The sequence below is a fragment of the Kineosporia mesophila genome (assembly GCF_021129235.1).
GTDB classification, from domain to species: Bacteria; Actinomycetota; Actinomycetes; order Actinomycetales; family Kineosporiaceae; genus Kineosporia; species Kineosporia mesophila.
The window spans coordinates 170,888-227,167 of record NZ_JAJOMA010000011.1 but is presented as its reverse complement, the minus strand read 5'-3'; the positions used below and the strand labels follow the sequence as shown (position 1 = coordinate 227,167).

Genomic DNA, 56,280 nt, shown 5'->3' with positions numbered 1-56,280 from the left:
GCGAGAAGGCGGCGCTCGGCCTCAATTACACGTTGCGCAGCGCCCAGCTGGCGAGCGGGAGTACGACGACCGCGCGCTGGAACCCGTGCCAGCAGGCCATCGTCTGGCGGGTCAACCTGTCGGGCTGGCCGGCGGGTCAGCGTCCCGCGATGCTCAAGCAGATCCAGACCGCCGTGGCCCGCGTGACGAAGGTGACCGGGATGAAGTACCGCTACGCCGGAACCACCACGTTCATCCCGCGTCAGGAGAACCTGGCCTCGGCGCCGGCCGACATCGTCGTGGCCGTCATCAACCCGAAGACCACCAACTTCTCCTTCAGCGAGAACTCCCTGGGGTACGGCGGCGTGCTGTGGGCGACCTGGTACGGCGGCGACGGTGAAGGGGCGGCCGTGGTCCGCGGTTACGCCGTTCTCATCCCCAGCGGGATGAACAAGCTGAAGCCGGGTTTCGGGCCGGGCAACCGGCAGGGCAACGTGATCCTGCACGAGATGGGCCACGCCACCGGGCTGGACCATGTGCGCAGCAAGGCCCAGCAGATGTTCCCCGACCTGACCGCCAAGTCGCCCAACGGTTTTGCGACGGGCGATGTGCAGGGTCTGACCAAGCTCGGGACGAAGGCCGGCTGCATCAGCGTGCCGTCCCGCGTCAACATCACCGACTACAACTGAGGCTTCGTCCGACGGAATCGGGCGACAGGGATCAGTCAATGGGCTTCAGTCGATTGGCTCAGTGCCGATGAGCTTTTCCATGGGGGCAATGTCGCAGCGGGTCCGGCAGTGGTGGAGTCTGCACGCGGGGGCGCGATTCTTCGTGACCCTGGCCGTGATCAGCCTCGTTCCGGTGCTGGCACTGGGGACGGTGATGGCCACGCAGTACCGGACGGAGCTGCGGGACCGCGGGGTGGCCCAGGGCCGCCTGCAGGCGGCACTCATCTCCCGTCTGATCACCGACACGCAGCTCGACTCGGTCACGCTGAAGAACGGCGTCACCGTGATCGAGCGCAGCCGGCTGGACCGGCTGGCCGACACCCAGGTGGACAGCGGTGTCATCACCCGCTTCCGGCTGCGGGGCCCCGACCTGCGCATCGTCTACAGCTCGGACGGTTCCGGGCTGCGGTACGGCCCGGCGGTCGGTGACAGCACCGATCTGGACGGCCAGTCGGCCGCCGACGTGCTGACAGCGCTGAAGGGCGATCCGACGGCCTCGATCGTCACGAGCACCCAGGCCGGCCAGAAGCTCGAGGTGATCGAGGCGTTCGCGCCTCTGTACAACGTCCGTACGCATGTCCTGATCGGTGTTCTCCAGGTCGAGTTGCCGTACGCGCCGATCGCCGCGCAGATGAACTCCGGCCTGCACCGGCTGTATCTGGCCCTGGGCACCGGGCTGCTCACCCTCTACCTGGTGCTGGCCTCGCTGGTCTGGTGGTTCACCCGTGAACTGGCCCGCACCGCGGCGAAATTCGAGCACCAGGCGCTGCACGACGCCCTCACCGACCTGCCCAACAAGGCCCTGTTCGCCGACCGGATCTCGCAGACCGCGACCCTGGTGGAACGCGGTGGCGGCATCCACCTCGGCCCCGGGCGACGGGGTGGTGGCGCGGCTGTGGTGCTGTTCAACCTCGACGGTTTCCGCGACATCAACGAGGCCATCGGCCCGGTCAACGGCGACACCGTGCTGACGACCGTGGCCCAGCGCCTGCGCGACACCGTGCGCGCGGTGGACACCGTGGCCGGTCTCGGCGGTGACCTGTACGGCCTGATCCTGGCCGGGGTCGAGAAGCAGGACCAGATCGAGGCCGCCGCCGGACGGATCAACCGGGCCGTCGAGCAGGACATCCTCCTCGACGATGTCGACGTACCGGTGCGGGTGACCGGCAGCATGGGCGTCGTCTTCATGCCCAAGAACGGTACCAACGCCGACGTACTGCTCGACCGCGCCGACGTGGCGCTGCACGTGGCCAAGACCTCGCACAGCAAGCTGGTCTGTTACGACGACGAGCAGAACAACTACAGTCCGGACCGCCTCGCGATGATCGGGCAACTGCGCGCCGCCATCGACAACGACGAGCTGCGCCTGCACTACCAGCCCAAGATCGACCAGCCGGACGGTCACGTCACCTGCGTCGAGGCGCTGGTGCGCTGGCAGCACCCGGACCGAGGGCTGCTCTCCCCCGACCAGTTCGTGCCGCTGGCCGAGCAGACCGGGCTGATCGACGACCTGACCCGCTGGGTACTCACGACCGCCCTGCACCAGCTCACGGTATGGCAGCAGGTGCGCGACGACCTGTCCGTCGCCGTCAATATCTCTGAGCGCAGCCTGAACCACCTGGACCTGCCGCAGATGGTCTTCGACGCACTGGCCGAGACCGGCGCCAGGCCGGGCTCGCTCATGCTGGAGATCACCGAGGCTGCCCTGACCGCCGACCCGGAACGGGCCGGCGTGGTCATGCAGCATCTGTCGGGGGCCGGGGTGCGGTTGAGCCTGGACGACTTCGGTGAGGGCTTCACCAATCTGGGTACCCTGGCCGAGCTGCCGCTGAACGAGCTGAAGATCGACAGGATCTTCGTGCAGGACATGCTCAACGGGCCGAACGACGCCGCGATCGTGCGGTCGGTGGTCGAGCTCGGGCACAACCTCAACCTCCAGGTCGTGGCCGAGGGGGTGGAGACCGCGGAGATCCTGGCGGCGCTGAACGAGCTGGGTGTCAACGCGGCCCAGGGATATTTCTTCACACCGCCCCTGCCGTCCAGCGAGATCATGGACTGGATCAGCACCAACTCACCGGACAACGATCCCCAGGACAGCCGGGACAGCCGGGACGGTCAGGGCAGCCAGGACGGACGGGACAGCCAGAACGGTCAGGACCAACCACCGCAGCAGTAGCGGACCGGGGGTGCCAGGATGGGCCTCATGAGTGACACCGTGCCTGCCGACTCCTCCGAGCCCAGCCCGGAACCGGGCATCCGGATCGGTCATGTCGAGCGGTTGTCCGCGATGGAAGCGCTGAAGCAGCATTACGGGGCCGGGCGGATCAACTCCCAGGAATACGAGAAGCGGTCGGTCCAGGCCGAGAAGGCGCAGTACGAATCAGAGCTGGATGAGCTCTTCACCGACTTGCCGGCTGTTGCGTCGCCGGTTGCGCCACCGGTCGTCGAGTCGCTCACCCCGGGTGCCCCGCCCGTCGAGCCGGACCCCGGGCCCGCCCGGGTGCCGAGCCGAGGGGTACTCAACATCGCGGAGCCGTACGCGACCACGATCGTGTCGATCACGCCGATCCTGGCGGTGATCCTGTTCTTCGTGACGCGGACGTGGTTGTGGTTCCTCGTCATCCCGATCGTGGCGTTGCTCGTCTACGGTCCGGACGGACGCGAGGGCACGGGTCCCGAGGCTGCCCGCCGGCGGGAGCGGGAGAAGTAACGGGGTTCTTCAGCTACTACGTTCGCGGTGGATCGTGAGGCGGTTGCGCAGCGTTCCGGCGAACGACTCGGCGATGCGTAGCTGACCCCGCAGAGCATCGCAGCGGGCATCGGCGGCGACGCGGTACATGGCCAGGCGCTCGACGGTCTGGTCGTGACCCTCGTCCGCCGTGTCCGTGGCGTCGAGCTTGTCGAGTACGCCGAGCAGATCACGCATCTCGTCGAGGCTGAACCCGAGCGGCTTCATGTCCTTGACCAGCTGGAGCCGGGTGACGTCGGCTTCCAGGTAGAGCCGGAAACCGCCCTGGCTCCGCGCCGAGGGAGCGATCAGGCCGACCTCTTCGTAGTAGCGGATCGTGCGCAGGGAGAGTCCGACACGCTCAGCCACCTCGCCGATATGCATCGTGGGCTCCGCCATCTCTCCCCTTCACGCCGTCCTGCCGGTCCTGTCGACCAGCCGCGACGCGTCAGTTTACGCAAGCTCTTCGGAGCCGCGCTGGCCGTATGCCAGATCTGCGCTGAGAGCACGCTGAGAGACACTCACGTGGCGCAACACCTGGTGGGGGTCCCACACGAACAGAACGGTCGGCCGCCGCATCCCTACAGCGGGGAACCGAAGGTCTGGGTCCAGTAGGGCGAGCCGTTGCCGACTGCGTAACCCAGGCCCATCTCGGTGTACGTGCAGTTGAGGATGTTCGCCTTGTGCCCGGCGGAGTTCATCCAGGAATCCATCACGGCGGCGGGAGTCTGCTGGCCCATCGCGATGTTCTCGGCCGCGGCGCCGAACTTGTAGCCCGCGTCGGACATGCGGTCGAACGGGCTGCGGCCGTCCTGGCTGTTGTGGTCGAAGTAGTTTTTCTTCGCCATGTCTTCGCTGTGGCCCTGCGCGGCCGCGGTCAGCTTGGAGTTCAGTTTGAGAGCCTTGCAGCCGGCGGCGGCCCGCTTGGTGTTGACGATCGAGAGAACCTTCTGGGCCCGGGTGCCACCCGTACCACCACCACTTGAGGACGTCGTGGTCGTCGTGGTGGTCGGCTTACCGGCCGGGGTGCTCGGCTTCGACGTCGGTGTCTTGCCCGGCGTCGCGGTCGGCTTGGTGGTCGGCGTCTTCTTCTTGTTGTTGATCGTCAGCGAGTACGTGGCCACCTTGGCGCTCTTGCCCGACTGCGAGGTGAGCACGCTGACCGTGTACTTGCCGTTGGGCAGCGACGTCGTCTTGAGACGCAGCGCGTAAGGAGCCTTCTCGTCCTTCACGACCACACGCTTCTTACCGTCGACCACGAAAACAACCAGGCTGCCTGCCTTTACCCGCTTCGGGCCCTTGAACGTGTAGACACCACTGACCGTGCCCAGGTTCTTCGGCGCGGCCGAGACCGCCGCGGCGGACTGCGTCGACTCCGGCGTGGGCGCGGTGGTCGACGAGGAAGACGGTGTGGCGCCGGCGTCGAAGTTGGCGGACGCGAGCTTGGTTTTCGACTCGTCCTTCGACCCGAACAGCGACGGCCCGACGAACACTGCCAGGAGCGCGATCAGGGTCAGCGGAGCCAGGACGAAGATGGCGTTCCTCGTCCAGTTCGACGACTGACTGTGCATGAGGACAAGACTCCCAAACGTGCTCGCGGCGGTTGTTCCATTTTCGAAGCTAGCACCGGCACAGTGCCGGGAAAACGCAGCAAAGTGCCCCTGACCTCGTCACCTGCACTGTTCCGGCGAGGCTTAACACAGGCTTGGTGATGGCTTGTGGCCTTGCCCGGAGCCGCTCTGGGCGCCGGTGTGATCACACCCAGCCTGATCACACCAGCCTGATCACACCGACCTGATCACACCGACCTGATCACCAGGTCGTCCGACTCGGTGTCGCGCAGCCGGGCCAGGGTCGGCGCGTACATGGTGCTCTTGATCCGTCCCAGCGCCTCACCCGCCTTGGGTGCGAGGCCGGCCGCATACTTCACCGCGGTGGACAGCACCTCGCTCTCCTCGACAATCTGGTCGACGATGTCCCGGGCGCGCGCCTCCGGGGCGGCGTAGCGTCTCCCCGAGGTCATGGCCTCATGCGCGGCCTGAGGGGTGAGGCGCGCCTGGATGAGCGAGGACATGGCCCGGGTGAACGGGATGCCCAGGTCTACTTCCGGCAGGCAGAACCAGCCGCGGTCGGCCCGCATGACCCGGAAGTCGTGAGCGAGCGTGAGCATGGCCCCGGCCGCGAAAGCATGCCCCTGTACCGCCGCGACGGTCGGTATCGGGAGTTCGAGCAACTTCGCGAACAGTTCGTGGACCGCGACCACGTAGTCGATGAACCGCTGGTCGTCCTGATCCCGCAGCCAGTCGAGATCGAGCCCGTTCGAGTAGATCTTGCCCGTGCCCGTGGTCACCAGCGCGCGGGGACCGTCAGCCACGGCGACATCGTCGAGTGCACCACTCACCGCGGCCATCCAGTCGGGACGGAACCGGTTCTCGTCGTCCCCGAGGTCGAGTACGAAGACTTCGCCGGTTCGGGTCAGGCTGGGCATCGTCGGGTCTTCTCCTCAACGGCCGGTGAAATCGGGGCTGCGACGTTCGGAGAACGCGGTGACCGCCTCGACCAGGTCTTCAGAGGACATGAACGCCGCATTCCAGGCCGCCACTTGCTTGAGTCCGCTTTGCACCCTACTCGCCCGCTCCGCGTCGAGGACCTGTTTCACCCCCTGAACCGTCAGCGGCGGATTCTTGGCCACCTCATCGGCGAACTCGCGAGCGGTGGCGAGCACCTCGTCCGGACCTGGAAGTACCCGGTTCACCAGACCGATCCGCTCAGCCCAGGCAGCGTCGATGTTTTTTCCGGTCAGAGCCAGTTCCCGGAAATGACCGTCGCCGATGATGGCCGGAAGACGTTGCAGACTGCCGAGGTCCGCAACCATTGCCATCCGCACCTCACGCACGCTGAATCGGGCCTCCGAACTGGCATAACGCACGTCACAGGCCGCAATCACGTCCACCCCGCCACCGATGCACCAACCACTTACCGCTGCCACCAGCGGTTTACGGCACTCGGCGATCGCAGTCACGGCGTCCTGCATCACGCGGATCTCGTCGTGCAACCTGGTGCGGGGTCCGGCCAGTCCGGGGTCACCTTTGAACAGGCCCTGCCAGCGCCGGCCGAAGGCCATGAGGTCCAGGCCGTACGAGAACGTCCCGCCGCTCCCGGCAAGCACCACCGCCCGGATCGTCTCGTCCCTGTCCAAGGCGGTGAACACCCGCGGCAGCTCGGCCCAGAAGTCCGGCCCCAGCAGATTCCCCTTGCCCGGGCCGATCAGAGTCACCTCCGCCACGTGTCCCACCGGTCCTACTTGCTCCGGTGACTCGGCCGATTCCGACGAATCCCCTCGCACCGCTGAGTCCGTTCGCCCCGCTACCGCGGCTTCCTCACCGTCGCCCGACCACGTGAGGGCGCCCTTTGCCGCGTCCTCGGTTCCAGCCCGCTCCGGACCGGCCCCGGACACCCCCAGCCGACGGACGTCCAACGACACCAACGGCGTGCCCGGAATTTCGTACTGAACAGCCGGTCGAGCGTGCTTCACCTGGTCGGTCATCTGCTCCTGCTCCCGCCATCGGAATCTGGAACTATCGGTTGATTCGGCACGGACCACTGTAAGTCCCCCTTCGAGTGGACGCCTCAGAACGGCGGCTCTCCATGCCTATCCGTCTCCTCCTCTGACTTCTCCCCCGCCTTCTCCGCACCTCTCAGCTTCCCCGTCAGCTTCCCTGTCAGCTTGCCGGCGCGACGGTTGCGCCGCTCCGTCTGGTCGTTCACCCGCCGGATGTCACGCCCCCATCGGGTAAGCCGCACCGCGACGCGCTGGACTGAACTCGTCGTATCGGGCCGGCTTGCCTGAGGACGTTCCTCACCCTCAGGCGGTTCAGACCCGCCGGATCGTTCAGCCCACTCACCCGCCGACCGGGCGGGCATCGGCCATCCTGCGCTTCCCGGCAAAGGGTCCGGCGAGGAGGGATACTCCATACCTGCCGGGCTGGTCCAGATGACCGTGCCCACTGGATATCTTTCAGCAGTGGAACAGCGCCGAACCTTCCATCCACCAAATGTTTTCAGCCGATGATGCCGCCGGCAGGCCGGATGCAAGTTGCACTCGCACGACAGGCCACCCTTCCCGAAGGGAACAATATGGTCGATGTCGCACCTGCTCGCGGGCACGGTGCACCCCGGGTGTGTGCAGCTCTGATAGCGCGCCATCACCAGATCAGTCAGACGCCGACTTGGCTTGTACCGCCTCGCCGCCGCCGACTGATGCATGCCCTCAGTACATTTGGCCCGCTCGGACCGACCCGCAGGACCAGACGACCGAGAGACAGGACCTTGAGGCCGCGATGTCGATCCATCGGAACGAGACGAGGACCACGCAGACTGCACTTGACCACCCTGTTTCTCAGCCCACCGGTCGGCTCTACCCGATCGCCCCTCCTGCTTTCCCCTCGTTTCCGTCGGATTCAGAAGTGTGACGCGCTCTGCCGCGAATGCGATCTTCCGTGCAAGATCGGCCGGGACCGCTCCGGAACCCATCAACAGGCCAGGTTCTTCACTGAGTCCGAGCAGAGCCGCATCCGTCATGGTGATGACAAGGATTGGCCCGCGAGCACTCCCAGGACGAGGAGTACGCCTCCACCAACCAACAACCTGCCCTTTGCCCACCCTGCTCAGGCCGAACTCGGCCCACTGCCGATCCTGCTCGGCCTCTTGCGCCTCGATCATCTCTTTCAGGGCTGCGGTAGGGACCCCACCGCTCGTCCCTTGCCCATCGATCGACCGATCCGCGGTGGACGCATCATCAAGTAATTCGCCCTGAGGATTGTCGCCGGTCTGTTCGGCATCGGGGCAGCCCGTCCGAGACTTGGTATCCCGCGAACCGTCTTCTGGTGGAACGCGATTTCGCGAACTGTTATCGGACGGACCGTGATTCCGCGAGCCTTCCCCCGACGAACCTTCCCCCGACGAACCATCTCCCGGCGAACCATCTCCCGACGAACCGCCCCTTGGCGAACCCTGCGCCGGAAAACCCTGCGCCGGGGAATCGCAAGCCTGCGCGTCATTGTTCCCCTCATTGTCGGCGGCAGCACCGGAAGAATCAGTCGCATCAGGGATCCCAGAAGTCTTTCTTGTAGAGGAATTCTCCGGATCGCTGTCTTCTTCGGACCGCCGAGGATCCCGAACCAGAGGAATCTCGACTCCGGCAGCAGCGGCCTCGAACAGCGCGGCCATGGCATCGGCTCGACGCTGCTCATGGGTCCGCGGATCAGGAGCACCGTTGTCCAATGCCTCGTCCCGACATGAGTCAGCCATGACGTCCAGAAATCCGTCGATCACCTGGGCCACGTCGGCAGAGAAAATGCCGTGGAGGGCAGCCATGCCGTCAGGCAGTGCATCAAATCTCACCTCACGACCCTGCTTCGCCCGTCGATGGCGAGCATTGGCGCCATCCGGATCCAAGGACATCAGCAGATCCTCGATGAATCGCTTCAGCTGGGGCGCCGTCTTGCGAGGGGCCTCACTCCGCAGAACCGCCTGAACCACATGCCACTCCGGGCATCCGGGCACGAACCAAGTAGGACCAGAAAGAGGGTGGTGCAAACGGTCACTGATCACCTTGGCCCGGTACCAATCAAGTTCGCCCATGCGTACCAGATCGAGGATGTCCGGCAGATTTCGCTGGAGCCTCACTGCCGAGTTCACCGTACTGCTCGCCCATGGTCGCGAAATACGAAGCAGCGGAGCGATCTCGGCTGACACCTGACTGCAGGCGCTGATCACCGAGGCCGAGTCTGTATCCTGATCAATCCCGTCCTCACCGATTGCGTTGGGAATTCCGTCTCGGTCGTCACCGGACCCACCGTTCGGATCTCCGCCCTGAGCGTTACAGGTCGCCGGACTTGTACTGCCAACCAGCTGCACCATGGAGAGCGCCTGTACCGCTTGCAACTGACGTACGAGCGTCTCGCACTCCTTGACCTGGTTCAACGGTCCAGAATCCGACAGTGTCTCTTCACAGCGATTTTTCAGGAGTTCGGTGACCGTCTCAAGAACAACACGAAGAGCCTCGACATCAAGCGGTGCATCAGCAGAAGGCTCCAGACGCTCGGCATTCATTGAAAAACCCCCGTTCAGCAACGGTTCTATCCGTCCCCCGACCTCGCTGCCACGATGCTAACTCTCCCCACCGACAATCTTGGCCGAGGTCGACCATCCAGCCGCAAGCCCCTGCGCATCCGTCATTCCGGCACAAGCCGGTGGCGCGATCCGGGGCGAGAGGATGTGACGCGGTCCGCCCAAGATTGTCGGTGGGGTGAGGCAAGATGAACTCATCACGGAAGTTCGGACCGTCGGGAGGGCACAGATGGCAACGAGTCGTGCGGGGAACCACGGCACGGAGCACGATCGCGATCCGGTGACAGACCTGCGGCGCATTGCGTTCCTGCTGGAACGGTCGCTCGCGTCGTCCTACCGGGTAAAGGCTTTCCGGGGTGCGGCATCATCCCTCCTGACCCAGAAACCCGAAGAGATCCGAGAGGCAGCGGCCGCCGGCAAGTTGACCTCGCTGAAGGGTGTGGGCGAGAAGACGGCCGCCGTGATCGATCAGTCGCTGGCGGGCCAGGTGCCCGACTACCTGGCCAACCTGGAGCAGGAAGCCGAAACGCCTCTCGCAACCGGCGGGGAAGAACTTCGGGCGGCGTTGCGAGGTGACTGCCACACACATTCAGACTGGTCTGACGGTGGCTCACCGCCGGCCGAGATGGCCTGGACAGCGAAAGAACTCGGCCATGACTACATGGTCCTCACCGATCACTCACCACGCCTGAAAGTTGCGAACGGCCTCACTGCTGAACGTCTGCATCGGCAACTGGACATCATCGAAGTGATCAACCAGCAGCTGACTCCCTTCCGAGTGCTCACCGGTATCGAGGTCGACATCCTCGAAGACGGTTCACTCGACCAGGATCCGGAACTGCTGACCCGCCTCGACATCGTGGTGGCCAGCGTGCACTCCAAACTCGCGATGCCGGCCAAAGCCATGACGCGGCGGATGCTCACGGCGATCGAGAACCCGAACACCGACATCCTGGGTCACTGCACCGGCCGCATGGTCAAACCCCGCGAGGGACGAAATCCTCAGGGAAGAGCCGAGTCCGAGTTCGATGCGGCCGCCGTATTCGCGGCTTGCCAGGAACATTCGACCGCAGTTGAAATCAACAGCCGACCGGAAAGACTTGATCCGCCTCGTCGCCTGCTACGTCAGGCGGTACAGGCAGGTTGCGTGTTCGCCATCGATACCGACGCGCATGCCCCTGGACAACTCGACTGGCAGATCATCGGAACCTCACGCGCTGCGGAATGCGAGGTCCCGACCGATCGGGTCATCAATACCTGGACCGTGGACGAACTGCTGACGTGGACCGAGTCATGACCGATACCCAGGGGTGGCAGAACGATTCGAAGGCTTCGCGGTCAGTGCCGACCCAGGTGGGGCACGGTAATTGAAGACGAAGCTGGCAGCAGAGGGGGCGGATGCGGCGAACCTGGTGGGGAACGTTGCGATCACCGGTGAACCGTTACGGGGTCGGGGCCATGGTCCGGGACAACAGGACGAACAGGTACTTGGTCTCGAGAGGTGCCCCGGGGAGAACCTGGCCGCACGCTCGCATCAAGGATCTGATCAGACCACCGGGCCAGAAGAGAGCGGTGAGAGCGTGCCGGCAAAAGAATGAGACCCCGCCGGGAGTGACCCGCGCTGCGTCCCTGACACGCAGCCCGCATCCGCTCCCGACGAGGCATGAGAAAGCCTCTACCATGACCGGCTCCTTCGGCAACGAAGTTGGCAATAAAGCAGCAGAAGTTGTCAACTCGTGACGTGGAGACGGCGTTCACGCGAATAGACAGACCGATATTCCGTAGCAGAAAGGATCCACGCAACTACTCCACGAAGTTTTCTCTATTCGGTCAGCGCTCTCTACGCGCCGTGGAGAGGCTCCGCAACGGGCGTTCGCGGGATCAGTGCCATGGGTAGCCCGTGCTTGGGTTTCAGGGTCACCAGCGCCTCGATGACCGGCTGGGAGACGCCGGCCGGACGGAGCACGGCTCGGTCGCGGAGCAGGGTGGCCAGTAGAAGCACCGACTCGACCAGGGCGAAGTCGCGGCCGATACACAGGCGCGGCCCCGCCCCGAAGGGCAGATAGGCGGGATTGCGATCGCCGGGGCCGGGGCCGGGGCCGGGGCCGGAAACGCTGTCGGACAGGAAGCGTTCCGGATTGAATCGCTCGGGATCGGGCCAGCTCTTGGCGCTGCGGTGCAGAAGCCAGGGGCTGACGATGACAAGAGTTCCTTCGGGCACGTCGACGCCGTCGATGGTGTCGGGGGCGGCCGAGCGACGGGTGATCACCCAGGCCGGCGGGTAGAGGCGGAGCGCTTCGTCGACCACGGCTCGGGTGTAGGCGAGGGCGGGGATGTCTTTCCAGCTGGGAGGACGTCCTTCGAGCACGTGGTCGAGTTCGGCGTACAGGCGTTCCTGGACCTCGGGGGCGTCGGCCAGCAGGTGCAGGATCCAGACCAGACTGGACGCGACCGTCTCGTGGCCGGCGATGACCAGGGTGACCAGTTCGTCGCGGATCTCCTGGTCGGTCATCCACGGCTGGGAATCCGTGGTGACAGCGTCGTCCGAACCGACGCCGGCGGCCCGGAGAAGTACGGCCAGCAGGTCGGTGTCTTCCGCCTTCACCCCCTGGGCCCGGCGGCGGTCGACGATACCGGCGGTGACCTGGTCGAGAGTTGCCACGGCAGAACGCATACGGCGGGCAGACAGGGTAGGCAGACGCGTGAGAGGGCCTGCGGCCAGAGGATTGGTCGCGCGGGCGATGACCTGGCGCAGGGCCCGGTCCACGGCCTCGACCAGGTCGGAGCCCGCGTCGGACAGGTCGTCGGCGAAGAGGGTTCTGCCGACGACGGTGAGCATGGCCCGCATGATGGCTGATTCGGCGTCGATCGGGGCGTAGGGGGACGACTGATCCCAGGCATCCCGGAGTTGCTCACCGGCGGCGACGGTGGAGATGGCCACCTGGTCCAGGCCGCCGTGGTGAAAAGCGGGCTGCATGATGCGACGGTGACGGCGCCAGACCTCCCCGTCGGAGGTCAGGAGCCCGGAGCCGGTCACCAGGGAGAGCGCGCCGTACTGGATGGTGGCCTTGGTGTAGTTGCGGTGGTTGCGCTGCAGCACGTGCCGGGCCCCGACCGGGGTGTTGACCAGCAGCACCGGGGTCTTGGGCATCGGGAAGGCCACCAGGTCACCGTGCCGCTCGACGACCCGCTCCAGCCAGGCCAGCGGGTTGCGCATGATCGCGGGGATGCCGCGGATCATGTCGAGCGGTAACGGTCCGTCGGCGTCGAGCGGGGTGTAGCGCGCGTTGCGGCGAGGTGCGGTCGGCTCGACCGGGGGCTGCGGGGGGAGCGAGCTCAGAGGTACGGCCCCGTCCGGTCGTCTTCCACACGGGGAGCTGCGACGGCGTGAATGTCCCGCTCCCGCAGGAGGATGTACTGCTCGCCATGCAGTTCGACCTCGGACAGGTCTTCGGGGTCGTAGAGCACCCGGTCGCCGATCTGGACCTGCCGCACGTGCTGACCGATGGCCACGACGGCGGACCAGGCCAGACGCCGGCCGACGGAGGCCGTGGCCGGGATGACGATGCCGGCGCTCGAGCGACGTTCACCGGCCTCCTTGTCGACGGAGACAAGGAGGCGGTCGTTCAGCATGCGGATGGGCAGCTTGTTCGTGGAACCCGGGGTGGAACCCGAGGGAACTTCGGTGGAGAAGGAGCTCACATCAGCCTCGGCCGCGGATGAAGATCAGAGCACCGGCGATCACGACGAACGCGCCGGCCACCGCCGCGACACGCTCGCTACGCAGCTCACCCTCGGGGGTGTGGGTGACGGTCTGGAACCGGTCGGAGAGCGCAGCAGCACTGCGGCGCGCGATCTCCTTGGGCTGGGCCCGGGTCGTCAGCTCGTCGATGGTGGCCGCAAGGTGCTCACGCCGCGCCTGGATCTGCAGCTCCAGCTCGGTGGGCGAACCGCTCGGGGCCTCGTCGGGGGAACCGGACCCGGCCGGCTTCTGGTCCCCGGACTTCTTGTCGCTCATGACAGCCTCTCGTCAGACCTTCAGGGCCTTGCGCAGCGAGGCGACGTGCCCCGTGGCCTTCACGTTGTACTTGGCCAGCTCGACCTTGCCCTCGGCGTCGATCACGATCGTGGACCGGATGACGCCGACAACGGTCTTGCCGTACAAACTCTTCTCGCCCCACGCGCCGTACGACTCAAGCACCTCGTGCCCGGGATCGGACAGGAGGGGGAACGTAATGGCATCACGCTCGACGAACTTGGCCAGTTTGGCAGGTTTGTCAGGCGAGATGCCGACCACGGCGAAACCCTCGGCCTGCAGCGCGTCGAGGCTGTCGCGGAAGTCGCAGGCCTGCTTGGTGCACCCCGGGGTCATCGCGGCCGGGTAGAAGTAGACGATGACGCGCCGGCCGGCCAGGTCGGACAGCGAGACGGTCGACTCGTCGGCGGCGGTCAGGGTGAACGACGGTGCGGTGTCGCCGACCTCGAGCTTGGCCACGAAGAACTCCTCAATGCTGGTCAGCGGGTGTCCCCCAGCCTACCGGGAGCCCGTACGAATACGGCGTCGCCCCGGAGGTCCGGCAACCTCTAGGCTGTCCCCAGCGCGCGAGTGGTGTAATTGGCAGCCACGCAGGATTTAGGTTCCTGTGCCTTCGGGCGTGGGGGTTCGAGTCCCCCCTCGCGCACTTCAGCAGCTCGCCGCGGCGAGGTGTCCGTCGGCAGCGCGTCGGTGATCGCCGACGGGCCCTCGTGCAGCAAGACGAGCCCTCGTGCAGCAAGACGAGCCCTCGTGCAGCAAGACGAGGCCCCGTGCAGCAAGACGGACCATCGTGCATCAGCCGGCCGTCAGGAACCGCTGGGCTTCCACCCGCGGAACTTCAGCACCTCCCCGTCCTTGCGCAGCGTGGTCACGGCATCGGTTGTTCTCATTGCCGAAGACATCGCCGGGAATTCTTCGCAGATGCCGACCGCATCAGCCGGACGACGATCTTGCGGAGATACGCGACGGGCCAGGCGATGCCGGACAGGCGCGGACAGGCGGAGACAGGCCAGGAACATCCGCCCGGGTGCTCCCTGGACCAGGTCGTCGCACTCGTCATGGGTCAGAACACCTCTGGACGTACGCCCGGTTGTGTCTCCCGTCGCTCTTCTGTGCGAATCCGGTGAATGACGGCCCTGGGCCCGTGTCTCGCAGGGCGAGACCGCGGCATCCACCTCTTGAGCGTGGTGAATTCGTCGCTTACTGTGGACGCAGGTCATGAGTACCAGCGCATAGCCCCGGCTTGCTGGTCGGCAACCCTCCTCCGCGGTGGGGTGCTCCGGGTGAAGACCTGGCGGCAACCAGATGGTTCGCCGCAAGCGCGGACCCGTTTCGTACTCGGGTCCCAGACCCGAGGAGTATTGCCATGCCCGCATCGTCGTCCTTCCGCAACACCCGTTACCGCCAGGCGGACCTGGGTGTGGCCACGCCGGCGGGTGGAATCTCCACTTTCACGCCGCCCGAGTCCGCCCGGGCCAGTGAGCCCACGACCACGGAGAGCACCCTGCAGAGAATCGGCACGAGCACCGGCACGAGCACGACCACGCCGACCAAGGCCCGCCTCCCGATCGGCCCGCTGCTGCCCGTGGTGGGCGGCAACCTGGCCGCCCCCCTCGCCGGCAACGGCGCCGGGGGCCGCACGGCCCGGGCGGTCAACCTCGACTACGCCGCGAGCGCGCCCGCGCTGCAGGCCGTGGCCGACCACGTGGCGGAGGTGCTGCCGTACTACGCGAGCGTGCACCGCGGCGCCGGGTACGCCTCGCAGGTGAGCACCGCGCTGTACGAGAGCGCGCGGCAGACGATCGGCGCCTTCGTGGGGGCCCGTCCGGGCGACCTGACCGTCTTCACCCGTAACACCACCGATGCCCTGAACCTGCTGGCCGGTGCCGTGCCGCAGGACGGTCCGGGGGCCGGCGAGGTGGTGGTGCTGGACGTCGAGCACCACGCCAACCTGCTGCCCTGGACCGCCCGCCGCCACCGCCTGATCCCGACCGCGAGCACCGTGGCCGAGACCGTCGCCGCGCTGGAGGCCACGCTGGCCGAGCGCCCGGCCGCGCTGGTCGCGGTGACCGGGTGTAGCAACGTGACCGGGGAGATCCTGCCGATCGGCGAGATCGCCCGCATCGCCCACGCGCACGGCGCCCGGGTCGTGGTGGACGGCGCCCAGCTGGTGCCCCACCGCCGGGTGGACATCGCGGCGCTGGACGTGGACTACATCGCCTTCTCCGGTCACAAGATCTACGCGCCGTTCGGTTCCGGCGTGCTGATCGGCCGTTCCGACTGGCTCGACGCCGCGCAGCCGCACCTGGCCGGCGGCGGGGCCGTGCGCTCGGTCGACGCGCAGGGTCAGGCCGTGTGGACCACGGGTGTGGCGCGGCACGAGGGCGGTACCCCGAACGTGCTCGGTGCCGCCGCCCTGGCCGCGGCCTGCCGGGCGATCGCCGATCTGCCCGAGGGCGCGGTCGAGGAGCACGAGGCGGCCCTGTCCGCGCGGCTTCTCGAGGGTCTGCAGGAGATCCCGCAGGTGCGCGTGCTGCGCGCCTGGTCGGACAGCACCGACCGGGTCGGCGTGGTCGGCTTCACCGTCGAGGGTCACGAGGCCGCGCGGGTGGCCGTCTACCTGTCGGCCGAGCACGGGGTCGGCGTGCGGGACGGCAAGTTCTGCGCCCACCCGCTGCTGAACCGCCTCGGTGTCACCGGTGGTGCGCTGCGCGCCAGCCTGGGCCTGGGCTCCCGGAGCGACGACGTGGAGCGTCTGCTGCACGCCGTGCGCACCCTCGTCACCGAGGGCGAGAAGCTCCGGTACGAGCAGATCGACGGCGCCTGGACGCCGGTGAACGACGACCGCCCGGCCCCGAGCTGGTCGACGTGGGGCGCGACCAACCCGGTCGACGGCGCCTCCGAGTGCGGTTTCTGATCCCCGGGTTCTGATCGAAAAAGATTGAGGTCACCGGACTGTCACGCTGATGGTGTGCCAGCCGGTGGCTCCGTCCGGCGCGGGCGGGGCCTCGTCACCCGTCTGCACGGCGTTGTCACCGTCCGTGGCCCGGACCTGGATCTCGTGGGACCCCTTCACGGCGTTCCAGGCGAAGTACCACTGCCGCCAGGTGTCGACGCTGTCCTCGGCCCCGAGGGTGGCCTTCTGCCAGGCCCCGCCGTCCACGCGGACCTCGACCCCGGTGATCCCGCGGTGCTCGGCCCAGGCGATCCCGGCCAGGGTGACCGTTCCGGGGTCCACCTTCTCGCCGTTGCCAGGTACGTCGATGCGCGATCCGGTCTTCACCGGGCCCCGTTCCGACCAGCCCCGCGGCGTCCAGTAGCCCTCGGCCCGGTCGAAGCGGGTGACCTCGAGGTCGACCACCCACTTGGTCGCGGAGACGTAGCCGTACAGCCCGGGCACGATCATGCGGACCGGGAAACCGTGTTCCAGCGGCAGCGGTTCACCGTTCATGCCGATGGCCAGGATCGCGTCGCGGCCGTCGGTCAGGGTCTCGACCGGGGTGGACGCGGTCCAGCCGTCGGAGCTCGTGGAGAGCACCATGTCGGCGTCCTTGCCCACACCGGCCCGTTCGAGCAGGGGCTGGATCGGCAGGCCGATCCAGCGGGCGGTACCGGTCAGGTCGCCACCGATCTCGTTGGACACGCACATCAGGGTGAGGTCCCGCTCGACCAGATCGCCGGCGACCAGTTCGGCCCAGGTCAGCGTGACCTCCCGCTCGACCAGCCCGTGGATGCGCAGTGACCAGTCCTCGGCCGTCAGCAACGGCACGCTCAGGGCCGTGTCGATGCGGTAGAAGTCGTCGTTCGGGGTGAGGAACGGCTCCATCCCCTTGACCCCGACCTCGACACCGCTGGGCCAGGCCGGTGCGGGATCGGCGGGAACGGGCAGCTTGAGCGCGTCGCGGGAGGCCGTCGCACCCCGCAGCCGGGCACCCAGCCAGTTGCCGAGGGCGCCGGTCGCGATGCCCACGGCGAGCACCGACCCCAGACCGATCACGGTGCGGCGCCCGGCGATCAACGCGGCCGCGGTATCGGGATCGGCCCGGCCCCATTCCCGGATCATCACCACGAGACGCTGCAGCACGAACATCCCCGCCGCGGCCCCGATCAGGCTGGGCAGGGCGGCGAGCGCCGTGGACTCGGGCCGGGTGGCGGCGGCCAGCGCCGCGACGGCGCCGAGGGCGAGCACGAGCCAGGTGCCGGCCCGGCCGCGGAGGGCGAGGAGACCGGCCAGGGCGCTGAGCAGGGCCGCGACCAGGTAGGCCACCGTCAGCAGGGCCACTTTGTCATGGGTCCCGAAGGTGCTGACCGCGAAGTTCTTCAGCCAGGCGGGCACGTTGGCCACCACGACGTCGCCGAGGGCCACGATCGGGGCGGACGAGGGTGAGACCAGGCCGGCGATCACCTGGGCCAGGCCGAGCGCGAACACACCGGAGGCCAGACCGGCGCCGGCTGCGAGTAGTCGTCTGTTCGTGTTCATCTCAAGAGGTGAGCTTGCCCGATCCAGCTGTGCACCGCCCGGCGAACCAAGCTCGAACCAGGCTCAGCCCCCGGGCCGGACCAGCCCGCTCTCGTAGGCCGTCACCACCGCCTGGGCCCGGTCACGCAGACCGAGCTTGCTGAGGATTCGGCCGACGTGCGTCTTCACCGTCTGCTCCCCCAACACCAGGTGGGCCGCGATCTCCGCGTTGGACAGACCGCCGGCGATCAGGGTGAGCACCTCGGTCTCGCGGGGTGTCAGGGCGTTGAGTCGCACGGACGGACGCGGGTCACCGGGCCGGCGGGCGAACTCCTCGATCAGTCGCCGGGTCACGGTGGGCGCGAGCAGCCCCTCGCCCGCGGCGACCACACGGACGGCCTGGACCAGCTCGTCGCTGCGCGCATCCTTGAGCAGGAATCCGCTGGCTCCCGCGCGCAGCGCCTCGAACACGTAGTCGTCCAGGTCGAACGTGGTGAGGATGAGGACCTTCGGGTGCCGGTCACCGGGCAGGGCCATGATCCGGCGGGTCGCCTCGATGCCGTCGAGACGGGGCATACGGACGTCCATCAGGACGACGTCGGGCAGCATCGCCTTGGTCAGGTGGACGGCTTCGAGCCCGTCGGCGGCGGCACCGACGACGTCCAGGTCGGGTTGTGCCGCCAGGAGCGCGGAGAATCCCTCGCGCACCATGGCCTGATCGTCCACGACCACGATCCGCGTCACTGGTCCGGTGCCTCTTCCTCGTCGCCGCCATCACTGGGTAGGTGCAACCGCACGACGAATCCGTGCGGGGTCGGTCCGACCTCAATTCTGCCCCCGGCCGCCGCCGCGCGTTCACGCATACCGACGATGCCGTGCCCGGTCTCGGCAGGATCTGCGACGGGGCCCGGTTCCCCGCTGGTCACCGTCAGGGTGAAGTCGTTCTCGCCGGACCGGGTCTCCAGGTGTACGGACGCTCCCCCGGCGTGCCGGGTGGCATTGGCCAGGGCCTCCTGAGCGATACGAAAGGCGGCCAGGGACTGCCCTTCCCGAAGTGTTTCGAGGTCACCGGCGAGGTCGGCGTGGAGCTCGACCCCGGCCCGGCGCGTACTCTCCACCAGTTCGGGAAGCAGGTGCAGACCGGGCTGCGGAGCCTGCGGGGCCGACGCATCCTCCCGGCGCAGCACGTTCAGCAGTGACCGGGTCTCGACCAGCGCCTTGCGGGCGGTCTCGGCGACGGACAGCAGCTCGTCCCGGGCCGCGTCACCCAGGTCGGGCACCCGGTACTGCGCGGTCTCGGCCTGCACCACGACCAGGGACATGTGGTGGGCGACGATGTCGTGCAGGTCACGGGCCAGCTGGGCACGCTCCTCCAGCACCCGGCGACGCGCCCGTTCCTCCTCGCTCACCTGGGTCTGGGCCTGCAGGTCCTGGCGCGCCCGCAGAAGCCGGCCGGTCAGCACCCCGAACAGGGCGATGGCGCCGAGCCCGACCACCCAGCCGCTGCGCGCGTTCGGCTGCACCCCCCAGTAGAAGAGCGACGAGGTCAGGACCCAGGCCCCGAGGGTGTCCCGGACCGATCGCTGGGCGGCCGTGGAGAACAGCAGGGCGAAGATGACCAGGCCCTGCACGATCAGCCACGGCCAGGGAGCGTTGCTCAGCACCGGCAGCGTGAACGCCAGGACGAAAGCCGTGGCCACGCTGAACATCAGTGCGGGTAGCGGCCGGGTCACGGCGAAGGCCAGGGGCGCGGCCACGATCAGCGCGACGAAGAACATCGGCCCGCGGCCCGTGGCGTGGATGTCGTAGGTCGTCTCGGCGGTACCGAAGGCGATCCAGAACATGACGAAGGTGGCCACCAGCACGACGGGTTCAGGCCAGAGGCGTCTCCACTGCATGACCCGACCCTAGATTCCCGGGCCCGCCCCGTCGTCCCTCTGTGGAGTGACCCGCGACAGGGGCGCATCCCACCGCGGTAGGGGGCCCGATCTGGCTCCCCAGCACGACGATTGTGCCCACCCCGGATTCCTACCTTGCCGTCGGCCCCGCTGCCGGAGGGTCCGGCCGCGCGGCCCGGAGGAGCCGTGACTCAGCGAATTCTCGCTGTTCTGGCCGGTGCGCTGGTGGTTTTCGGGATCGGTGGCTGGGGTCGAACAGTGGACGTCCAGGAGCCCGGGCAGTCGGGCGCCACGGTGGCGGTGCGAACCCTGGGCACACCGGACGAGGTGCTCCCCGTGGGGTTCGCACCCCACCCGGGCGGGTGTTCGTCCCCCATCGGTGGTTCCCCGTACGGCTTCACCGCCGCCTGTGTGGTGCACGACCAGGGCTACGACCTGCTGCGGTACGCCGACGACCGGGGTGCGGCGCTGGGCCCCTGGGCCCGCAAGGCGGTCGACGCACGGTTCGCCCGGCAGACGATGGCCGGCTGCCACGACCCCGGCTGCCGGCTGATGGCCCGGATCTACAGCGGGGCGGTCCAGTTCAATTCCTGGCGGCAGGGTTACGGGGTCCCGCGGCACGAGACACCGTTGCAGTTGTTCGGGCCGGTCCTCGCCGGGCTGGCGGTCACGGCAGGGCTGCTGTCGCGGCGCTCCGTCACGGTCGTCCGCCCCGTACCCGTTCGGGAACATCGCGGACAGGTAGCCACCCGATGAGGACCGTCACCGCTGCCGCCCTGCTCGCACTGGTCCTGCCGCCGCGCCTGCTCCCCCATCCCCTGTCCGTGGACATCCTCATCGGCACGGTCGCCCTGCTGCTCGGGTACGCCACCGGAGCTTTGCTGGAACGACTGCCCCGGATCCGTTCTCACGCAAAGTCCGCACGTGTTCTCGCCCCGGGCCTGCTCGTCGTCGCCACGCTACGCACCGGTTCCCGCTGGGGAGAGCTGAACGAATCACTGGGAATCGCCGGTAGTTCCACCCGGCACGCCGTTCTCGCAGTGTTCGGCTCGGTACTGAGCGCCGCGGCCGTCCTCCTGGCCGCCCGGTCGCTGCGGCGGCTGTCCGGACGACAGCTGGCCGTGGTGCTCTGCCTGCCCGTGCTCGCCGGGGCCCTGGTCGCGGCCCGATCCTCCTCGGGCGACCGCGAAGGGTCCGAGTTTCTATCTGGGGCAAGGAATTCTGACGCCATCACGGCGGTCACGCACCGCCCGGCCACCACACCCCGGCGTATCTATGTGACGCGCGGTTCGGCCGCATCGGTGACCGACCGCGTCCGCAAAGCAGTTGACCAGGCCGTCGAACTGAACGAAACCACCAACCCGAAGGCCATTCTCATCGCCGTCCCGACCGGGTCGGGCTGGGTGAACCAGCGGATGACCGCGAGCCTGGAGGAGCTGTACGACGGCGACCTGACCACCGTGGCCGTCCAGTACGCGTCCTCACCGAGCTGGCTGGCGTTCCTGCGGGGCGGCCTGGGGGTGCGGGAGACGACGCGAGAGCTGATCGGGCAGATGCGGGCCCGCATCGACCGGCTGCCGACCGGGCAGCGGCCCGATCTGCTCGTCTACGGCGAGAGCCTGGGGGCCTGGGGCGCCCTGCCCTGGCTGAACCAGGTGGACGCGGCCCTGCTGGTCGGAGTTCCGGGAGGTCATCAGGCCGAGGGACCCGGCCTGATGACGCTCAACCATGCCGACGACCCGGTTCCGGGCTGGCGGCCACAGCTTTCACCGGTGACCTTCTGGCGCTCGAGCGCCGACGTGATCTCGTCGCAGAGCGTGCCGTTCGGCCACGGACACCACTACGGCGGCCCGGAGACCGCCGCAGCCTGGTGCCAGGTACTGAGACTGCCTACGTGTTCAGGAACTTCGGCAGATCAGCAGCCAGCGACCGGAACGCCTGGCCACGGTGGCTGATGGCGTTCTTCTGCTCCGGGGTGATCTCGGCACTGCTGAGGGTGTTGCCCTCCGGCTCGTCCGGCACGAAGATCGGGTCGTAGCCGAAACCGCCCGCACCGCGCGGTTCCCGGATCAGATATCCCGGCATGGTGCCGTGCCAGACCTGTTCCGTGCCGTCGGGCAGGGCCAGGGCCGCCGCGCAGGCGAAGTGGGCGCGGCGGTGCTCGTCCGGCACGTCGCCGAGCTGGGCGAGCAGCAGCTGAAGATTGAGCAGGTCGTCACCGTGCCGGCCGGCCCAGCGGGCACTGAACACGCCGGGCGAACCGCCGAGCACGTCCACGGCCAGACCGGAGTCGTCGGCGATCGCGGGCAGCTGGGTCGCCTGCGCCACCGCGTGCGCCTTGAGCAGCGCGTTGGCGGCGAAGGTGACGCCGGTCTCGACCACGTCGGCGACCTCCGGGAAGGAGTCCATGCCCAGCAACTCGGCCTCGACCCCCACGTCGGCGAGGATCTGCCGTAGCTCGGTCACCTTGCCGGCGTTGTGCGTGGCCAGCACCAGGCGAGTCACTTCGAGGCCTCCAGCGCCGCCTTCTGGATCAGCGCCAGCTCGGCGCACCCGGCCGCACCCAGGTCGAGCAGGGTGTTCAGCTCGGCGCGGTCGAAGGGAGATCCTTCGGCCGTGCCCTGCACCTCGATGAACCGGCCGTCACCGCTGCAGACGATGTTCATGTCGGTGCCCGCGTTGACGTCCTCGTCGTAGCAGAGGTCGAGCACCGGGCGGCCGCCGACGATGCCGACACTGACCGCGGCGACCGAGTCTTTCAGCGGCTGGGCGGTGGAGCTGCGCAGCAGCCGCTTCGAGCGGGCGAACTCGACCGCGTCGGCGAGGGCCACGTAAGCGCCGGTGATGGCGGCGGTGCGGGTGCCGCCGTCGGCCTGGAGCACGTCGCAGTCCAGCACCAGGGTGTTCTCCCCGAGCGCGGAGGTGTCGATGATCGCGCGCAGGCTCCGGCCGATCAGCCGGGAGATCTCGTGCGTGCGGCCGCCGACCTTGCCCTTGATCGACTCGCGGTCGCTGCGGGTGTTCGTCGCCCGCGGCAGCATCGCGTACTCGGCCGTCACCCAGCCCTGGCCGCTGCCCTTGCGCCAGCGCGGCACGCCCTCGGTGAACGACGCGGCGCACAGCACCCGGGTGCGCCCGAACTCCACCAGGACACTGCCCTCGGCGTGATCGAGCCAGTTACGGGTGATCTTGATGTCGCGCAGCTGGTCGCTCGCGCGGCCGTCCACGCGGACGTCGGTCGTGGTGGTTGACATGCCCACGAGCCTACGGGCTGCGCGTCGTCCTCTATTGGACGCCCGACCCCTGCCGGACCGCGACCCGCTCGAGAAGGTACGACTCACCCACCCGGGCGGCCTCTACCGGGCCCACGTACGCGCTGCGGGCCTCGCGCACCACCGTGTCCGCGTCGGTCCAGACCGGGATGTGGGTGAGCACGACACGCCGCACGCCCGCCTCGGTGGCGGCCTCCCCCGCACGCCGGCCGGTCAGGTGCACGCCCCGGGCCTCGTCGCGCCCCTCGATGAACGACGCCTCGGACAGGAACAGGTCCGCTCCGCGCGCCAGTTCGACCAGGTTCGCGCAGGAATCGGTGTCGCCGGAGTAGGCGACGACGGCGCCGTCGTGCTCGATCCGCATGCCGAAGGCCGGGACCGGGTGATTGACGGTGCGCGTGGTGACGGTGAACGGCCCGATCCGGACCACCCCGCCGTCGGTGAACTCCCGCACGTCGTAGACCGAGGGCAGGTCGGCCTCGGCGTCAGGCCCGTAGGCGGCGAGCACGCGCCGGTCGGTACCGGCCGGTCCGTAGACCGGCAGCGGAGTCAGCGCTGCGCCCCGCGGGTGGTAGCGGCGGGAGACGTACAGGCCGCACAGATCGATGAAATGGTCCGGATGCAGGTGCGAGATGAGCACCGCGTCCAGCGTGGAGGGATCGGCGAACCGCTGCAGGGAGCCAAGGGCCCCACTGCCGAGATCCACGACGACACGCCACGTGCGCCCGTCCTCCTCGGCCTCGAGGAGATAGCTGGAGGCAGGTGAGTCAGGCCCCGGGAACGAGCCCGAGCACCCGACGATCGTGAGCCTCACCGTGGCCCTCCTGTCCTTCGCAGTGCTCCGTCGACACCGGTCATGGGAATCGAGCGTACGGCCGGGGAGCAGGCAATCCCATCCGAACTGCGAGTGACCCCCGCCTCTTCGTTAGAGTTGTCGTGTGTCGATCGCCCCTGTGGAACTCGAGAAACCGGACACGGTCGAGCAACCGGACACCGATGTTCCCTGGATCACGCTCGTCTGGAACGATCCCGTCAACACCATGTCCTACGTGACCTACGTGTTCCAGTCGTACTTCGGCTACCCCAAGAGCAAGGCGGAGAGGCTGATGCACGACGTGCACGAGAAGGGGCGCGCGGTGGTCTCCAACGGCAGCCGCGAGGAGATGGAACGGGATACCGAGGCCATGCATGAGTTCGGCCTGTGGGCAACCTTCCGCAAGGACGACTGATGGCGCACCGCAAGGCTCCCTTCAAGCACTCCCGCGCCGGGGTCCAGGTGAACCTGGACGACCAGGAGCGCGAGATCCTCGTGCACCTGCTGGGCCAGCTGGACGAACTGCTCGACGACGGACGTCCCGCGGGTGAGGTCGACCCGCTGGAGGCCCTGGTCGGGATGCGGGGAACCACCGACGAGACTCCTCCCGCCACCCCGGACGACCCGGCGCTCGCACGGCTGCTGCCCGACGGCAACCGCGACGATCCGGAGGCCTCGGCCGAGTACCGTCGGCTGACCGAGTACGGGCTGCGCTCGCGCAAGCGCTCCGGCGCCCGCACGGCCGCGGGCGCCCTGAACCGGCCGGCGCCGGTCGTGCTCAGCAGCGAGGAGGCCCTGTCGCTGATGAAGGCCCTCACCGATGTGCGGCTGGTGCTCGGCGAACGGCTGGAGCTGAAGACCGACGAGGACGCCGAGTCCCTGCACCAGCGCCTGTGGGCCGGCGACGAGGCCGAGTCCTGGATGGCCACGGCCTCGATCTACGAGGTGCTGACGGCCTGGCAGGAACACCTGGTCGTGGCGGTCTCCAAGAAACTCTGAGGCTTTCGTCGCCTTGACGATAAGGGGATGCGGGGTTACTGTCGTCCCATCGATAGCGTCAGATTGACGAAATGAGCGTAGCGATGAGCGTCCCCCGTTTTCGGCCCAGCCTGCTGACCGACCAGTACGAACTGACGATGGTGCAGGCCGCCCTGGCCGGCGGCGCCGCCCAGCGGCGCTGCGTGTTCGAGGTCTTCGCCCGGCGGCTGCCGGACGGCCGGCGGTACGGTGTGGTGGCCGGCACCGGGCGCCTGCTCGAGCAGCTGTCCGAGTTCCGCTTCGGCGACGAGGAACTGGCCGACCTGGAGCGTCGCGGCGTGGTCGACGCGCCGACGCTGCGCTGGCTCGCCGACTACCGGTTCACCGGTGACATCACCGGCTACGGCGAGGGCGAGTGCTACCTGCCCGGCTCCCCGGTGATGACGGTGGAGGGCACCTTCGCCGAGGCGGTGCTGCTGGAGACGTTCGTGCTCTCGGTGCTCAACCACGACAGCGCGATCGCCGCCGCGGCCAGCCGCATGACCACCGCCGCGAACGGGCGCCCATGCCTGGAGATGGGGCTGCGCCGCACCCACGAGGAGGCCGGCGTGGCCGCGGCCCGGGCCGCGTACATCGCCGGGTTCGCCGGCAGCAGCGTGCTGGGGGCCGGCGCGCGGTACGGCATCCCGACCATCGGCACCGCGGCGCACGCCTTCACGCTGCTGCACGACAGCGAGCTCGAGGCGTTCCGGGCGCAGGTCGCCTCGCTCGGGGTGGGCACCACCCTGCTGGTGGACACCTACGACGTGACCGCCGGGGTGGAGCACGCGATCGAGGCCGCCGGCCCGGAACTGGGCGCGGTGCGCCTGGATTCGGGTGACCTGCTGGAGCAGGCCCAGGCCGTGCGGATCCAGCTGGACAAGCTGAACGCGACCGGGACGAGGATCGTCGTGACGAGCGACCTGGACGAGTACGCCATCGCCGCCCTGGCCGCGGCGCCGGTCGATTCCTACGGTGTGGGAACGCAGCTCGTCACCGGATCGGGCGCCCCGACCGCCGGGATGGTCTACAAGCTGGTGGCCCGCGAGGGCGCCGACGGCACCATGATCCCGGTCGCGAAGAAGAGCGTGGCCAAGGCGAGCGTGGGCGGGCGCAAGTGGGCGCTGCGGCGACGTGATCCGCAGGGTGTGGCCGACCAGGAGCTGCTCGGCCTCGGCGGCCGGCCGACCGGTTCCCGCCCCGACGAGTACCGTTCGCTGCAGCGCACTCTGGTGTCGGGCGGGGAGGTCGTCGACACCTCCACGGTGGCCGACGCCCGGGCCCTGCACGAGCTCTCCCGCGCCGAGCTGCCGGTGACGGCCCGCAAGTTGTCGCGCGGCGAGGCCGCGATCCCGACCGTGATGTTCTGAAGGAGTTCCAGGGATGAGTACAGCTCTGATCATCGTGGACGTGCAGAACGACTTCTGCGAGGGCGGATCGCTCGCCGTCGCCGGGGGAACCGCCGTGGCGGAGGGGATCACGGCGCTCCTGCACGCGAACGAGTCCGGCTACCAGGCAGTGGTGGGCACCCGGGACTGGCACATCGACCCGGGCACCCACTTCAGCGAGTCCCCCGACTACGTGGACACCTGGCCCCGGCACTGCGAGGTCGGCACCCCGGGGGCGGACTCGCACCCGGCGCTGGACACCGCGCCGGTGCAGGCCTGGTTCCACAAGGGCCAGTACGCGGCGGCCTACTCCGGGTTCGAGGGGGTCTCGGACGCCGTGGACGGGGGCGGGCTGACCGACTGGCTCCGGGAGCACGGTGTCACGGCGGTGGACGTGGTCGGGATCGCCACCGACCACTGCGTGCGGGCGACGGCACTCGACGCCGTCGCGGCCGGCTTCACCACCCGGGTCCTGCTCGGGCTGACCGCCGGGGTGGCGCCGGAGACCACCCGGTCGGCGCTGGAGCAGCTGACCTCGGCCGGGGCGGAGCTGGTGGGGTCCCCCGCGTCCCCTAAATTGGACGCATGAGCGAAGGTCTTGTGGGTCTGCCCGGCAGCGATCACCCGGGTTCCGGCCCGGTGGTGGAACCGTTGCTCGACGGGCTCCTCGGGGACGTGGTGTCCGGCAACGCCGAACAGGCACTGGCGGCGCACCGCGACCACCGGCGGGCCTGGTACGGCGACCTGATCGGGGCGCTGCGGGTGCCCGTCGAGGCAGCCGAGCCGGTGATCTACGCCCTGCACACGTCCGACGCCGGGCTGCCGATCGTGCTGGCCTCCGGGCCGGCCCCCGACGGCGACGACATGGCGCTGCTGGAGAACCTGCGGCGGGCCCGGTTCCAGTTCCTGGACAACCACCGGGTCGAGCTGATCGCCGTGGAGCTGCCCTTCGCCGGGCCCGGGGCCGGGTCGGCGGCCGAGCGGGCGCGGATCATGCTGGACTCGCTCGACTTCACCGTGCCGGCCTGGTTCAGCATCCCGGCCGAACCGGGCTGGGAGGCGGCGTTCGACGTGCTGCGCGAGGACGGCGCCGAGAGCGTGGCGCTCCAGCTCCAGGGCTCCGCGCCGGAATCCGCCGCCGCCCTGCGCGCACTGATCGACCGGGACCTGCCCTACGCGATCACCGCGGGCGTCTCCGGGCTGGTCACCGACGCCGACGGTTACGGCCTGCTGAACGCCCTCTGCGCCACCCGCGCCGCCCTGAACGGCGCCGAGGTGCCGGAGATGGCCGCGATCCTGGCCGGGAAGGAGCTGGAGCCGCTGGCCTCGGCCGCCCGCCGGATGAGCGAGGCCGACGCCGCCACCGCCCGGGCGTTCCTGCCGACCGTGGTCGTGCCGTCGGTCCGGGCCCTGGTGGAAGCGCTGGAGGCCGAAGGGCTGATCGAGCCCGACGCCGCCTGACCGATACCGTTTTGGGATCCTCCATCCGGGCTCTCCACGCTGCGTTCATGATCACGTAACGCTACGTTTCCCCCATGAAGGTGCATAACCGCCCGGGTGAGGGCCCCACCGTTCTGGCACTGCACGGCCTGAGCAGTACGGCGGCGGTCTGGGGCGACCTGGAGAGACGCCTCGCCGGGCGGCACCTCGTGGCACCTCATCTGCCGGGCCGGGGCCCCTCACGGGCCGTTCCGGCCCTCGACGGCCTCGACGGGCTGGCCGACGTGGTGCTCGAGACGGCGGACCGCTCGCTCTGGGCGGCCGCGGGCGAAACCGTCGTCGTGGGGCACTCGATGGGTGCCTTCCTCGCTCCGATCGCGGTACGGCGCATGGTGGACGCGGGTTTTCGGGTTCGCGGGGTGGTACTGCTCGACGGCGGCCCCCGGCCGGCGCCGTCGGCGCTCACGCATCCGCTGGTGGTGCGCACCCTGTTCACCGGGATCGCGCTGACCCAGTTCTGGAAGCTGTCGTTCCGGGCGGGTGACGACGCCGTCGACTGTCTGAGCCGGCCGGACCGGCTGCGGCTGCTGAACGATCTCGACATGCCCGTGCACCTCATCGCGGCGGCCTCCGGGGCCCGCCCGTCCAGCCCGGAGTTCCTTTCCGACCAAGCCATTTCGGCAGGACTGGCGGAGCTTGCGCGGATGACCACCGAGCGCGTCGACACCACCCACGAGGGGCTGCTCAAACATCCGGCCGTCGCCGCGGCGGTGCGCCGGATGAGCTGACGCGGGGGCGACACCTGGAGTCCCGCCCGGCGCAAGTGGATGTGACGAAGTCGGAACCTGCGGAGGTCCTTCGACCGAGCAGTAGATGACGTGTTAGAACTGGGTTAATGCCCGGCGACGGAGCCGTGTCGTCATGTCATCGAGAAAGTGATCGAGCTCATGCCTGAGCCGGAGGTCGAGGCCCTCGTGGCCGAGTTGTCGGTGAAGTACCCACTCTTCGCCACGACAACGATCCAGCGCTGGGTCCGGCGTGAGTGCGCGCGCTACGCCGAGGCCCGCATCACCACGTTCGTCCCCATTCTCGTCCGTCGCGGCGTGGAGCGCACGCTGCGCGAGCTGGACACCATCCAGGTCGTCGACCTCACCGCCCCGCACCTGTCGCCCGTGCGCTGAGCTGCTGAGTTACTGCCCCGCCGCCACGTCGAGGTGGATGCGCCGCCCGCCGTGATCCAGGATCGCGAGGATCTCGGCCGGCCCGTCCGGGGCGCCGAACGAGTGCGGCACCATCGTCGAGAACGAGGCCGCCTCCCCCGTCTCGACCACGATCCTGCGCTCCCCCAGCAGCAGCTCGACAGTGCCGGACAGCACGGTGAACCAGTCGCTGCCCGGATGCACCTTCAGCGCGTCGTCGCCCCGGGGCGCCGGCTGGGTGAGGCGCACGCGCACCACCGTCATCCCGTTCGGGCCGTCCTGCCGGTTCAGCGTCCAGAACGTCCGGCCCCGCTCCTCGTCGTGGTGCGGGCGGATCACCACGTCCTCGTCCCCCGCCGACTCCACCAGCTCGTCCAGCGTGGCCCCCAGGGCCCGGGAGATGGCCGTCAGCTGGTCCAGGCCGATGCGGCGGTGCCCGGTCTCGATCCGGCTCAGGGTCGAGGGGCTGAGGTAGCAGCGCGAGGCCAGGTCGTCGAGCGACCAGCCCTGGGCAAGGCGCAACCCGCGGATCCGGGCCCGGACGAGCCGATCGACGTCATCCTCTTGCTTCATACGCAAGATGGTATGCCGCAGACGCAAGAGGCTCGTAGGGTCGGGGTATGGCAGAACATCAGCACGGTCACGGTCATGGTCACGCCCAGGGCCGTCAGCCCTTCACCGACGACCACATGGTCGAGATGCTCGATCTGGACGGGGAGGTCCTGCGCGACCACCTCGACTCCGTGACCGGGTGGATCGCCGGGCACCTGGGTGAGCACCCCGTCCGTACGATCATCGACCTGGGGGCCGGAACCGGCACCGGAACGTTCGCCCTGTTACGCCGTTTCGGTGACGCCCGGGTGACCGCGGTGGACGCGTCGGCCGGCCTGCTGGGGCGCCTCACCGCCCGCGCGGAGCACCTGGGCCTGGGCGATCGGGTGGCCACCCGGGAGGTGGACCTGGACGCGTCGGCCCTCGGGACACCACCGGCCGATCTGGCCTGGGCGTCCGCGTCGATGCACCACCTGGCCGACCCGGCCCGGGTCCTCGCCGACCTCCGCACCAGCCTGGTCCCGGGCGGCCTGTTCGCGATGATCGAGTTCGAGACCTTCCCGCGCTTCCTGCCCGACGACATCGGGCTGGGCGCACCGGGTCTGGAAGACCGCCTGAACGCGATCGCCGACCGGCAGCGCCAGGCCCACCATCCCACCGTGAACTCCGACTGGACCTCCGCCCTCACCGCCGGCGGGTTCACCGTGCGGGAGGAGCGCACGTTCGGGATCTCGCAGGTCGCGCCGCTTTCCGGAGCGGCCCAGCGGTACGCCCGGGTGACCCTGTCCCGTCTGCGGCAGGGCATCGGCGACCAGCTGCCCGCCGACGACCGGGCCACGCTGGACGCCCTGCTCAGCGACGACGGGCCGCACCGCCTGGAGATCCGCACCGACCTGGGCGTGCGCAGCGAGCGCCGGGCCTGGGTGGCGTCCCCCACCGCCTGACCGTAGGTACCGACGGTACCCAGGCTGTCCCGGCGTCCCGAGGTCATGATGGAGCCATGCGTTTCGGCGAACTGCTGCATCTGTGGCGTGACCGGCTCTCCCCGGCCGACGCGGGGTTCCGGGCGACCACGGCGCGCCGGGCACCCGGTCTGCGCCGCGAGGAACTGGCCCAGCTCGCGGGGCTCTCGGTGGACTACGTGCTGCGGCTGGAACAGGGACGCGCGACGAATCCGTCCGCCCAGGTCGTGGGGGCCCTGGCCCGGGCGCTGCAGGTGTCGCGCGAGGAACGGGACCAGCTCTACGTGGCGGCCGGGCTGCTGCCGCCGCAGGACGGCACGATCAGCGCGCACGTGCCGGCCGGCATCCAGCGGCTGGTCGGGCGCCTGGGCGACGTGCCGATCGGCGTGTACACCGCGGACTGGACCCTGGCCTGGTGGAACGACCTGTGGACCGCGACGATGGGCGACCCGGCCGAGCTGGACGCGGAACAGCGCAACCTGGCCCGGAGGCTCTTCACCACCGGCCTGCCGCGGGTGCTGCACTCGACGCGGGGCGACACGCTGGGCCTCGCCATCGTCGCCGACCTCCAGGTCGCGTCGGCCCGGTACCCGGCCGACGGCGGCCTGGCCCGGCTGGTGCGCGAGCTGCACGAGGCCTCGCCGGAGTTCGCCCGGCTGTGGGCGGAGTCCGTGCCGGCCGAGCACACCACCGACCGGAAGATCATCGATCATCCCGAGGTCGGCCCGATCCAGCTGGACTGCGACATCCTCCTGGTGCCCGGGGCGAACCTGCGGATCGTCACCTACACCACTGCCGCGAACACGCCGGACGCCACCAAACTGGACCTGCTGCGGGTCACCGGCGGGCGCAGCGGGGTGCGGGCGGGGTGAACCGGGACCGGTCACCGTCAAGTCGGCCGCTTGCCGCGCCGATCACCGGGCAGCACTCGTGAGCCTTCACGGTGCTGCGGGTTTCGCGATCTCTGACGGAGGCTTCGGATGGCTATCTCCAGTTCTTCCACTGCTCTGGTGCCGGTGACGGGTGTGGTGGGCGTGTACCTGAACAAGCGCACCGGCGAACCGGTACAGGTACCGATCGTGGCGTTCTCGCCGGAAACCGGTCAGACCTTCTACGTCGACCGCAACGGCAAGGTGGCCGACTACCGGCTCAGCCGGGAGGACGACGTGTGGAGCGTGGGGGTGTTCGCCGCCGGTGACGCGGAGGGCATTCACGACGCCGTGGTCTCCGAGCTGAACTCCACCGGGCTCTCGCACCACCCGCTGCCGCACGTGCCCGCGGCGGCATCGGCGGCGGCCCTGTCGTAGGAGCGACCCTGTCGCAGGAACGGAAAATGGGTTGCCCGCGGGGGTCCGGGGAGCCGAAAGTGTGCGGCGATGAACACTGCTGCGGTTCTTGCCGCTTTCGACGAACAACAGCGCCGCACCGGTGAGGGTGAAGGCGCCGACAACCCCGAGCCCGGCCGGGAACCCCGGGTGCTGGTCACCGTGAAGCCCGAGTGGGCGGCCGTCACCTGGTCGCGGCTGACCGAGGCGGACGCCGACGAGGTGATCGCCGCCCAGATCGAGAGGATGTCGGGTCTGGGGCTCGACTGGGAGTGGAAGTACTACTCCTACGACACCCCGGCCGACCTGCCGGACCGGCTGCGGGCCGCGGGTCTCCAGGACGCGGACCCCGAGACCCTGATGGTCGCCGACCTGCACGAGCTCGAGCTGGTCGGACCGCCCGAGGGCTTCCGGATCGAGCCGGTCACCGATGCCGCCGGGATCGCCCGGATGGTGACGGTGCACAACGAGGTCTTCGGTGGCGACCACCAGGCCTGGGGCGACGCCCTGCTGCGCCAGATCGAGGCGACCGCCGGCGACGAGGTGCCGAGCGTGGTCGGCCTGGTCGTGATGGACGGTGACCGCGCGGTCTCCACCGGACGCGTGAACTTCCACCACGGAACGGATTTCGCCAGCATCTGGGGCGGCAGCACCCTGCCCGGACGGCGCGGCCGCGGCCTGTTCCGCGCGCTGGTGAGCCACCGCGCGCGGCTGGCCCTCGACCTCGGTTACCGGTACCTGCGGGTCGACGCCGCCGCCATGAGCCGGCCCATTCTGCAGCGCATGGGCTTTCACGAGGTGGCCACCACGGTGCCGTTCATCCACCACGCGTCCTCGTGACCGCAGCTTCTCCGAATCGCCCCCTGGGTGTGGTTCCGGACGTATCTCCCCGTCAAGAGACTCCGGACCGCCCGTCACCGCAGAGACGACAGAAGTGGGCCGCCCGCGTGACACACCCGATCCGCGGGCGGCACACTCCACCTTCGTGACCAGCTTCGACCCGCTCGGCCTCGCCGGCGACGCCCCACTCTTCGCCGCCTGGCTGCGCCTGTCCGCCGGCGTGCGGTCGGGGCGCACCCAGTTCTTCAGCATTCCCGGGCACAAGCAGAGCAGCCGGCTGACCGGCCCCCTGGTGGACGGCGATCTGCCGCTCTACGCCGGGCTCGACACGGTGCAGCTGAGCGGGGGCCTGCTGGCCGCGGCCGAGCAGCGGGCGGCGGCGTTGTGGGGTGTGGACTGGTGCCGGTTCTCGGTCGGCGGCTCGACCCACGCGAACCAGGCCGTGGCCCTGGCCGTCGGCGCCCCGGGCGACACCGTGATCGTCTCCCGCACGCTGCACCGCTCGATGCTGACCGGGCTGATCCTGGCCGGGCTGCGGCCGGTCTGGGTGTACCCCGAGCTCGACGAGCGGCACGGCCTGCCGCTCGGGGTTCCGGTGGAGGCCGTCGCGAAGGCCCTGGCCGCCCATCCGGAGGCGAAAGCCGTTCTGGTGGGCGACCCCTCGTACGTCGGCACGACGGGTGACATCGCCGGCCTGGCCTCCACCGCCCACGCCGCCGGGGTACCGCTGATCGTCGACGGGGCCTGGGCCGCGCACTTCGGCTTCCATCCCGGGTACCCGCCGCACGCGCTCGCGCTCGGCGCCGACGCCCTGGTGCTCAGCGCGCACAAGACCCTGCCGGCGATGAACCAGGCGGCGTTGCTGCTCGCGCGCACTTCCAGCGCCCGGGGCCTGCTCGATCCCTCGCGACTGGAAAGGGGTTTCGATGCCGGGCACACGACCAGCCCGTCCGGGGCGATCCTGGCGAGCATCGATGCCTCCCGGGCCCTGCTCCAGCACCACGGCGACCGGCTCCTGGGCGATCTGCTCGACCTGCGACTGAACGCCGTCGAAAGGCTCCGCGAGGTGCCCGGTCTCGAGGTGGTGACCGGCGACCGCACCGATCCGGCGAAGCTGGTGATCCGGCTGCCCGGCACCGGGGCCTGCGGCCTGAAGGTCGACGCCCGGCTGCGGGCCGCGGGTTTCACCATCGAGATGGCCGACCGGGACACGCTGGTGCCGATGCTGACGATGGCCGACGAGGCCCCCGCGGTCGATGCACTGGTCAGCGAGATCATCACAGCAGTGGACGAGGAGCGCGGCAGCGCCCGCGAGGTCGCGTTCGCGCCCTCCTGGCGCACGGTGCCCGTGACGGACGCCGTGCCGCGCGAGGCGTTCTTCGCCCGGCACGAGACCGTCGACGCGCAGGACGCGGTCGGCCGGGTGAGTGCGGAGCTGATCGCTCCCTACCCACCCGGCGTACCGGTGCTCGCCCCGGGCGAGGTGATCACCCAGGAGATCGTGGACGGGCTACGCCGGGTCGCGCACGACGGCGGCCGGATCGCCTACGCCGAGGACCCGACGCTGACCACGTTCCAGGTGGTCAGCCCGCCTTCTACTTCTGGCCGATGAACCAGCGCCGCAGCGTGGCGATACGCTCCTGCAGCTGCTCGGCGCTGGCCTTGGCCACCTCGGGACCGCCACAGGCGTCGCGCACGTTCGAGTGCACCACGCCGTGCGGCTGACTGGTACGCCGTGACCAGGCGCCGACGAGGCTGTGCAGCTCCTTGCGCAGTGCCGTGATCTGCCGGTGGCCGGTGACCTCCTGCGGCTGTTCGGGAGCATCCGCCGGCTTGTTCTTGTTCCGCGCCAGCTGGTCGGCCTGTCGCTGCCGCAGCAGCGTGGTGACCTGGTCGGGCTCCAGCAGACCGGGGATGCCGAGGAAGTCCTCCTCGTCCTGGCTGCCGACCTCGGCGTGGGTGCCGAACTCCTGCTTGTCGTAGAGCACCCGGTCGAAGGTGGCCTGCGACTCCAGGGCCTCGAACGGCGTCTTCTCCAGGTCGCCGGACGCCTTCTCCTCCCGGTTGGCCTCGAGCAGCAGGCTCTCTTCCGGGTTCTCGTCCTCGTCGCCGTCCTTCTTCGGCTTGTCGAGGGCGTGGTCGCGCTCCACCTCCATCTGGGCGGCCAGGTCGAGCAGCACCGGCACGCTGGGGAGGAACACCGAGGCCGTCTCACCCCGCTTGCGCACCCGTACGAAGCGGCCGATGGCCTGGGCGAAGAAGAGCGGGGTGCTGGTGGAGGTGGCGTAGACACCGACCGCGAGCCGCGGCACGTCGACGCCCTCGGAGACCATGCGGACCGCGACCATCCAGCGCGCGCTACCGGCCGAGAACTCCTCGATCTTCTCCGAGGCACCCTCCTCGTCGGAGAGGATGATCGTCGCCGACTCGCCGGTGATCTCCTTCAGCGTGCCGGCGTAGGCCCGGGCGGTCTCCTGGTCGGTGGCGATGATCATCGCGCCGGCGTCGGGCACCCCGCGCCGCACCTCGGTCAGGCGCTTGTCGGCCGCCTGGAGCACCGAGGGGATCCAGGAACCCTGCGGGTTGAGCGCGGTGCGCCAGGCCTGACCGATCAGGTCCTTGGTCAGGGGCTCGCCCAGCCGGGCGGCCACCTCGTCACCGGCGCTGGTGCGCCAGCGCATGGCCCCGGAGTAGGCCAGGAACATGACCGGGCGCACGACGCCGTCGCGCAGGGCCTCGGCGTAGCCGTAGGCATGGTCGGCGCGCGAGCGGCGGATGCCCTCCCGGTCCTCCTCGTACTCGACGAAGGGGATCGGGCTGGTGTCGGACCGGAACGGGGTACCGGTCAGGGCCAGCCGGCGAGTGGCTGGGTCGAACGCCTCGCTGACACCGTCACCCCAGGACAGCGCGTCGCCGGCGTGGTGGATCTCGTCGAGGATGACCAGGGTCTTGCCGGCCTCGGTGCGCGCCCGGTGCAGCAGCGGCTTCATCGAGACCTGGGCGTAGGTGACCGCGACCCCGTCGAACGAGGCGCCGTGGGCTCCCTGGGCATTGCTGTAGTTCGGGTCGAGGTGGATACCCACCCGCTGCGCCGCGTCGGCCCACTGCCGCTTCAGGTGCTCGGTGGGGCAGACCACGGTGACCCGCTGCACGACGCGCCGCTGCAGCAGCTCGGTGGCGATGCGCAGGGCGAACGTGGTCTTACCGGCGCCCGGGGTGGCCACCGCGAGGAAGTCGCGCGGGTTGGTGGTCAGGTACTTCTCCAGCGCCGCCTGCTGCCAGGCCCGCAGCTTGGAAGAGGTGCCCCAGGGCGCCCGGGCCGGGAAGGCCGGCGGCAGCTGGGAGGCGGCCGACGAACTGGCATGCGCCGGGTTCACGTGAGCCGGCGGGGGTGGAGGTGGAGGACCCGGCCGATCGGATACCGGGTCAAACAGCGAGGGAGCGTTGGAACCGCCGGGGGTCACGCCGCCATCCTTTCGTCGTTCACGCGGATCTGCCGGTGTCCCAGGAGATTTCCCGCATCAGGAGTGCCGCCGTCGGCCCCGTGATCCCTGGTGATTGGTCGCGTCATCGACCAGTGAGGCTACCTGCTGATGGGCGCCCGGGCGCGACGCGGACACGGCGACGACCGCCGCCGGACGAGTGCGATGGATCACGAATCAGCGCGTGACCAGGGCCGATGACGTGATCGCGATCGGGAAGGGAACCGTGAGAACCAGTTCCTCGTCACCGGCGGCCCGGCCGGTCTCGACGTAGGCCCCGTCACGCGGTTCCGTCACGCGGTTCCAGAGTGAACACGGAGGGTTCGTCCGGATCGACGATCCAGTACGACCCGACGCCCTGGTCCTGGTGACTGCTGTGCTTGTGCAGCCGGTCCTTCCTGCGGGCCCCACCGTCCACTCAGTGCTACACAGCATCACCGGCATGACCGCCATGGTTCCCCCTTTGATGTCGGCTGTCGATCAGCATGCCCTGGATCAAGCTGGTCTCGCCCGGAAACCGGCCAGTGCCACCAGCACCCCGAACCCGCCCGCGGACAGCCACATGATCGTGAACAGCCGGGCGTCGCCCCCGACCGGATCGTGCCAGGCGGCGAACGCGGCGCCGGTGATCCCGATGCCCAGCGCCGCCCCGAGTGCGTCGGACAGCTGCAGGGCCGAGGAGTTGCGGCCCTCCTGCCCGGGCTCGCTGTAGCTCAGGGTCAGGACTCCGGTGCTGGCGATCGACAGGCCCATGCCGGTGGCGCAGAAGGCCCACAGCGGCAGCACCAGCCAGCCCGAGACCGGGGGCTGGATCAGCAGGGTGAGACTGACCAGCGAGGCCGCGATGATCACGGCTCCGATCACGAAGAGCAGGTGCCGGGGAAGTCGCATCCAGGGCCGGGCCTGCACGTAGGAGCCGGCGGTCCAGCCCACGATGCCGCCGGTGAGCACCAGCCCGGCCTGGCCGGCCGCGAAGCCGTGCTGGTTGATGAGCATGAGCGGGATGAACGACTCGGCGCCGAAGAACATCCCGGCGAACAGGCCCCGCAGGGCGATGACGGTGGGCAGGCCGCGCCGCAGCAGCAGCGTGCCGCGGGGAACCAGGGGGCGGAACCCCGCCACCACGAGGAGCAGGGCGAGCACCACGACCACACCGCCCACGACGCCGTTCCCCAGACGCGCCAGCCCCCACTGCAACCCGAGCACCCCGGCCGTGACGGCCACGCCGCAGATCGCCCGGCGGCGCACCTGCGAGGGAGTCAGGGCGGACGGGTCACCGGGCTCGTGGGACGGGCCGGACCGCAGCTTCGGCAGCAGGGCCAGGGCCGGGGGCACGGCCAGCGGTACGACGAGCAGGAAGACCAGCCGCCAGGTGACCTCCTCGGCCAGCCAGCCGGCCAGGGCGGGACCGACGATGCCGGGCACCACCCAGGCACCGGCGGTCAGCGAGAAGACACGGGGACGCAGCCGGGTCGGGAAGACGTCGGCGATCACCACGTACATGGCGACGACGAGCAGGCCCGCGCCACCCCCGGCCAGGGCCCGCCCGGCCAGGAGAACCGCGAAGGTGGGCGCGAAACCACAGATCAGCTGGCCGCCGCCGAACAGCACCAGCCCGGCGGTCACCGGCCGGCGGGTGCCGGAGGTGTCGCACCAGCTGCCGCTCAGCACCACCCCGACGAGCTGGGCGGCGATGAAGACGGAGAAGCCGAAACCGATCTCCCGCACCGCGTTCAGCTCGCGGGTCAGCACGGGCATCGCCGTCGACACGGCGACCGCCTCGAAGGCGATCAGCGTGATCAGGGTGACGATGCCCGCGAGGGTGGTCAGGTACGACGAAAGCGGGGCCGACGCCATTGCCCGCTCGGGTGTTTCCGGTAGTTCGGGGTGTTGCGTGGCCCCTGGTTCAGAAGGGGGCGGCTGTTTCAGGGGTTACTTACCGCCCTCGTCGTCGCCGCCGCCGGAGTTGAGGCCCTCGTAGATGTCTTTGCACATGGGGCAGACCGGGAACTTCTTCGGGTCGCGACCCGGGACCCAGACCTTGCCGCAGAGCGCGACGACCGGCTCCCCGGAGAGGGCCGACTCCAGCACCTTCTCCTTGCGCACGTAGTGCGCGAACCGCTCGTGGTCGCCGGGCTCGACCTCCTGCTCGACGTGCTCACGCTCGAGCAGGCCGGTGGTCGAGCGGTCCGGCGAGGACATCGGGTCCAGCTGGGGTTCGGGGTAAGGCGTGCTCATGGCCACTGAGTCTACGACTAGTTCGCCTAGTTCATCGTCGGGTCGTCCGGGTACGTGGACACCAGGGCGAGCTCTCCCCGCTGGCGGCGCAGCACCTCGCCCCACAACCGGTCGGGCCGGTCGGTGAACGCGTCGCGGGGCTCGGAGTCGACGACGAACCAGGCGCCGTCGGCGATCTCGGCCTCCAGCTGGCCGGCCGACCAGCCGGCGTACCCGGCGAAGATCCGCAGCCCGGCCAGACCGGGCACGATCACCTCCGGCGGGGCGTCCAGGTCGACCAGCCCGATCGAGCCGATCAGCAGGCGCACGCCGACGGGCTCCGTGCCCTGACCCGGCATCGCGACCAGGCCGAGGGCCGAGTCGAGCTGCACCGGCCCGCCCTGGAAGAGCCGCCCCGGCGCGGTCGTGTAAGGCTGCCAGGTCGGGAGGACGGACGAGACATCCACCTCCATGGGCCGGTTCACCACGAGTCCGAGCGCCCCGTCGTCGCCGTGGTCGAGCATGAGGATCACCGTGCGGCGGAAATTCTCGTCCTCCAGGGTCGGGCTCGCGACGAGGAGGCTGCCGCTCAGCCGACGGGTCTGGATGGGCATATGCACATCATCAGGGTCGGGGACGTGTGGAGACAGCCCAAGTCACAGGGAGAGTCAGCCACGGCGCCACAGAATCGCTGTGACGATGACCACACCCACGAGATCGGCCACCACATCGGCCGGATCGCCCGACCGGTTCGGCAGGACGAAGTGCTGGAGCAGCTCACTCGCCACCGCGTGTCCGGCCAGCGCGAGAGCCACCGGCCTCAGGCGCAGATTCGCCCGGGCGGCCGCCCACAGCAGCCCGCCGAAGATCGTGGCGTGCACGACCTTGTCGACGGGCAGGCCCCCGGTGCCCGGGGCCCGCGGGGCGTAGAGCACGATCAGATGAAGGACGAGAGTCAGGACGAGGACGGTCCGTCGCCAGGGCGACGCAGCACCGAACCCGGACCCGACCGGGTCCGGTGCCGACGTCGTCCGTAAAGAATCGGTGCTCACGCCTGGACGGCCACCGCCGCCTCGTGGACGGCGGCCGCGACCACGGCGCTGACGTCCGGGTGGAACACGCTGGGAACGATGTACGCCGCGTTGCGCTCGGAGTCGGTGACCACCCCGGCCAGGGCCCGGGCCGCGGCCAGGAGCAGGTCGGTGGTGATGACTTTGGACTGGGCGTCGAGCAGGCCGCGGAAGACGCCGGGGAACGCCAGGACGTTGTTGATCTGGTTGGCGAAGTCGCTGCGGCCGGTGGCGACCACGGTGGCGTGCTGCGACGCCTCCAGCGGGTCGACCTCGGGCACCGGGTTCGCCATCGCGAACACCACCGCGTCGGTGGCCATCGTGGCGATGTCGTCACCGGTGAGGATGCCCGGCGCGGAGACCCCGACGAAGACGTCGGAACCGGCGAGCGCCTCTTTCAGTGAACCGGTGATGCCGCGCGGGTTGGTGTTCTTCGCGGTCCAGTGCAGGCTCTCCGGCAGACCGGTGCGGGCCGGGTGCACGACACCCTCGATGTCGCAGACCACCACGTCCTGCGCGCCCGCGGCGAGCAGGAGCTTGAGGATCGCGGTGCCGGCCGCCCCCGCGCCCGACATCACGATGCGGACCTGGGAGATCTCCTTGTGCACCACCTTGAGCGCATTGGTCAGCGCGGCCAGGGTGACGATCGCGGTGCCGTGCTGGTCGTCGTGGAAGACCGGGATGTCCAGGGCCTCGCGCAGGCGCTCCTCGACCTGGAAGCAGCGCGGGGCGCTGATGTCTTCCAGGTTGATGCCGGCGAACACCGGGGCGATCCGGATGACGGTCTCGACGATCTCGTCGACATCCTGCGTGTCGAGGCAGATCGGGAACGCGTCGATGTCGGCGAAACGCTTGAACAGCGCCGCCTTTCCCTCCATCACGGGCATCGCGGCGAGCGGGCCGAGATTGCCCAGGCCGAGTACCGCGGACCCGTCGGTGACCACCGCGACGGTGTTGCGCTTGATGGTCAGACGGCGTGCGTCCTCGGGGTTCTCGGCGATCGCCTGGCAGACCCGGGCCACCCCGGGGGTGTAGATCAGGGAGAGGTCGTCACGGTTGCGGATCGGCACCTTGGACTCGATGCGCAACTTGCCGCCCAGGTGCATCAGGAAGGTCCGGTCGGAGACCTTGCCGATGGTGACACCGGACAGCGAGCGCAGTGAGGCGATCACCTCGGGCACGTGGTCGCCGCCGCGCGTGGCGCAGGTGACGTCGACCTGAAGCCGGTCCACACCGGACGCCGTCACGTCGAGCGCCGTGACGATCGCGCCGGCGTGCTCGATCGCGTGGGTGAGTTCACTGACCGCGGTGGACCGGGCCGGCAGTTCCAGCCGGACCGTGATGGAGGAGGAAACACTGGGTGCGCTCGGCATGCGCCCATTGTGGTCCAACCGTGGTGTGCCGGTGACCATCGCGGGAGAAGTCGGGGCCGGTTTCGGTGCCGTCGGCCCCTTCGACCATGAACTCAATTCAGCACGTCCGCGAGGGCACCAGGTTCACCGTCGATGAAGCCCTGGTACTCGTCACACCCCATGCGCTGCAGAACGCCCAGCGTGTCGGCATCTTCCACGCCCTCGGCGACCACGAGCAGCCCCAGGCCGTGGCCGAGACCGAGCACCGAGGCCACCACCGCGCCGGCGCGCAACTGCGCGGGCAGGTCGGCAACGAACGAACGGTCGACCTTGAGCACGTCGACGGGCAGGCAACTCACGTAGTGCAAGGACGACCAACCGGTGCCGAAGTCGTCGAGGGCGATCACCACACCCAGCGCCTTGAGCTCTTCCAGCACCTGGCGGGCCGCGACCGGGTCTTCGGAGAAGGCGGTCTCGGTGATCTCCAGGACGAGCCGGCTGGGTTCCACCCCGCTCTCGGACAGGGCGCGGGTGACGGTGCGGGTGAGCCGGCCGCTGATCAGCTGCCGGGCCGAGACGTTGACGGCGAGCGTGAGCTCCGGGTGCCGGTGGCTCAGGTCGGAGAGGTCGGCGAGCGACTGTCTCAGCACCCAGTCGCCGAGCTCGACGATGCGGCCGGTGCGCTCGGCGATCGGCAGGAAGACGTCGGGTGCGAGCACGCCGAGTTCCGGGTGGCGCCAGCGCAGCAGCGCCTCGACGCCGGTGATCCGGCGCTCGCCGCAGGTACGGCGCGACTGGTAGACGAGTTCCAGCTCGCCGTCGCCGACGGCCCGGCGCAGGGCGGTGGCCAGCTCGAGACGCTCTTCCACGTTGTCGCGCAGGCTCGCGTCGAACAGTTCGTAGCGCCCTCGGCCCCGGCCCTTGGCGTGGTACATCGCGGTGTCGGCGTCGCGCAGCACGCTGGCGACCGGGTCGTCGTCCTCGGGCACGGCGTCGATGACCGTGACCCCTACGCTGACGCCGGGCGCGACCTCGGCGTCGCCGATGACGATCGGGTCGTCGAGCACCTCGATGATGCGCCCGGCCATGGCGACCGCGTCGTTGACCGCGTCCACGGCCATGACCACCACGAACTCGTCACCGCCGAAGCGCGCGACGACGTCGGCGCTGCGGCAGCGGCGCCGCAGCCGCTGGGCGACCGTGACCAGTACCTGGTCGCCGACGGCGTGACCGAGCCCGTCGTTGATGTCCTTGAAACCGTCCAGGTCGCAGAAGAGAACGGCAAGACGACGCTTGCCTCCGGGCCCGGCCGGCCCCTCCCCCGTACGCAGCCGCGCCATCGACGCGGCCAGCCCCTCCATCAGGACGGTGCGGTTGGGCAGGCCGGTCAGGGAGTCGTGGGTGGCACGGTGGTTGAGGTCGTGGTCGCCCGACGGCGGGGCGTCCGGGTCGACGACCCGGTTGACGGCGACCAGCCCGCGGGAGGCGCCGGCCTGGTCGTAGAGGGCGGCGACGGTCGACTCGATCTCGACCACCGCGCCGGAACGGCTGATCTGCCGGACGAACCCGTGCCAGCGCCCCTGCACATGCACGTGGCGCCGGGCGACCGCCGCGTCACCCTGCGCGTAGATGGTCTCGATCAGTTCGGCGAGCCGCTGCCCGATCGCGTCGCCCGCGAGGATGCCGTAGGTGCGCTCGGCGGCCTCGTTCCAGTGGGTGACCAGCTCGAACCGGTCGATGCCGATCACTGCGTCGTGCAGGATCGGGAGCAGTGAGCCGGTCACGTCGGTCGCGGCGGCCCGGGCGGGCGCCGGACCGCGTGCGGGCATGCCGAATCCCGGGGGCGCCAGCCGCAGCCCCCGGTCCTGGTTCAGATCCGATTGCGTCACGATGCAGCACACAGTATCTCCCGTGTCGCATTCTGTAACGGCGATTGGTCTGATTCGGCCCGTTTCCGAGCTGGGAAGTTGCTGGGAAACGTTCAGGAACCGCGGACCGTGGACTCCCGCACGATCAGTTCGGGCAGGTAGACCACCTGACGGTGCTGGTGTTCGACGCCACTCTCGTGCGCCGTGGTCTCCTCGGTCAGCAGTTCCGCCGCGGTCCGGCCGATCTGGTGCCGGGGCTGGCGCACGGACGTCAGGGGCACCGCCGCCGCGGCGGCGAACTCGATGTCGTCGTACCCGACGATGGCGAGATCGTCCGGCACCCGGATGCGCAGGCGGGTCATCTCCTGCAGCAGCCCGAGGGCCAGGAGGTCGTTGGCACAGAACGCGGCGGTGGGGCGCCGCGAGGCCGGCATGCCCGCCAGACGCTGACCGGCCGCCCGCCCCTCGGCCACGGTGAGGGCCGCCGTCGGCAGCTCGGTCAGCACCCCGGCGCCTTCGACCGCACCGCGAAAACCGCTGAGCCGGTCCTGCACCTGGCCGATGGAGTCCGGCCCGCCGACGAAGGCGAAGCGCTCGTGACCACTCTCGACCAGGTACTCACCCGCCAGCCGGCCGCCGTAGACGTCGTCCACCGACACCGAGCACCAGTCGTCACCACCGGTGCGGTCGACGAGCACCACCGGCACGCCGATCCCCGGCAGCGCCGCCCGGCCGACCCCGCCCGGATCCACCGGCGTGACCAGCACCCCCCGCACCCGCTGCTCGAAAAGCAGTTCCAGGTACTCGTGTTCCCGCTGGCGGCTGTTGTCGCTGTTACAGAGGAACACGGCCAGCCCGGCATCCCGGGCGGCCTCCTCGACGCCGCGGGCGACGTCGGTGAAGAACGGGTTGGCGGCGTCGAGCACCAGATAGCCGATGGTGCGGCTGGCCCCGGCCCGCAGGTGCCGCGCGGACTCGTTGCGCACGAAGCCGAGTTTCTCGATCGCGGACTCCACCCGGGAGCGGGTCGCCGCACCCACCCGGTCGGGCCGGTTCAGCACGTTGGAGACCGTGCCCACCGAGACCCCGGCCGCGGCCGCGACGTCCTTCACGCTGACCGAGCTGGACAACCTGTCCGTCCCCTCTCCGGGATCCCACCACGAAATGCTGATTGAAACGCCTCAGCACCCCGAGCGCCAGAACCGCTCGCCGCACGGGCACCTCGACACGACGTGCGCCGGACATTCTCCCCCACGGCGTCGCTGAACTGCGCCGACGGGTCCGCCCGGCTCGCCGGCGGCTGTGACCCTTGACACTCACGAGCGGTCAGACATAGCGTCACCGGACCTGAATCGTTTCAAGCACCTGGTCTTCCGAGGAACCGAGCCCATGAACAGGTACTGCTTCCTGCTGCAGGTCCGGCCCGAGCGGCTCGCCGAGTACAAGGAGCGTCACGCCGCCGTCTGGCCGGAGATGCTCCAGGCCCTGGCCGACTCCGGCTGGACCAACTACTCGCTCTTCGCCCGCGAGGACGGCCTGCTGGTCGGCTACGTCGAGGCGCACGACCTGACCGCGGCTCAGGAGGCCATGGCCCGCACCGACGTGAACTCCCGCTGGCAGGACGAGATGGGCGAGTTCTTCATCGGGCTCGACGGCCGGTCCCCGGACCAGGGCTTCCTGCTGCTGGAAGAGGTTTTTCATCTGGAGGACCAGCTGGGGAAGACGGTCTGACCGGCACGGCGAAGGGCCGGGACCCCCGGGGGTCACCGGCCCTTCGCCCGGGTCGTTACTTGACGTGCTTGCCCTCGGCGACGCCGGCCGGGACCGGCTGGGCCGACTGGACCGGCCGGGCGTCGTCGGCGAGCTCCGAGGGCGACTCGCCCACATCGGACGGCTTCATCGACACGGTCTTGCGCAGGGCGACCTCCTCGATGAAGAGCGTCGCGATCAGGCCGAACACCCCGACCACCGCGGCGACCAGGAAGATCCGGGCCGTTCCGTCGCCGTACGCGGCGCGGACCACCTCGGCGACCGGGGCCGGCAGGTTCTTCACGTCGAGCGTGCTGCCGCCCGCCGCAGCCGCGGAGGGATCGATGCCGATGCCGACCAGGCCCTTCATGATCAGGTCGGTGACGTGGCTGGCCAGGATCGCGCCGAGCACCGTGACACCGACCGCGCCACCGAGCGACCGGAAGAAGGCGATGACGCCGCTGGCGGTACCGATGTCGGTGCTGTCGACGGTGTTCTGCACAGCCAGGACCAGGTTCTGCATCGAGGCACCGACACCGGCGCCGACCAGGACCATGTAGAAGCCGATGAGCACCAGCGAGGTGGTGTGGTCGATGGTGCCCAGCAGGGCGAACCCGACCACCAGCAGAGCCACGCCGCCGACGATGTAGCGCTTGTAGTACCCGGTGGAGACGATCAGCCGGCCGACGATGATCGACGAGACCATCACGCCGAGCATCAGCGGCATGGTGAGAAGACCGGCCTCGGTGGGCGAGTAGCCGCGGGCCACCTGGAAGTACTGCCCCAGGAAGACCGATCCGCCGAACATCGCGATACCGACGGCGAGGGAGGCGATCACGGCAAGCAGCGTGGTGCGCTTGCTGATGATGGCCGGCGGCACGACCGGCTCCTTGACCCGGCGCTCCACCACCACGGCGAGGGCCAGGACGACACCCGCGCCGATCAGGAACGCGGCGGTCTGCCAGGACATCCAGGCGAAGTCGTCACCCGCGAAGGAGACCCAGATCAGCACGGCGCTGACGGCCGCGGCGATCAGCGTGGCGCCGCCCCAGTCGATCGAGGCCTTGCGAGGGTGGTGCTCCAGGTGCAGCGTCTTCTGGATCAGGACCAGGGCGATCACGGCCAGCGGGACACAGACGTAGAAGCACCAGCGCCAGCCCAGCGAGCTGTCGACGATCACACCACCGATGAGCGGGCCGCTGACGGTCGCGAGCGCCATCACCGAGCCGAGGTAGCCGTTGTAACGGCCACGCTGGCGGGGCGGGATCATGGCGCCGATGACGGTCTGGGCCAGGGCGGTGATGCCGCCCATGCCGATGCCCTGGATGACCCGGAAGCCGATCATCATGCCGGTGTTCTGGGCGGCCCCGGAGGCGGACGAGCCGATCACGAAGATCACGATCGCCAGCTGGAGCAGGAACTTCTTGTTGAACAGGTCGGAGAGCTTGCCCCAGATCGGGGTGGTCGCCGTCATGGCCAGCAGCGTCGCCGTGACCAGCCAGGTGTAGGCCCGCTGCGAGCCGTGCAGGTCGGCGATGATCGTCGGCAGCGCGTTGCTGACGATGGTCGAGCTGACCATGCCGACGAACAGGGCGGCGAGGATACCGACGAGGGCCTCGACGATCTGCCGGTGCGACATCTCGGAGGAAGGGGGTAAGGACTGCTGCGACGGCGAATTGACCGTACTGGAGCTCATGAGTGGACCTTTCTCGTACTGCTTGGTGTCGCTTCTCCAGCTGTGCCCGCCGCGCGGTGCGCCGTCGGATCGCCGCGCCGGGACGCCGGATCGTTGTCGTGGATGACCTGCTGCAGGGCCTCGTCCAGCCGGAGGAGCTGGGCACAGAGCGACTGCGCCTCCGGCTCCGTCCAGCTGTCCAGGGCCTTCATCACCAGAGCGGCCCGGTGTGCCCGCATGTCGGCCAGGCGCTGCCGGCCGGCCGGCGTGACGTGAGCCAGCCAGGCCCGGCCGTCCTGCGGGTCGGGCCGGCGGGCGGTCAGACCCACCGCCTCCAGCACCGCGAGCTGACGGCTGACCACCGAGTTGTCCACCCCCAGGACCTCGGCGAGGCCCGAGGAGCGAACCTCCCCGAGGCTCTCCACCTGACTGAGCACCATCAGCGAGCTCAGCGAGAGCCGGTCCGCTTCCTTGCCCGAGAGGGCCTTCATCGAACGGCCCACCGACTGCATCTGGAGGAACAGGTCGGAGACCGCTTCGGCGGTGACAGACATGGCCGCCCTCTTCCCAGGATGTTTGCTTGCCTCACACAACTATAAAGGGAACCGTTGCACAGGGCAACTAATTCCCGGCCGCGCTTATAGGGTGGCCGCGTGTCACCAGACGATCCCCAGCACGCCCCGGCCACCCCCGAGGCCGGGGAACACCTGCCCACCGCGTTCACCACGATCGAGCAGGAGCTCACGGTGTTCGTCCGGCGGGCCCGTGGCTTCTCGGCCCAGATGTCCCGGGAGTTCCACCCCGACCTCGAGCCCGGCGCCTACGCGATGCTGCTCTGGCTCGACGACGTGGGCTCGGCCCGGATGACGGAGATGGCCTCGTACTTCGGCATCGGCAAACCGACCGTCTCGCGGCAGCTGCAGCTGATGGAGAAGCTTGACCTGATCACCCGCGAGGTCGATGAGAACGACCGGCGGGCCCAGCGGCTCACCCTCACCGAGAACGGCGCCGCCCTGGTCCACCGGGCGCGCGGGGCCCGGCGGGAGAGCTTCCGGGTGAAGTTCGGCGACTGGCCGGCCGAAGACGTGGATCGGCTGGCCGAGCTGCTGACCCGTCTCAACGAAAGCCTGAGCAAGCCCAACAGTCAGTGAACGGGAGAGCAGTGTCCGACGCAGATGTGTTCGACGTGATCGTGATCGGGGCCGGCCCGGCCGGTGAGAACGTGGCCGGCCGCACCGCCGCCGGCGGACTGAGCACCGTGATCGTGGAACGGGAACTGCTCGGCGGTGAGTGCTCCTACTGGGGCTGCATCCCGAGCAAGACACTGATCCGTCCGGGTGACGTGATCGCCGCCGCGAAGCGCGTTCCCGGCGCCGCGCAGGCCGTGACCGGAACCGTCGACGTGCAGGCCGCCCTGGCCCGCCGCGACTACATGACCTCGAACTGGGACGACTCCTCCCAGGAGCCGTGGCTGAACGACAGCGGCATCGCCCTGGTGCGGGGCCACGCGAAACTGACGGGCCCGCGCACCGTCGAGGTCACCGAGTCCTCCGGCACCACCCGCACCCTGACCGCGAACCGGGCCGTGGTGCTGGCCACCGGCACCACCGCCGTGGTGCCGCCGATCCCGGGACTGGCCGAGGCCGACCCGTGGACCAACCGCGGCGTCACCGAGATGAAAGACGTGCCCGACCGGCTCGTCGTCATCGGTGGCGGTTTCGTCGGGGCCGAGATGGCGCAGGCGGTGAAGCGCCTGGGCGCATCCGAGGTGACGGTGCTGGAGGGCGGGCCCCGCCTGCTCTCCCGCGAGGAACCCTTCGCCGGCGACGAGGTAGGCAAAGCTTTCGCGGCAGAAGGCATCTCGGTGCGCACCGGGGTCAGGGCGACCAAGGTCGAGCGGCACGACGACGGTACGGTCACGGTCACCCTCGACCAGGGTGACGCGGTCACGGCCGACCAGGTCCTGGTCGCCACCGGTCGCCGCCCCCACACCGACGACCTCGGCCTCGACACCGTCGGCCTGACGCCGGGCCGGCCGGTCGAGGTGGACGATCAGCTGCGGGCCACCGGGCTGGAGCAGAACGACTGGCTCTACGCCGTCGGAGACGTCAACGGTCTGGCTCTACTCACGCACATGGGCAAGTACCAGGCCCGGATTCTCGGCGACGTGCTGATCGGGAAAGACGCGCGGGACCGCTCCAGCCGCGACGTGGTGCCCCGCGTGACGTTCACCGACCCGCAGGTCTGCGCCGTCGGCCTGACCGAGAAGCAGGCCCGTGACCGGGGTCTCGACATCCGGGTGCTCACCTACCCGACCGGCAGCGTGTCCGGGGCCTACACCTCGGGCGACGGTGTGGAGGGCACCAGCCAGATCATCGTCGACACCGCCCGGGAGGTGATCGTCGGCGCGACCTTCACCGGGCCGGGGGTCTCCGAGCTGCTGCACTCGGCGACGATCGCGATCAGCGCCCAGGTGACGCTGCCCGACCTGTGGCACGCCGTACCGAGTTTCCCCACGGTCAGCGAGGTCTGGCTGCGCCTGCTGGAGGCGTACGGCCTGTAGGGAAAACCACCCAATAAAAGGACGCCCCACCGACTCGAGTCGGTGGGGCGTCCTTTATTCAGTGCTGGCCTTAGTTGATCGGGGCCTGACGCGGGCCACGGCTCGGGCGGCCGCTGCCGCCACCGGCCGGACGGCCACCGCGGGGGGCGCCGAAGCCGCCGCCACCCTCGCGACGCATGCCCCCGCCGACACCACCGCCACCACCGGACCGGCGGCGCTGGCCACCGGACGAACGCTCCGGACGGGCCGGGGCGAGCGGGCGGACCTCGAACGGCTCACCGGACTCGGCGATCTCACGAACCGCCGCATGACCGGGGTGAACCTGGTCCATGGTGGCCGTGACCGAGGCGTCGCGGTGCAGACGGTTGATCTCGCGGGTCTGACCCGGCTCGGCGAACGCGACGACCGTGCCCCGGGCCCCGGCGCGCGCGGTGCGGCCGGAACGGTGCAGGTAGTCCTTGTGGTCACCGGGCAGGTCGTAGTGCACGACCAGGTCGACGTCGTCCACGTGGATGCCACGGGCGGCGACGTCGGTCGCGACCAGAACGCGGGGCGAACCGGCGGCGAACGCGTCGAGGGCGCGCTGACGCTGGTTCTGGTTCAGGTTGCCGTGGATCGCGGTGGCCTCGGCCCCGGCGCGGGACAGCTGGCGAGCCAGCCGGTCGGCGCCGTGCTTGGTGCGCACGAAGAAGATCGTGCGGGCCGGGCGGATCGCGATCTCGCTGGCCACGAGCAGCTTCTCGGCCGCACCGCTGAGGGCGAAGACCTTGTGGTCCATCGCCGTGGCGGCGTCGGTGGTCTGCTTGACCGCGTGGAACGCCGGCTCGTTGAGGTACTCGGTGACCAGCTTGTCCACGCCGCCGTCGAGCGTGGCCGAGAGCAGCAGACGCTGCGTGTCGACCGGGGTGGCGTCGAGGATGCGCCGGACCGCGGGCAGGAAGCCCAGGTCGGCCATGTGGTCGGCCTCGTCCAGCACGCTGATCTCGACCTGGGACAGGTCGGCCGCGCGGCGGTCCATCAGGTCGATCAGTCGGCCCGGGGTGGCGACGACGACGTCGACGCCACGACGCAGCGCGTCGATCTGCCGGCTGATCGAGAGACCGCCGACGACTGTGGTGACGCGCAGGCCCAGCGGGCGGGACAGCGGGTTCAGCGCCTCGTTGACCTGGCGGGCCAGCTCACGGGTGGGCACCAGGATGATGGCGCGCGGCGTGGAGGCCACGCGCTGCTTCGGCTCGGCGGCCAGGCGCGCCAGCACCGGGATGCCGAAGGCCAGGGTCTTGCCGGAGCCGGTCTGGGCGCGACCGAGCACGTCGCGCTTGGCCAGCGCGTCGGGCAGCACCCGGGTCTGGATCGCGAAGGGCTTCTCCATGCCCTCGGCGGCCAGCGCCGTGACCAGCTGGCGGGGAAGGCCCAGCTCGACGAACGACTGGTCGTCGGGGGCGGGAGCCTCGGCGGCAGCGGTCAGAGCCTGCTCGAGGGGGTTGGGACCGGCCGGCGGGCGGGGACGCCCGGAACGACGGGGACCACTCGGACGACCGGAGGAGCGACGGGGCTGGTTACTGCCGCCGAAACGAGAACCGGACGAACGGGGACGATCAGTGGTGTACGGCATGTATGTGCGACTACTCCATCATTTGCGCAGGAGGCCACGCCGTTCGGAGACGCCGGCCCCTACTGACAGGACTCGACCTGAGGCTCCGAATGACCGATGACGGCCTGCGGCCGGCAATACCTCTACCGGCGGTGTGGAGCGACTCTTTACGTGCGACCACGCGGACGGCTCGCCCGCTAGAGCGGCGGCGCAGATCGCGTCGCCAGTGAGGACAGCGTATCAGGGCCATGATTTCTTCCGGGCGCCTGCGATCTTGCCGATGGATTTCCGGAGCGCGAACGTACGTCACCCGGTGTTCACCGGCTTCACCCGATCGGCCCCAGCACCCGGTCGAGGTAGGCGTTGGTGAACAGCCCCTCCGGGTCCAGGCGCCGGCGCAGGGCCGCGAACTCGTCGAGCAGCGGGTAGACCTTGCGCAGGCCCGCGGCGTCCTGGGTGTGGATCTTGCCCCAGTGCGGCCGGCCGCCGTAGTCGGCCATGATCCGCTCGACCGCCCCGAAGTACCCCTCGTGCCGGGACTGCGCGGGCACGTGCACGGCCATGAACGCCGACGCCCGGCCCGAGGCCATCGACAGCGGGATGTCGTCCGGCGCCAGCACCCGGACCTCGACCGGGAAGGGGATGCGCCAGCCCGAGTTGTCCACCACCTCCCGCACCCGGCGCACGGCTTCCGGCATCGCCGCCCTCGGGATCGCGTATTCCATCTCCTTGAACCGCACCCGCCGGGAGGTGGTGAAAACTCTTTCGGAACGGTCGGTATAAGTGCGCGAGCCCCACACCCGCACGGCGAACCGGTTGATCGGGACCACCGCGGCCGGCACCCGGCGACCGGCCGCGACCGCCACCCGGAACACCTCGTTCGCCATCAGTTCCTCGTCCCACCAGGTGCGGATCCGGCCCAGCGGCGCCAGGGTGGTGTCCAGCGGCAGGCGGGTCTTGTAGCGGGTCTGCACCCGGTCGGTGTGGGGGAACCAGTAGAACTCGAAATGATCGATGTTCTCGGCCAGTTCGTCGAACCGCGCGAGCACCTCGGGCAGCGGCACCGCCATCTCCTGCGCACACAGCGCGAAGGCCGGGACCGTCTGCAGCGTGACCGTCGAGATCACGCCGAGCGCACCGAGACTCACCCGGGCGAACTCGAAGACCTCCGGATTCTCGGTCGGCGAGCAGTGCAGCACCCCGCCGTCGGCGGTGACCAGCTCCAGGGCCCGCACCTGGGTGGAGATCGCCCCGAACCGGGCTCCGCTGCCGTGCGTTCCGGTGGCCAGGGCGCCCGCGACGGTCTGCCGGTCGATGTCGCCGAGATTGGTCAGGGCCAATCTGGCCCCGGCCAGGATCGGATTGAGCCGGTACAGCGGCATTCCGCCCTCGACCGTGACCAGGCCGGTGGTGGTGTCGATCGAACGCACCCCGGCGTGCCGGTCGAGCCGCAGCTGGAGCTCTTCGGGGCGGGCGATGCCGGAGAACGAATGGCTGGCCCCCACCGGGCGCAATTTCCGCCCGGCCGCCCGGCGCACCGCCTCGACGATCTCGCCGGTACCCCGGGGCGAGATCACCGAGCAGTCGGCGGTCTCGCAACCCGCCCAGTTCGCCCAGCCGGTCTCGTTTCTCGTACTCGTCACCACGGCTGTCCCCCCGAGGCCCCATCTGGACAAGCGTCCAGTTCTTGTCAGTTTGTCCGGCCACGCTGCGTGAGTCAATGGTGACGCCGCTACCAGATCAGCCCTTGACCGATTCGCCCGATACGTCGACTCTTGCCCGCATGACCGCGCCTGAGACCGTGCGCCCCGTCCTGCCGCCCCCGGCCGCGACCAGAGCCCGTCTGGACGCCGCGACCTCCCACCTCGACCCTCCGGTGGCCGTGGTCGATCTTCCCGCTCTCGACGCCAACGCGGCAGACCTCGTGCGCCGGGCGGGCGGTAAACCGATCCGCCTGGCGAGCAAGTCGATCCGCTGCCGGGCCGTGCTGGAGCGGGTGCACGCCCGGCCCGGGTTCTCCGGCGTGCTCGGCTTCACCCTGGCCGAAGCCCTCTGGCTGGCAACCACCTTCGAGGACGTGGTGGTCGGCTACCCGACCGCCGAACGGAACGCCCTGGGCGAGCTGGCCGCCGACGAGCGGGCCCGGCAGCGGGTGACGCTGATGATCGACTCGGTCGAGCAACTCGACCTGATCGACGCCGTGGCGCCCCAGCATCCGGAGCTGCGGATCTGCCTGGACCTGGACGGCTCCCTGCGCGCCGCCGGCGGGCGGGTGCACATCGGGATGCGGCGCTCCGGCGTGTTCACCGCGGCCGATGCCCTGAGACTGGCCCGCAGTGTCGACGCCAGGAGCGGTTTCCGGCTCGTCGGGATCATGTCGTACGAGGGGCAGGTGGCCGGGCTCGGCAACCGGCCGCCGGGAAAACGGCTGTACGGGCTGGCCGTCACCGCGATGCAGGCGCTGTCGGTGCGGGAGCTGGCGAGCCGCCGGGCCGAGGTCGTCGCGGCGGTGAACGCGCAGCACCCGCTGCAGTTCGTCAACGCCGGGGGCACCGGCAGCCTGGAGACCTCCGCCGCCGAGGCCGCCGTCACCGAGGTCACGGCCGGCTCCGGTCTCTACGGGCCCGCCCTGTTCGACGCCTACCGCCGCTTCCGCCCCGCCCCCGCCGCGCTGTTCGGCACCGACGTGGTGCGCCGCCCCGGACCGGGATTCGTCACGGTGACCGGTGGCGGCTGGATCGCCTCGGGCCCGGCCGGCCGCGACCGGGCTCCGGTGCCCACCTATCCCCCGGGGCTATCGCTCACCGGGGCGGAGGGAGCGGGCGAGGTGCAGACCCCGTTGCGGGGAGGGCCCGCCGACGCGCTGGCGGTCGGCGACCGGGTCTGGTTCCGGCACGCGAAGGCCGGTGAGCTCGCCGAGCACGTGGCCCATTTCCGGTTGGTCTCCGCCGACGGCTCGGTCGAGACGGTGCCCACCTATCGGGGCGAGAACCAGCACTTCCTGTGACCGACCGACCGAAGATGAGGGACCTCGTCCTCAAACCGCAACAGCCGCGAGACCCACTCACTGCCGGAGCGGGTCTCGCGACCGTGAATACTGCTGCTACAGCTGGGTATCGATCTCACTCCCGGTCCGGGTGAGGGTCACCTGAACCTGGGAGACCTGTAGCCCGGTGGTGTCCCCGAGCTGCTGGAACTCGTCAATCGCTTCCTCGACGGAATTCACGGTGGTGTTGGGGTTCAGGAAAGTGCTGACGGCGGCCTGATCGAGACTCCGCTGCTGATCGATCGCATTCTGATCGTTGATCACCTCCGTTGTCGCCTGCAGGTCCTGCTCGGCGAGGAGCTGGTCCTGCAGCTGAGCCCGCTGGACGCCGATCGCCTCCAGCGCGGCCTGACGGTCATCGGCCCGGTTCTGAGCCTCCAGTTGCGCCTGCAACTGGGCCTGTCGCTCGTCCTGACGATCCAGGATCGCCTGCTGGGCCTGCTGACCCTGTACCGACTGGTCGTTCAGCCGGAGTTCATTCTGCTGGGCGAGGAACTGAGCCTGCTGGCTGACAGCCGTGGCCGTTTCCCCGAGATCACCGATGGGGCCGATGGTCATGTCTGTACCTCGATTCTTTTCGACGGATACCGACGTGATGAGCATCGGCCGCACCCCCGCGCCCAGTTACCGGTGCGGTGCGCCGTTCGGGGGAACGAGGTGGCGCATTAGCTCCGGCGGAGCAGTGACCGGTTGCGGGGGACGGTGACCGGGCGTCGACTACGCCCCGCCGCCCAGGAACTCCCGCAGCCAGTCGTACTGCTCGATCTCCTGGTAGGCCTGGCCACCCTCGTGGTCGTTGTAGGCCCACTCCCGGATCTCCTTGCGCCCCGGCCAGGCGTTGTAGGCGCCGTAGACCGTGGAGGGCGGACAGGTCCGGTCCATCAGGGCGACCGAGAACAGGGTCGGCATCGTGCCGCCGCTGCGGGCGAAATTGACGCCGTCGAAGTAGGCGAGCGTGTTCATCAGCTGCCCGGCGGCGTCGCGGCGGCGGGACAGGAAGGTCGACAGTTCGGTGTACGGCAGCTGGGTGGCGATCCAGGCGGCGCGGGGGAAGTCGCAGAGGAAGGGCACGTCGGCCATGACCGCCTGCGCCTCACCGAGCACACCGCCCGCGATCGCCAGCCCACCTCCCTGGCTGATTCCGGTGGTGATCAGCCGGTCGGCGTCCACCGCGTCCAGGCCCCGGGCCACGTCGACGGCCAGGACCGCGTCGGTGATCAGCCGGCGGTAGTAGTGCGTCTGCGGCGATTCCCAGCCGCGGGTGAGGTAACCCGGTACGCCGGGGCCCTGCTCACCGGAGTCCTGCGTGTCCCCGCCCTGGGCGCGGGTGTCCATCACCAGCTGCGCGTAGCCGGCCAGCGCCCAGCCGATCCGCTCGTGCGGCAGACCCCGGCCGCCGGTGTAGCCGATGTACTGCACGACGCCGGGCAGTGGCTCGTCACCCCGGCCGGCCGGCCGGTGCAGCCAGCCTTTCACCGGCTGGCCGCCGAACCCGGCGAACGTGACGTCCCAGGTGTCGACCGCCGTCAGGCGGTTGTCCACCTTCTCCAGCCGCGGGGCCCAGGACGCCTCCCGTGACTCCTTGAGCGTGTTCCGCCAGAACTCGTCGAAGTCGTCCGGCCGGGTGACCGACGACGCGTAGGTGCGCAACTCGTCGAGAGGAAGATCCGCGTAGCCCACTGTCTGTCCTTCCCTGGGAAGCGATGTGCCGATGTCAGGCCGTGGTCACCGCGTACACCGCGGCGCCGATCAGGGGGGCGTGCTCGGTGTCCACCGCCGCGCGCAGCACCACGTCGCGGGCCAGGCCCTTGCGCAGCGGCGCCTCGATCAGGTCGAAGGAACCCGCCACCGAGCCACCGAGCACCAGCACCTCGGCTCCGAAATCCCGCACGTAGGGCGACAATGCCTCGCCGAGCGCCCGGAAGGTGTGGTTCCACAACTCGATCGCCGGGCTCGTCCCCCGGCGCACCAGCGCGGCGATCTCGTGCACGTCGAGGTTCTCACCGGTCTTCTCGGCGTAGGCCCGGCGGATCGCCCGGCGAGACACGGTCTCCTCGAGTTCCGCACCGCCCCAGACGATGAAGTGCGCCTCCCCGTCCGGCGGGACACCCGGCCCGGCGGACATCGACACCCCGTCGGCCACGAACGCCGACCCGACCCCGGTACCCAGCGTCAGGCAGACCGCCCGGGTGAAGCCCTTCGCCGCCCCGGCGGCGTACTCTCCCAGGCCGAAACTGTCGGCGTCGTTGAGGAAGACGACCTGCCCCGGGGTCTGCGCGAGCCCGGTGACCAGGGCCTGCCGCACGTCGAACCCGTTGAGCGACTCGAACTTCCCGACCCCCGCGTACCGCCCGACGCCGGTGTCGTACTCGAACGGGCCGGGCACGGCGACGCCCCAGGTCGAGCCGGCCGGGACATCGATCCAGGCGGCGCCTTCCAGCATGGTGGCCACGAAGGCCGCCGACGACACGTCGGGCTCGAGGTGGAAGCGCCGGCTGCGCACCACCCGCAGGCCCTCCAGCGACACCAGGGCCGCCGTCAGGTGTGAGCCGCCGATCTCCAGCACCGGCACGTTCACGGCTGGATCACCACGTTGCGCAGGGGTTTACCGTCGCGCAGGGCCTCGGCCTGGGAGCGCACCAGCGCTGCCACCCGAGGGGCCATGGCCGTGGTGTTGCCCCCGACGTGCGGGGTGATGATGACGTTGTCCAGCTTCCACAGCGCATGCCCGGCCGGCAGCGGCTCGGGGTCGGTGACGTCGAGCGCCGCCCGGATCCGGCCGGTGGACAACTCCTCGACCAGGTCGTCCGTGACCGCGACCGGCCCCCGGGCGACGTTCACGAACAGCGCGCCGGCTTTCATCGCGCGCAGGAAGGCGGCGTCGACGAGGCCGGT

At 69.7% G+C, this 56,280-nt stretch carries 55 protein-coding genes, 1 tRNA gene and 1 riboswitch (2 of these 57 only partly in view); of the genes, 24 read left to right on the top strand and 32 right to left on the bottom strand.

The window, feature by feature from the left end; genetic code table 11:
* The 3 genes from LR393_RS17635 to LR393_RS17625 form a co-directional block, all read left to right on the top strand.
* Window positions 1-668: the 3' portion of a M10 family metallopeptidase domain-containing protein gene (locus LR393_RS17635; protein ID WP_231485039.1), read on the top strand. It extends 64 nt beyond the left edge of the window; 668 of the gene's 732 nt are visible here — the last part of the coding sequence; its start codon lies off the left edge, out of view; its stop codon occupies window positions 666-668.
* 88 nt (window positions 669-756) lie between these two features.
* On the top strand, window positions 757-2,883 hold the full coding sequence (locus tag LR393_RS17630; protein WP_231485038.1) for a putative bifunctional diguanylate cyclase/phosphodiesterase: 2,127 nt from the start codon (window positions 757-759) through the stop codon (window positions 2,881-2,883).
* A gap of 27 nt (window positions 2,884-2,910) precedes the next feature.
* Window positions 2,911-3,417: a DUF1707 SHOCT-like domain-containing protein gene (locus LR393_RS17625; protein ID WP_231485037.1), complete on the top strand. Its 507-nt coding sequence runs from the start codon at window positions 2,911-2,913 to the stop codon at window positions 3,415-3,417.
* A gap of 9 nt (window positions 3,418-3,426) precedes the next feature.
* Here LR393_RS17625 and LR393_RS17620 read toward each other — a convergent pair whose 3' ends face one another.
* The 5 genes from LR393_RS17620 to LR393_RS17600 all read right to left on the bottom strand — a co-directional run bounded on the left by LR393_RS17620 (window position 3,427) and on the right by LR393_RS17600 (window position 9,549).
* Window positions 3,427-3,834, bottom strand: a complete 408-nt coding sequence (locus LR393_RS17620; RefSeq protein WP_231485036.1) for a MerR family transcriptional regulator — start codon at window positions 3,832-3,834, stop codon at window positions 3,427-3,429.
* 182 nt (window positions 3,835-4,016) lie between these two features.
* The gene (locus LR393_RS17615; protein ID WP_231485035.1) at window positions 4,017-5,006 is read right to left on the bottom strand and encodes a CAP domain-containing protein; all 990 of its coding nucleotides are present in this window, start codon (window positions 5,004-5,006) and stop codon (window positions 4,017-4,019) included.
* 227 nt (window positions 5,007-5,233) lie between these two features.
* Window positions 5,234-5,923, bottom strand: coding sequence for an enoyl-CoA hydratase-related protein (locus LR393_RS17610; protein ID WP_231485034.1), 690 nt, complete (start codon window positions 5,921-5,923; stop codon window positions 5,234-5,236).
* Between the two features lie 15 nt (window positions 5,924-5,938).
* The gene (locus tag LR393_RS17605; protein WP_231485033.1) at window positions 5,939-6,982 is read right to left on the bottom strand and encodes a crotonase/enoyl-CoA hydratase family protein; all 1,044 of its coding nucleotides are present in this window, start codon (window positions 6,980-6,982) and stop codon (window positions 5,939-5,941) included.
* A gap of 83 nt (window positions 6,983-7,065) precedes the next feature.
* On the bottom strand, window positions 7,066-9,549 hold the full coding sequence (locus LR393_RS17600; protein WP_231485032.1) for an HNH endonuclease signature motif containing protein: 2,484 nt from the start codon (window positions 9,547-9,549) through the stop codon (window positions 7,066-7,068).
* Window positions 9,550-9,796: 247 nt separating this feature from the next.
* Between LR393_RS17600 and LR393_RS17595 the strand changes: the two genes are divergently transcribed.
* Window positions 9,797-10,864, top strand: coding sequence for a PHP domain-containing protein (locus tag LR393_RS17595; RefSeq protein ID WP_231485031.1), 1,068 nt, complete (start codon window positions 9,797-9,799; stop codon window positions 10,862-10,864).
* 543 nt (window positions 10,865-11,407) lie between these two features.
* On the opposite strand, the gene LR393_RS17590 is transcribed toward LR393_RS17595, so the two are convergent.
* The 4 genes from LR393_RS17590 to bcp all read right to left on the bottom strand — a co-directional run bounded on the left by LR393_RS17590 (window position 11,408) and on the right by bcp (window position 14,062).
* The gene (locus tag LR393_RS17590) at window positions 11,408-12,808 is read right to left on the bottom strand and encodes a cytochrome P450 (RefSeq protein ID WP_231485030.1); all 1,401 of its coding nucleotides are present in this window, start codon (window positions 12,806-12,808) and stop codon (window positions 11,408-11,410) included.
* A 95-nt stretch (window positions 12,809-12,903) separates the two neighbouring features.
* Entirely contained in the window at window positions 12,904-13,200 is a 297-nt protein-coding gene (locus LR393_RS17585; protein ID WP_269327436.1) for a GroES family chaperonin, read from the bottom strand.
* 70 nt (window positions 13,201-13,270) lie between these two features.
* On the bottom strand, window positions 13,271-13,585 hold the full coding sequence (locus LR393_RS17580; protein WP_231485028.1) for a DUF3618 domain-containing protein: 315 nt from the start codon (window positions 13,583-13,585) through the stop codon (window positions 13,271-13,273).
* Window positions 13,586-13,597: 12 nt separating this feature from the next.
* Complete coding sequence (bcp, locus tag LR393_RS17575; protein WP_231485027.1) at window positions 13,598-14,062, bottom strand: thioredoxin-dependent thiol peroxidase; 465 nt, start codon at window positions 14,060-14,062, stop codon at window positions 13,598-13,600.
* Between the two features lie 105 nt (window positions 14,063-14,167).
* Here bcp and LR393_RS17570 point away from each other — a divergent pair.
* A tRNA-Leu gene (locus LR393_RS17570) sits at window positions 14,168-14,249 on the top strand.
* Window positions 14,250-14,817: 568 nt separating this feature from the next.
* Window positions 14,818-14,931, top strand: a riboswitch (SAM riboswitch).
* A gap of 38 nt (window positions 14,932-14,969) precedes the next feature.
* Window positions 14,970-16,520, top strand: a complete 1,551-nt coding sequence (locus LR393_RS17565) for an aminotransferase class V-fold PLP-dependent enzyme (protein WP_231485026.1) — start codon at window positions 14,970-14,972, stop codon at window positions 16,518-16,520.
* 30 nt (window positions 16,521-16,550) lie between these two features.
* Here LR393_RS17565 and LR393_RS17560 read toward each other — a convergent pair whose 3' ends face one another.
* The 3 genes from LR393_RS17560 to LR393_RS17550 form a co-directional block, all read right to left on the bottom strand.
* On the bottom strand, window positions 16,551-18,083 hold the full coding sequence (locus LR393_RS17560; protein ID WP_231485025.1) for a molybdopterin-dependent oxidoreductase: 1,533 nt from the start codon (window positions 18,081-18,083) through the stop codon (window positions 16,551-16,553).
* Between the two features lie 63 nt (window positions 18,084-18,146).
* Entirely contained in the window at window positions 18,147-18,806 is a 660-nt protein-coding gene (locus LR393_RS17555; RefSeq protein WP_231485024.1) for a response regulator, read from the bottom strand.
* Window positions 18,803-19,960 (bottom strand): sensor histidine kinase, encoded by a 1,158-nt coding sequence (locus tag LR393_RS17550; RefSeq protein WP_231485023.1) that lies wholly within the window; start codon window positions 19,958-19,960, stop codon window positions 18,803-18,805. The genes LR393_RS17555 and LR393_RS17550 overlap by 4 nt, the downstream gene beginning before the upstream one ends.
* Window positions 19,961-20,146: 186 nt before the next feature.
* Between LR393_RS17550 and LR393_RS17545 the strand changes: the two genes are divergently transcribed.
* Both LR393_RS17545 and LR393_RS17540 read left to right on the top strand, forming a co-directional pair.
* Window positions 20,147-20,716 carry a hypothetical protein gene (locus LR393_RS17545; protein WP_231485022.1) on the top strand — a complete coding sequence of 190 codons (570 nt, stop codon included), beginning with the start codon at window positions 20,147-20,149 and terminating at the stop codon, window positions 20,714-20,716.
* Window positions 20,713-21,915: an alpha/beta-hydrolase family protein gene (locus LR393_RS17540; RefSeq protein ID WP_231485021.1), complete on the top strand. Its 1,203-nt coding sequence runs from the start codon at window positions 20,713-20,715 to the stop codon at window positions 21,913-21,915. Before LR393_RS17545 ends, LR393_RS17540 begins: the two co-directional genes overlap by 4 nt.
* Here LR393_RS17540 and rdgB read toward each other — a convergent pair.
* From rdgB to LR393_RS17525, 3 genes are read right to left on the bottom strand one after another with little or no spacing between them, the layout of a single operon-like run.
* Window positions 21,851-22,465, bottom strand: coding sequence for an RdgB/HAM1 family non-canonical purine NTP pyrophosphatase (gene rdgB / locus LR393_RS17535; protein WP_231485020.1), 615 nt, complete (start codon window positions 22,463-22,465; stop codon window positions 21,851-21,853). The genes LR393_RS17540 and rdgB overlap by 65 nt on opposite strands.
* Window positions 22,462-23,214, bottom strand: a complete 753-nt coding sequence (rph, locus tag LR393_RS17530) for a ribonuclease PH (RefSeq protein ID WP_231485019.1) — start codon at window positions 23,212-23,214, stop codon at window positions 22,462-22,464. The genes rdgB and rph overlap by 4 nt, the downstream gene beginning before the upstream one ends.
* A 31-nt stretch (window positions 23,215-23,245) precedes the next feature.
* Window positions 23,246-24,046, bottom strand: coding sequence for an MBL fold metallo-hydrolase (locus LR393_RS17525; RefSeq protein ID WP_231485018.1), 801 nt, complete (start codon window positions 24,044-24,046; stop codon window positions 23,246-23,248).
* A 124-nt stretch (window positions 24,047-24,170) separates the two neighbouring features.
* Between LR393_RS17525 and clpS the strand changes: the two genes are divergently transcribed.
* From clpS to LR393_RS17490, 7 genes are all read left to right on the top strand, one after another.
* A complete protein-coding gene (gene clpS / locus LR393_RS17520) occupies window positions 24,171-24,461 on the top strand; it encodes an ATP-dependent Clp protease adapter ClpS (RefSeq protein ID WP_231485017.1) in 291 nt (96 codons plus the stop codon).
* Window positions 24,461-25,045: a DUF2017 domain-containing protein gene (locus LR393_RS17515; protein ID WP_231485016.1), complete on the top strand. Its 585-nt coding sequence runs from the start codon at window positions 24,461-24,463 to the stop codon at window positions 25,043-25,045. The genes clpS and LR393_RS17515 overlap by 1 nt, the downstream gene beginning before the upstream one ends.
* A gap of 83 nt (window positions 25,046-25,128) precedes the next feature.
* Window positions 25,129-26,433: a nicotinate phosphoribosyltransferase gene (locus LR393_RS17510; protein WP_231485015.1), complete on the top strand. Its 1,305-nt coding sequence runs from the start codon at window positions 25,129-25,131 to the stop codon at window positions 26,431-26,433.
* A 13-nt stretch (window positions 26,434-26,446) separates the two neighbouring features.
* A complete protein-coding gene (locus LR393_RS17505) occupies window positions 26,447-27,040 on the top strand; it encodes a nicotinamidase (RefSeq protein ID WP_231485014.1) in 594 nt (197 codons plus the stop codon).
* A complete protein-coding gene (locus LR393_RS17500; RefSeq protein WP_231485013.1) occupies window positions 27,037-27,912 on the top strand; it encodes a hypothetical protein in 876 nt (291 codons plus the stop codon). The genes LR393_RS17505 and LR393_RS17500 overlap by 4 nt, the downstream gene beginning before the upstream one ends.
* A gap of 74 nt (window positions 27,913-27,986) precedes the next feature.
* Window positions 27,987-28,679: an alpha/beta fold hydrolase gene (locus LR393_RS17495; protein WP_231485012.1), complete on the top strand. Its 693-nt coding sequence runs from the start codon at window positions 27,987-27,989 to the stop codon at window positions 28,677-28,679.
* Window positions 28,680-28,838: 159 nt separating this feature from the next.
* A complete protein-coding gene (locus LR393_RS17490) occupies window positions 28,839-29,072 on the top strand; it encodes a three-helix bundle dimerization domain-containing protein (protein ID WP_231485011.1) in 234 nt (77 codons plus the stop codon).
* 9 nt (window positions 29,073-29,081) lie between these two features.
* Here LR393_RS17490 and LR393_RS17485 read toward each other — a convergent pair whose 3' ends face one another.
* A complete protein-coding gene (locus LR393_RS17485) occupies window positions 29,082-29,663 on the bottom strand; it encodes a helix-turn-helix domain-containing protein (RefSeq protein WP_231485010.1) in 582 nt (193 codons plus the stop codon).
* Window positions 29,664-29,710: 47 nt separating this feature from the next.
* On the opposite strand from LR393_RS17485, the gene LR393_RS17480 reads away from it, so the two are divergent.
* The 5 genes from LR393_RS17480 (at window position 29,711) to LR393_RS35450 (ending at window position 34,381) form a co-directional block, all read left to right on the top strand.
* A complete protein-coding gene (locus LR393_RS17480) occupies window positions 29,711-30,586 on the top strand; it encodes a class I SAM-dependent methyltransferase (protein ID WP_231485009.1) in 876 nt (291 codons plus the stop codon).
* A 56-nt stretch (window positions 30,587-30,642) separates the two neighbouring features.
* Window positions 30,643-31,476 (top strand): helix-turn-helix transcriptional regulator, encoded by an 834-nt coding sequence (locus LR393_RS17475; RefSeq protein ID WP_231485008.1) that lies wholly within the window; start codon window positions 30,643-30,645, stop codon window positions 31,474-31,476.
* 108 nt (window positions 31,477-31,584) lie between these two features.
* Entirely contained in the window at window positions 31,585-31,911 is a 327-nt protein-coding gene (locus tag LR393_RS17470; RefSeq protein ID WP_231485007.1) for a hypothetical protein, read from the top strand.
* A gap of 69 nt (window positions 31,912-31,980) precedes the next feature.
* On the top strand, window positions 31,981-32,769 hold the full coding sequence (locus tag LR393_RS17465) for a GNAT family N-acetyltransferase (RefSeq protein WP_231485006.1): 789 nt from the start codon (window positions 31,981-31,983) through the stop codon (window positions 32,767-32,769).
* A 145-nt stretch (window positions 32,770-32,914) separates the two neighbouring features.
* Entirely contained in the window at window positions 32,915-34,381 is a 1,467-nt protein-coding gene (locus tag LR393_RS35450; protein WP_331282958.1) for an aminotransferase class I/II-fold pyridoxal phosphate-dependent enzyme, read from the top strand.
* Here LR393_RS35450 and LR393_RS17450 read toward each other — a convergent pair.
* The 8 genes from LR393_RS17450 to LR393_RS17415 all read right to left on the bottom strand — a co-directional run bounded on the left by LR393_RS17450 (window position 34,365) and on the right by LR393_RS17415 (window position 43,888).
* Window positions 34,365-36,146, bottom strand: a complete 1,782-nt coding sequence (locus tag LR393_RS17450; RefSeq protein WP_231485005.1) for a DEAD/DEAH box helicase — start codon at window positions 36,144-36,146, stop codon at window positions 34,365-34,367. The two genes, LR393_RS35450 and LR393_RS17450, sit on opposite strands and share 17 nt — an antisense overlap.
* 600 nt (window positions 36,147-36,746) lie before the next feature.
* Complete coding sequence (locus LR393_RS17445) at window positions 36,747-38,108, bottom strand: MFS transporter (protein WP_231485004.1); 1,362 nt, start codon at window positions 38,106-38,108, stop codon at window positions 36,747-36,749.
* A gap of 75 nt (window positions 38,109-38,183) precedes the next feature.
* Window positions 38,184-38,489: a DUF3039 domain-containing protein gene (locus tag LR393_RS17440; protein ID WP_231485003.1), complete on the bottom strand. Its 306-nt coding sequence runs from the start codon at window positions 38,487-38,489 to the stop codon at window positions 38,184-38,186.
* Window positions 38,490-38,515: 26 nt separating this feature from the next.
* Complete coding sequence (locus LR393_RS17435; RefSeq protein ID WP_231485002.1) at window positions 38,516-39,082, bottom strand: YqgE/AlgH family protein; 567 nt, start codon at window positions 39,080-39,082, stop codon at window positions 38,516-38,518.
* A gap of 54 nt (window positions 39,083-39,136) precedes the next feature.
* Window positions 39,137-39,520, bottom strand: coding sequence for a VanZ family protein (locus LR393_RS36495; RefSeq protein WP_231485001.1), 384 nt, complete (start codon window positions 39,518-39,520; stop codon window positions 39,137-39,139).
* On the bottom strand, window positions 39,517-40,911 hold the full coding sequence (locus LR393_RS17425) for an NAD-dependent malic enzyme (RefSeq protein ID WP_231485000.1): 1,395 nt from the start codon (window positions 40,909-40,911) through the stop codon (window positions 39,517-39,519). The genes LR393_RS36495 and LR393_RS17425 overlap by 4 nt, the downstream gene beginning before the upstream one ends.
* A gap of 92 nt (window positions 40,912-41,003) precedes the next feature.
* Entirely contained in the window at window positions 41,004-42,779 is a 1,776-nt protein-coding gene (locus tag LR393_RS17420) for a putative bifunctional diguanylate cyclase/phosphodiesterase (RefSeq protein ID WP_231484999.1), read from the bottom strand.
* A 92-nt stretch (window positions 42,780-42,871) separates the two neighbouring features.
* Window positions 42,872-43,888 (bottom strand): LacI family DNA-binding transcriptional regulator, encoded by a 1,017-nt coding sequence (locus tag LR393_RS17415; protein WP_231484998.1) that lies wholly within the window; start codon window positions 43,886-43,888, stop codon window positions 42,872-42,874.
* Between the two features lie 259 nt (window positions 43,889-44,147).
* On the opposite strand from LR393_RS17415, the gene LR393_RS17410 reads away from it, so the two are divergent.
* Window positions 44,148-44,489, top strand: coding sequence for an L-rhamnose mutarotase (locus tag LR393_RS17410; protein ID WP_231484997.1), 342 nt, complete (start codon window positions 44,148-44,150; stop codon window positions 44,487-44,489).
* A gap of 55 nt (window positions 44,490-44,544) precedes the next feature.
* Here the strand turns inward: LR393_RS17410 and LR393_RS17405 are convergent, their stop codons facing one another.
* Entirely contained in the window at window positions 44,545-46,203 is a 1,659-nt protein-coding gene (locus tag LR393_RS17405; protein WP_231484996.1) for an MDR family MFS transporter, read from the bottom strand.
* Window positions 46,200-46,736 carry a MarR family winged helix-turn-helix transcriptional regulator gene (locus LR393_RS17400; RefSeq protein WP_231484995.1) on the bottom strand — a complete coding sequence of 179 codons (537 nt, stop codon included), beginning with the start codon at window positions 46,734-46,736 and terminating at the stop codon, window positions 46,200-46,202. Before LR393_RS17400 ends, LR393_RS17405 begins: the two co-directional genes overlap by 4 nt.
* 99 nt (window positions 46,737-46,835) lie before the next feature.
* Between LR393_RS17400 and LR393_RS17395 the strand changes: the two genes are divergently transcribed.
* Entirely contained in the window at window positions 46,836-47,333 is a 498-nt protein-coding gene (locus tag LR393_RS17395; RefSeq protein ID WP_231484994.1) for a MarR family winged helix-turn-helix transcriptional regulator, read from the top strand.
* 11 nt (window positions 47,334-47,344) lie between these two features.
* Window positions 47,345-48,745, top strand: a complete 1,401-nt coding sequence (locus tag LR393_RS17390) for a dihydrolipoyl dehydrogenase family protein (protein ID WP_231484993.1) — start codon at window positions 47,345-47,347, stop codon at window positions 48,743-48,745.
* 70 nt (window positions 48,746-48,815) lie between these two features.
* Here LR393_RS17390 and LR393_RS17385 read toward each other — a convergent pair whose 3' ends face one another.
* Together LR393_RS17385 and LR393_RS17380 are read right to left on the bottom strand one after the other, a co-directional pair.
* A complete protein-coding gene (locus tag LR393_RS17385) occupies window positions 48,816-50,360 on the bottom strand; it encodes a DEAD/DEAH box helicase (protein ID WP_231484992.1) in 1,545 nt (514 codons plus the stop codon).
* Between the two features lie 305 nt (window positions 50,361-50,665).
* The gene (locus LR393_RS17380; RefSeq protein ID WP_231484991.1) at window positions 50,666-51,982 is read right to left on the bottom strand and encodes a D-arabinono-1,4-lactone oxidase; all 1,317 of its coding nucleotides are present in this window, start codon (window positions 51,980-51,982) and stop codon (window positions 50,666-50,668) included.
* A gap of 158 nt (window positions 51,983-52,140) precedes the next feature.
* Between LR393_RS17380 and LR393_RS17375 the strand changes: the two genes are divergently transcribed.
* Entirely contained in the window at window positions 52,141-53,346 is a 1,206-nt protein-coding gene (locus tag LR393_RS17375) for an amino acid deaminase/aldolase (protein ID WP_407937328.1), read from the top strand.
* Between the two features lie 96 nt (window positions 53,347-53,442).
* Here LR393_RS17375 and LR393_RS17370 read toward each other — a convergent pair whose 3' ends face one another.
* The 4 genes from LR393_RS17370 to LR393_RS17355 form a co-directional block, all read right to left on the bottom strand.
* Window positions 53,443-53,943, bottom strand: a complete 501-nt coding sequence (locus LR393_RS17370; protein WP_231484989.1) for a hypothetical protein — start codon at window positions 53,941-53,943, stop codon at window positions 53,443-53,445.
* A 159-nt stretch (window positions 53,944-54,102) separates the two neighbouring features.
* A complete protein-coding gene (locus LR393_RS17365; protein ID WP_231484988.1) occupies window positions 54,103-55,065 on the bottom strand; it encodes an acetylxylan esterase in 963 nt (320 codons plus the stop codon).
* Between the two features lie 34 nt (window positions 55,066-55,099).
* Complete coding sequence (locus LR393_RS17360) at window positions 55,100-55,963, bottom strand: ROK family protein (RefSeq protein ID WP_231484987.1); 864 nt, start codon at window positions 55,961-55,963, stop codon at window positions 55,100-55,102.
* Window positions 55,960-56,280: the end of a 2-hydroxyacid dehydrogenase gene (locus LR393_RS17355; RefSeq protein WP_231484986.1), read on the bottom strand. 594 nt of this gene lie beyond the right edge of the window; only the last 321 of its 915 coding nucleotides appear in the window; the start codon falls outside the window, past its right edge — the gene reads right to left on this strand; its stop codon occupies window positions 55,960-55,962. The genes LR393_RS17360 and LR393_RS17355 overlap by 4 nt, the downstream gene beginning before the upstream one ends.

What these genes read in the sequence shown, in the direction of transcription:
- LR393_RS17630 (WP_231485038.1), top strand. Translation starts at nt 757, where the DNA reads ATGTCGCAGCGGGTCCGGCAGTGGTGGAGTCTGCACGCGGGGGCGCGA.
- LR393_RS17625 (WP_231485037.1), top strand. Translation starts at nt 2,911, where the DNA reads ATGAGTGACACCGTGCCTGCCGACTCCTCCGAGCCCAGCCCGGAACCG.
- LR393_RS17620 (WP_231485036.1), bottom strand. Translation starts at nt 3,834, where the DNA reads ATGGCGGAGCCCACGATGCATATCGGCGAGGTGGCTGAGCGTGTCGGA.
- LR393_RS17615 (WP_231485035.1), bottom strand. Translation starts at nt 5,006, where the DNA reads ATGCACAGTCAGTCGTCGAACTGGACGAGGAACGCCATCTTCGTCCTG.
- LR393_RS17610 (WP_231485034.1), bottom strand. Translation starts at nt 5,923, where the DNA reads ATGCCCAGCCTGACCCGAACCGGCGAAGTCTTCGTACTCGACCTCGGG.
- LR393_RS17605 (WP_231485033.1), bottom strand. Translation starts at nt 6,982, where the DNA reads ATGACCGACCAGGTGAAGCACGCTCGACCGGCTGTTCAGTACGAAATT.
- LR393_RS17600 (WP_231485032.1), bottom strand. Translation starts at nt 9,549, where the DNA reads ATGAATGCCGAGCGTCTGGAGCCTTCTGCTGATGCACCGCTTGATGTC.
- LR393_RS17595 (WP_231485031.1), top strand. Translation starts at nt 9,797, where the DNA reads ATGGCAACGAGTCGTGCGGGGAACCACGGCACGGAGCACGATCGCGAT.
- LR393_RS17590 (WP_231485030.1), bottom strand. Translation starts at nt 12,808, where the DNA reads ATGATCCGCGGCATCCCCGCGATCATGCGCAACCCGCTGGCCTGGCTG.
- LR393_RS17585 (WP_269327436.1), bottom strand. Translation starts at nt 13,200, where the DNA reads ATGCTGAACGACCGCCTCCTTGTCTCCGTCGACAAGGAGGCCGGTGAA.
- LR393_RS17580 (WP_231485028.1), bottom strand. Translation starts at nt 13,585, where the DNA reads ATGAGCGACAAGAAGTCCGGGGACCAGAAGCCGGCCGGGTCCGGTTCC.
- LR393_RS17565 (WP_231485026.1), top strand. Translation starts at nt 14,970, where the DNA reads ATGCCCGCATCGTCGTCCTTCCGCAACACCCGTTACCGCCAGGCGGAC.
- LR393_RS17560 (WP_231485025.1), bottom strand. Translation starts at nt 18,083, where the DNA reads ATGAACACGAACAGACGACTACTCGCAGCCGGCGCCGGTCTGGCCTCC.
- LR393_RS17550 (WP_231485023.1), bottom strand. Translation starts at nt 19,960, where the DNA reads ATGCAGTGGAGACGCCTCTGGCCTGAACCCGTCGTGCTGGTGGCCACC.
- LR393_RS17540 (WP_231485021.1), top strand. Translation starts at nt 20,713, where the DNA reads ATGAGGACCGTCACCGCTGCCGCCCTGCTCGCACTGGTCCTGCCGCCG.
- rph (WP_231485019.1), bottom strand. Translation starts at nt 23,214, where the DNA reads ATGTCAACCACCACGACCGACGTCCGCGTGGACGGCCGCGCGAGCGAC.
- LR393_RS17515 (WP_231485016.1), top strand. Translation starts at nt 24,461, where the DNA reads ATGGCGCACCGCAAGGCTCCCTTCAAGCACTCCCGCGCCGGGGTCCAG.
- LR393_RS17510 (WP_231485015.1), top strand. Translation starts at nt 25,129, where the DNA reads ATGAGCGTCCCCCGTTTTCGGCCCAGCCTGCTGACCGACCAGTACGAA.
- LR393_RS17505 (WP_231485014.1), top strand. Translation starts at nt 26,447, where the DNA reads ATGAGTACAGCTCTGATCATCGTGGACGTGCAGAACGACTTCTGCGAG.
- LR393_RS17500 (WP_231485013.1), top strand. Translation starts at nt 27,037, where the DNA reads ATGAGCGAAGGTCTTGTGGGTCTGCCCGGCAGCGATCACCCGGGTTCC.
- LR393_RS17495 (WP_231485012.1), top strand. Translation starts at nt 27,987, where the DNA reads ATGAAGGTGCATAACCGCCCGGGTGAGGGCCCCACCGTTCTGGCACTG.
- LR393_RS17490 (WP_231485011.1), top strand. Translation starts at nt 28,839, where the DNA reads ATGCCTGAGCCGGAGGTCGAGGCCCTCGTGGCCGAGTTGTCGGTGAAG.
- LR393_RS17485 (WP_231485010.1), bottom strand. Translation starts at nt 29,663, where the DNA reads ATGAAGCAAGAGGATGACGTCGATCGGCTCGTCCGGGCCCGGATCCGC.
- LR393_RS17480 (WP_231485009.1), top strand. Translation starts at nt 29,711, where the DNA reads ATGGCAGAACATCAGCACGGTCACGGTCATGGTCACGCCCAGGGCCGT.
- LR393_RS17475 (WP_231485008.1), top strand. Translation starts at nt 30,643, where the DNA reads ATGCGTTTCGGCGAACTGCTGCATCTGTGGCGTGACCGGCTCTCCCCG.
- LR393_RS17470 (WP_231485007.1), top strand. Translation starts at nt 31,585, where the DNA reads ATGGCTATCTCCAGTTCTTCCACTGCTCTGGTGCCGGTGACGGGTGTG.
- LR393_RS17465 (WP_231485006.1), top strand. Translation starts at nt 31,981, where the DNA reads ATGAACACTGCTGCGGTTCTTGCCGCTTTCGACGAACAACAGCGCCGC.
- LR393_RS17445 (WP_231485004.1), bottom strand. Translation starts at nt 38,108, where the DNA reads ATGGCGTCGGCCCCGCTTTCGTCGTACCTGACCACCCTCGCGGGCATC.
- LR393_RS17440 (WP_231485003.1), bottom strand. Translation starts at nt 38,489, where the DNA reads ATGAGCACGCCTTACCCCGAACCCCAGCTGGACCCGATGTCCTCGCCG.
- LR393_RS17435 (WP_231485002.1), bottom strand. Translation starts at nt 39,082, where the DNA reads ATGCCCATCCAGACCCGTCGGCTGAGCGGCAGCCTCCTCGTCGCGAGC.
- LR393_RS17425 (WP_231485000.1), bottom strand. Translation starts at nt 40,911, where the DNA reads ATGCCGAGCGCACCCAGTGTTTCCTCCTCCATCACGGTCCGGCTGGAA.
- LR393_RS17410 (WP_231484997.1), top strand. Translation starts at nt 44,148, where the DNA reads ATGAACAGGTACTGCTTCCTGCTGCAGGTCCGGCCCGAGCGGCTCGCC.
- LR393_RS17405 (WP_231484996.1), bottom strand. Translation starts at nt 46,203, where the DNA reads ATGAGCTCCAGTACGGTCAATTCGCCGTCGCAGCAGTCCTTACCCCCT.
- LR393_RS17400 (WP_231484995.1), bottom strand. Translation starts at nt 46,736, where the DNA reads ATGTCTGTCACCGCCGAAGCGGTCTCCGACCTGTTCCTCCAGATGCAG.
- LR393_RS17385 (WP_231484992.1), bottom strand. Translation starts at nt 50,360, where the DNA reads ATGCCGTACACCACTGATCGTCCCCGTTCGTCCGGTTCTCGTTTCGGC.
- LR393_RS17370 (WP_231484989.1), bottom strand. Translation starts at nt 53,943, where the DNA reads ATGACCATCGGCCCCATCGGTGATCTCGGGGAAACGGCCACGGCTGTC.